Origin of the sequence: Clostridium drakei (assembly GCF_000633595.2) — a bacterium.
Classification (GTDB): domain Bacteria; phylum Bacillota; class Clostridia; order Clostridiales; family Clostridiaceae; genus Clostridium_AM; species Clostridium_AM drakei.
On sequence record NZ_JIBU02000004.1, the window covers coordinates 173,014 to 217,134 of the forward strand.

37 protein-coding genes are annotated in these 44,121 nt (G+C 29.5%); 7 read left to right on the forward strand and 30 right to left on the reverse strand.

Annotated features, from left to right (window positions below; translation table 11 throughout):
- Positions 1-339: 339 nt before the first annotated feature.
- A complete protein-coding gene (locus EG57_RS0202615; RefSeq protein WP_032075749.1) occupies positions 340-1,455 on the forward strand; it encodes a 4-hydroxybutyrate dehydrogenase in 1,116 nt (371 codons plus the stop codon).
- A 219-nt stretch (positions 1,456-1,674) separates the two neighbouring features.
- Here the strand turns inward: EG57_RS0202615 and EG57_RS0202620 are convergent, their stop codons facing one another.
- From EG57_RS0202620 to EG57_RS0202700, 17 genes are all read right to left on the reverse strand, one after another.
- On the reverse strand, positions 1,675-3,036 hold the full coding sequence (locus EG57_RS0202620) for a membrane protein (RefSeq protein ID WP_032075750.1): 1,362 nt from the start codon (positions 3,034-3,036) through the stop codon (positions 1,675-1,677).
- 145 nt (positions 3,037-3,181) lie between these two features.
- The gene (locus tag EG57_RS0202625) at positions 3,182-4,483 is read right to left on the reverse strand and encodes an acetyl-CoA hydrolase/transferase family protein (RefSeq protein ID WP_032075751.1); all 1,302 of its coding nucleotides are present in this window, start codon (positions 4,481-4,483) and stop codon (positions 3,182-3,184) included.
- Positions 4,484-4,497: 14 nt separating this feature from the next.
- The gene (locus EG57_RS0202630; RefSeq protein WP_032075752.1) at positions 4,498-4,764 is read right to left on the reverse strand and encodes a hypothetical protein; all 267 of its coding nucleotides are present in this window, start codon (positions 4,762-4,764) and stop codon (positions 4,498-4,500) included.
- 27 nt (positions 4,765-4,791) lie between these two features.
- Positions 4,792-5,070, reverse strand: coding sequence for a NifU family protein (locus EG57_RS0202635; RefSeq protein WP_052037721.1), 279 nt, complete (start codon positions 5,068-5,070; stop codon positions 4,792-4,794).
- Between the two features lie 47 nt (positions 5,071-5,117).
- Positions 5,118-6,569, reverse strand: coding sequence for a 4-hydroxyphenylacetate 3-hydroxylase family protein (locus EG57_RS0202640; protein WP_032075754.1), 1,452 nt, complete (start codon positions 6,567-6,569; stop codon positions 5,118-5,120).
- A gap of 350 nt (positions 6,570-6,919) precedes the next feature.
- Positions 6,920-8,353: a sigma-54 interaction domain-containing protein gene (locus EG57_RS0202645; protein ID WP_032075755.1), complete on the reverse strand. Its 1,434-nt coding sequence runs from the start codon at positions 8,351-8,353 to the stop codon at positions 6,920-6,922.
- A gap of 191 nt (positions 8,354-8,544) precedes the next feature.
- Entirely contained in the window at positions 8,545-9,837 is a 1,293-nt protein-coding gene (locus EG57_RS0202650; protein WP_032075756.1) for an acyl-CoA reductase, read from the reverse strand.
- Positions 9,834-10,946 (reverse strand): LuxE/PaaK family acyltransferase, encoded by a 1,113-nt coding sequence (locus EG57_RS0202655; RefSeq protein WP_032075757.1) that lies wholly within the window; start codon positions 10,944-10,946, stop codon positions 9,834-9,836. The genes EG57_RS0202650 and EG57_RS0202655 overlap by 4 nt, the downstream gene beginning before the upstream one ends.
- Complete coding sequence (locus tag EG57_RS0202660) at positions 10,939-12,447, reverse strand: AMP-binding protein (protein WP_032075758.1); 1,509 nt, start codon at positions 12,445-12,447, stop codon at positions 10,939-10,941. Before EG57_RS0202660 ends, EG57_RS0202655 begins: the two co-directional genes overlap by 8 nt.
- Positions 12,444-12,686 (reverse strand): acyl carrier protein, encoded by a 243-nt coding sequence (locus tag EG57_RS0202665; protein WP_032075759.1) that lies wholly within the window; start codon positions 12,684-12,686, stop codon positions 12,444-12,446. The genes EG57_RS0202660 and EG57_RS0202665 overlap by 4 nt, the downstream gene beginning before the upstream one ends.
- 404 nt (positions 12,687-13,090) lie before the next feature.
- A complete protein-coding gene (locus EG57_RS0202670; RefSeq protein WP_032075760.1) occupies positions 13,091-13,939 on the reverse strand; it encodes a glycerophosphodiester phosphodiesterase family protein in 849 nt (282 codons plus the stop codon).
- A gap of 210 nt (positions 13,940-14,149) precedes the next feature.
- A complete protein-coding gene (locus EG57_RS0202675; RefSeq protein WP_032075761.1) occupies positions 14,150-14,527 on the reverse strand; it encodes a hypothetical protein in 378 nt (125 codons plus the stop codon).
- A 99-nt stretch (positions 14,528-14,626) separates the two neighbouring features.
- On the reverse strand, positions 14,627-16,144 hold the full coding sequence (locus tag EG57_RS0202680) for a sensor histidine kinase (RefSeq protein ID WP_032075762.1): 1,518 nt from the start codon (positions 16,142-16,144) through the stop codon (positions 14,627-14,629).
- Complete coding sequence (locus EG57_RS0202685) at positions 16,141-16,818, reverse strand: response regulator (RefSeq protein WP_029162044.1); 678 nt, start codon at positions 16,816-16,818, stop codon at positions 16,141-16,143. The genes EG57_RS0202680 and EG57_RS0202685 overlap by 4 nt, the downstream gene beginning before the upstream one ends.
- Before the next feature lie 168 nt (positions 16,819-16,986).
- The gene (gene galU, locus EG57_RS0202690; protein ID WP_032075763.1) at positions 16,987-17,919 is read right to left on the reverse strand and encodes a UTP--glucose-1-phosphate uridylyltransferase GalU; all 933 of its coding nucleotides are present in this window, start codon (positions 17,917-17,919) and stop codon (positions 16,987-16,989) included.
- Positions 17,920-17,993: 74 nt separating this feature from the next.
- Positions 17,994-18,413, reverse strand: a complete 420-nt coding sequence (locus EG57_RS0202695; RefSeq protein WP_032075764.1) for a GtrA family protein — start codon at positions 18,411-18,413, stop codon at positions 17,994-17,996.
- A complete protein-coding gene (locus EG57_RS0202700) occupies positions 18,397-19,365 on the reverse strand; it encodes a glycosyltransferase family 2 protein (RefSeq protein WP_032075765.1) in 969 nt (322 codons plus the stop codon). The genes EG57_RS0202695 and EG57_RS0202700 overlap by 17 nt, the downstream gene beginning before the upstream one ends.
- 357 nt (positions 19,366-19,722) lie before the next feature.
- Here EG57_RS0202700 and EG57_RS0202705 point away from each other — a divergent pair, with 357 nt between their 5' ends.
- Positions 19,723-19,917, forward strand: a complete 195-nt coding sequence (locus EG57_RS0202705; RefSeq protein ID WP_029162040.1) for an alpha/beta-type small acid-soluble spore protein — start codon at positions 19,723-19,725, stop codon at positions 19,915-19,917.
- 170 nt (positions 19,918-20,087) lie between these two features.
- On the forward strand, positions 20,088-20,510 hold the full coding sequence (locus EG57_RS0202710; protein ID WP_032075766.1) for a YaaR family protein: 423 nt from the start codon (positions 20,088-20,090) through the stop codon (positions 20,508-20,510).
- A 149-nt stretch (positions 20,511-20,659) separates the two neighbouring features.
- Here EG57_RS0202710 and EG57_RS0202715 read toward each other — a convergent pair whose 3' ends face one another.
- From EG57_RS0202715 to EG57_RS0202740, 6 genes are all read right to left on the reverse strand, one after another.
- Complete coding sequence (locus EG57_RS0202715) at positions 20,660-21,634, reverse strand: 3D domain-containing protein (RefSeq protein ID WP_032075767.1); 975 nt, start codon at positions 21,632-21,634, stop codon at positions 20,660-20,662.
- 127 nt (positions 21,635-21,761) lie between these two features.
- A complete protein-coding gene (locus tag EG57_RS0202720; RefSeq protein WP_032075768.1) occupies positions 21,762-23,675 on the reverse strand; it encodes an NAD(+) synthase in 1,914 nt (637 codons plus the stop codon).
- 104 nt (positions 23,676-23,779) lie between these two features.
- The gene (locus EG57_RS0202725) at positions 23,780-24,601 is read right to left on the reverse strand and encodes a ComEC/Rec2 family competence protein (RefSeq protein ID WP_032075769.1); all 822 of its coding nucleotides are present in this window, start codon (positions 24,599-24,601) and stop codon (positions 23,780-23,782) included.
- Positions 24,602-24,760: 159 nt separating this feature from the next.
- Complete coding sequence (locus tag EG57_RS0202730; RefSeq protein ID WP_032075770.1) at positions 24,761-25,630, reverse strand: CvfB family protein; 870 nt, start codon at positions 25,628-25,630, stop codon at positions 24,761-24,763.
- A gap of 91 nt (positions 25,631-25,721) precedes the next feature.
- On the reverse strand, positions 25,722-26,621 hold the full coding sequence (locus EG57_RS0202735; protein ID WP_029162034.1) for an ADP-ribosylglycohydrolase family protein: 900 nt from the start codon (positions 26,619-26,621) through the stop codon (positions 25,722-25,724).
- A 178-nt stretch (positions 26,622-26,799) separates the two neighbouring features.
- Positions 26,800-27,300, reverse strand: coding sequence for a gamma carbonic anhydrase family protein (locus EG57_RS0202740; RefSeq protein ID WP_032075771.1), 501 nt, complete (start codon positions 27,298-27,300; stop codon positions 26,800-26,802).
- Positions 27,301-27,568: 268 nt separating this feature from the next.
- Here EG57_RS0202740 and EG57_RS0202745 point away from each other — a divergent pair, with 268 nt between their 5' ends.
- Together EG57_RS0202745 and EG57_RS0202750 are read left to right on the forward strand one after the other, a co-directional pair.
- Positions 27,569-30,607, forward strand: a complete 3,039-nt coding sequence (locus tag EG57_RS0202745) for a vitamin B12-dependent ribonucleotide reductase (RefSeq protein ID WP_032075772.1) — start codon at positions 27,569-27,571, stop codon at positions 30,605-30,607.
- Positions 30,608-31,333: 726 nt separating this feature from the next.
- Positions 31,334-32,275, forward strand: a complete 942-nt coding sequence (locus EG57_RS0202750; protein WP_032075773.1) for a DUF5050 domain-containing protein — start codon at positions 31,334-31,336, stop codon at positions 32,273-32,275.
- A 292-nt stretch (positions 32,276-32,567) separates the two neighbouring features.
- Here EG57_RS0202750 and EG57_RS0202755 read toward each other — a convergent pair whose 3' ends face one another.
- The 7 genes from EG57_RS0202755 to EG57_RS0202785 form a co-directional block, all read right to left on the reverse strand.
- Positions 32,568-33,167, reverse strand: coding sequence for a hypothetical protein (locus tag EG57_RS0202755; RefSeq protein WP_032075774.1), 600 nt, complete (start codon positions 33,165-33,167; stop codon positions 32,568-32,570).
- Between the two features lie 76 nt (positions 33,168-33,243).
- Positions 33,244-36,330, reverse strand: a complete 3,087-nt coding sequence (locus EG57_RS0202760) for an efflux RND transporter permease subunit (protein ID WP_032075775.1) — start codon at positions 36,328-36,330, stop codon at positions 33,244-33,246.
- An 11-nt stretch (positions 36,331-36,341) separates the two neighbouring features.
- Positions 36,342-37,574 carry an efflux RND transporter periplasmic adaptor subunit gene (locus tag EG57_RS0202765; protein WP_032075776.1) on the reverse strand — a complete coding sequence of 411 codons (1,233 nt, stop codon included), beginning with the start codon at positions 37,572-37,574 and terminating at the stop codon, positions 36,342-36,344.
- Between the two features lie 121 nt (positions 37,575-37,695).
- Positions 37,696-38,061: an adenine nucleotide alpha hydrolase family protein gene (locus EG57_RS0202770; RefSeq protein ID WP_052037722.1), complete on the reverse strand. Its 366-nt coding sequence runs from the start codon at positions 38,059-38,061 to the stop codon at positions 37,696-37,698.
- Positions 38,062-38,206: 145 nt separating this feature from the next.
- A complete protein-coding gene (locus tag EG57_RS0202775) occupies positions 38,207-39,979 on the reverse strand; it encodes an ATP-binding protein (RefSeq protein WP_242859794.1) in 1,773 nt (590 codons plus the stop codon).
- Between the two features lie 52 nt (positions 39,980-40,031).
- Positions 40,032-40,730: a response regulator transcription factor gene (locus EG57_RS0202780; protein ID WP_032075778.1), complete on the reverse strand. Its 699-nt coding sequence runs from the start codon at positions 40,728-40,730 to the stop codon at positions 40,032-40,034.
- A 674-nt stretch (positions 40,731-41,404) separates the two neighbouring features.
- Complete coding sequence (locus EG57_RS0202785; RefSeq protein WP_032075779.1) at positions 41,405-42,298, reverse strand: LysR family transcriptional regulator; 894 nt, start codon at positions 42,296-42,298, stop codon at positions 41,405-41,407.
- 190 nt (positions 42,299-42,488) lie between these two features.
- Here EG57_RS0202785 and EG57_RS0202790 point away from each other — a divergent pair, with 190 nt between their 5' ends.
- Together EG57_RS0202790 and EG57_RS0202795 are read left to right on the forward strand one after the other, a co-directional pair.
- On the forward strand, positions 42,489-43,451 hold the full coding sequence (locus tag EG57_RS0202790) for an NmrA family NAD(P)-binding protein (protein WP_032075780.1): 963 nt from the start codon (positions 42,489-42,491) through the stop codon (positions 43,449-43,451).
- A 75-nt stretch (positions 43,452-43,526) separates the two neighbouring features.
- Positions 43,527-43,970, forward strand: a complete 444-nt coding sequence (locus EG57_RS0202795) for a DUF2798 domain-containing protein (RefSeq protein WP_052037723.1) — start codon at positions 43,527-43,529, stop codon at positions 43,968-43,970.
- Positions 43,971-44,121 lie beyond the last annotated feature (151 nt).

Genomic DNA, 44,121 nt, shown 5'->3' on the forward strand with positions numbered 1-44,121 from the left:
TGATTATTACTATGTTAAATTATTCAACATAAATTATATTTTTCCTTCTCAATATTAACTTATTTATTTCATTAATAACCTTATAATTTTCTTAATAACTCTTAAAAGATATAATCTATTCAAAATTGAATAGATATTTTATTTATGAATAGTAGCTAATAATCTAAGCTTTAGTTATCTTATCACTTAATAATGGACTTTGAACAAGCATAATAAATATATTCAAAAATGAATTTTTAAAGCCTACGTCTCTTAAAACTGTATACATTTTTTTTGGCAAGAAACTTGCTGATAATAATCAATAAAATCAAAATATAAACAAGCAAGGAGTGTTATACTATGAAATTACTTAAAATAAAACCAGAAATACACAATTTTAATAATTGTAAAGATTTTGCAGAATATTTTAAAATAGGACAGGGAGATTTTATATTAACTAATGACTTCATATACACACCATTTATGGGATCTTTTAATCTAAAAGCAGATGTTGTATTTCAAGAGAAGTATGGTTCAGGGGAACCTTCTGATGAAATGATTAATGCTATCATGAAAACAATGGAAGGTAAAAATTATAAGAGAATTATAGCTATAGGCGGTGGTACCGTTATAGATATATGCAAATTACTTTCCTTAAAAAGTGCAAAAACTACATTAGATTTATTTGAAAAAAAAGTTCCTATAATCAAGGATAAGGAGCTTATAATTGTTCCTACAACATGTGGTACAGGATCTGAGGTTACCAATGTTTCCATAGCTGAAATAAAAGAAAAACATACAAAGATGGGACTTGCAGTAGACGAATTATATGCAGATTATGCTGTGTTGATACCTGAACTTGTAAAAGGTCTTCCTTACAAATTTTTTGTAACGAGTTCCATAGATGCCTTAATTCATGCTATAGAATCTTATGTTTCGCCAAAAGCTAATATTTATACAGAATTATATAGTGTAAAAGCCATTGAATTGATTTTAAAAGGATATATGTCAATTATTAAGAAAGGTGAAGACTATAGAATTGAAATTCTCGAAGATTTTGTTATAGGCAGCAATTATGCTGGTATAGCTTTTGGTAACGCAGGTGTAGGTGCTGTACATGCTTTATCATATCCACTAGGTGGAAGTTATCACATTCCTCATGGTGAAGCAAATTATCAAATGTTTATTGAAGTATTTAAAGAATATAATAAGAAGAATCCAAACGGAAAAATTAAAAAACTAAATAAGATTATAGCTGATATATTAGAGTGCAGTATAATGAATGTATATGAAAATTTATCAAAAGTCTTAGATAAATTATTGGTCAGAAAACCATTAAGGGAATATGGTATGAAAAAAGAAGAAATAGAAACCTTTACTGATAGTGTAATATCAGGTCAGCAAAGATTATTAGTAAACAATTACATCTCACTTTCAAGAGAAGATATGATCCACATATATAGTAACCTATATTAATAAAATTAAATTTTACTTACTTTAGCAATGTAAGCTATGTATAACGTCACTATTCAACAAGATGTATTCTATTGTATATTATAATTGTACTAATTAATTTTATAACATCAACAAAAAAATTTTTATATAAGAATCTATGGAAATTATTAATTGTAGTTATCAGTATAATTATAAAATATAATTAGTACAATTTATTAAAAAACAGGATATCTAAATAAATTAAGCGCTTTCTTCTTTAAAAACACTAACATCATATTCTTTTTTGTTTCCAAGCAATATTAATCCGCATAATACTATTCCTACTCCAAGTCCCCAAGCTGCTCCTTTTGCTATAATCACAGCTGCCATAATTCCTGCAATTCCAAGGTCATTCATAGTACGTGCTTTTAATACACCTATTCTAACTGAAACATATCCTTGTATCAACATTGTCAAAGCCATTGCTATATTAAGTATAGGAGTAACAAGTGTAACTATCGGTAAAAGGAAATATCCAGTTAAAGTCCCAAATCTAAATGAAGCTGCTCCTCCATTTATAGAGTCCATAGCTTTTCTACCATGTTTATATCTATCACAAACAACAACTTGCATTGCTGCCCAAAGTGGTCCACACATTGTTATATCAGGCCCTATAACTGACATTAATACGTTACGTAGTCCAAATATTAAATGAGTCCTATTAGGATTATAATCTATAATTTCATCTTTACGTACTTTTCCTGCATCCTCTAACAATGCTTGTGCTTGAATCATTTCACCAAATAATATTATATATGCTGAGAAAACCATAGGAATAGCATTTATAAACATCTTAAGTGATGGAAACCCTATACTCCAAAATGTCCATTTGCCCCATAATTCACCATAAGCTGGTTGTGAAAGCCCCCACTTAATAGTAGGAACTATAGTTTCACCTACAATAGGTCCTATGATTACTGCTAATATCATAACAGGTAGAACACCCAAATTAGAGATTGTTTGAAGTAGTTTGTTCTTATTTCTAATACTCTTAAATTGATTTGAAAATAACAAATAAAATCCTAACCCTATACATATAGTAATAGTCCAAGGATAACTTTCGAATTTTCCGCCTTTTCCAAATACAGTATTTACAGCTGCTAACCCAGCTCCTAATATTATTCCGGCTTGCATAGCATTTGGAACAAGTAAAATTACCTTTTTACCAAGTCCAGTAATACCTAAAAAAGCAGCTAATATACCAAGACTCATTTCAAATGCAATTAAAGCTTGGACTCTTTGTGGTCCCATTGGATAAGTACTAACATATAACATCAAAAGTGGTATAGCTGGTGTAACCCATCCTGGTACAACAGGATCACCTAAAAATACATGAGCACAGTACAATATTCCATTAAGAGTAACAATAGCCAGAGCAACATTAAATGGCATTCCCAAATACTGCTGAAGCATAGGAATTGCTGCAAGACATACTGCACACATTAAAAGTCCTTGAATATAATCTGATATTTCAAATTTATAATGAATTCCTGGTATACGTATTTTGAAAGGACCTGCTGATGTATATGGTTGTTCTTTTCCATCTTCTCTTATCATAGCCATATAAAATTCTCCTCTACTAATTTATTTTTTCAATAGTCATATAACATAAAATTATTTATCATAAGTAAAGGCTAGACAATAGACAGTTCTAACCTTTACTTATATGAATTAAAGAACTTATTTTTAGCCTTTAAAAATATTAGTTTTAAAAATTGCATTTGAATCTAATTTCATATTCTTTTATTAATCCCTCTCTGAAATCTGGATGCGCAATATTTATTAGTTCTTTAGCTCTCTGCTTTAAAGTTTTTCCTTTAAGCCTTGCAATACCATATTCAGTTATCACATAATCCACGTCATTTCTTGAAGTAGTAACTGCTGCCCCTTCATCTAACAATGGAACTATTCTAGATACTTTTCCTTTAGCTGCTGTTGATGGTATAGCAATAACTGATTTTCCATCTTTAGACATACTCGACCCTCTTATAAAGTCAATTTGTCCTCCTACTCCACTTATTTGCTTCATTCCTATGCTCTCTGAGCATATTTGCCCCATTAGATCTACTTGAACACATGAATTTATTGAAACCATTTTATAATTTTTCATTATAACTGTGGGATCATTTACATAACTTACAGGATAAGTTTCTACCATAGGATTATCATTTACAAAATCATACAATCTCTTTGTTCCCATTAAGAAAGTTACAACTATTTTTCCTGGATGTAGTGTTTTTTTCTTATTTGTAATTACACCTGCTTCTACTAATTCAACTACACCATCAGATATCATTTCCGAATGTATTCCTAGATCTTTTTTATCCTTCAGGAACAATAATACTGCATCTGGAATGGCACCTATACCAAGTTGTAGTGTAGAACCATCTTCAATTAATGACGCACAATATTTTCCTATAGATTTTTCTACTTCGCCTATCTTTGGCGGCTTCAACTCTATTATTTCATGTGAAACTTCAACTATACAATCTATATCTGACACATGTATAAACGAATCTCCCATAGTTCTAGGCATATTTTCATTTACTTCTGCAATAACAAGCTTAGCGCACTCTGCTGCTGGTTTAGTATAATCATTAGATACTCCGAAACTACAATATCCATGTTCATCAGGTTTACTTACTTGAATTAAAGCAACATCTACAGGCATGTATCCATCTTTAAATAACTTTGGTACTTCATAAAAGAAACATGGTGTATAATCTCCTCTACCTGAATTAACAGCATCTCTAGTACTAGCACCTACGAATATTGAATTATGTTTGAAGTATTTTTCCATTTCTTCTTTTGCATAATCACCTTTTCCCATAGCTACCATATGAACTATTTCTACATTTTCATAGCTCTCTTTATTCTCAACCAATGCATCAATAAGTTCTGAAGGTTCTCCAACTGCATGTCCTACAACTACTCTGCTATTAGATTTTATTTTGGACACAGCTTCTTTAGCAGTAATTAGTTTGCTTTCATATATGTCCTTCCAACTCATGAAAATCATCCTCTCTATATATTTGAATATTTATTTAAAATTTTTTTAACCATGTAATAATCATCTTTTCCTGTGACTAATATTTTTTCAAATTTAAATTTAAGTTCATAATGATTGGCACAGCAACTTGTGCAACCACATAAAACTATAATCATATCATAAATTTTATCTAATTTAGCTATCTCAAAATCATAATTAAATTCTTTTTTTAATAAACATAAAAATTTTTTTCTATCATATTTAGCATTGCATCCTCCACAATACTTAACCCCTATATTCAAGCTATATCACCCTGCATACTTTTTTACTTAACATTTCCTACTTAATATTTTTCTCGCCATATCTAAAGTTTCTTCACTGAGGCTATCTACAAGTTCTACCTTATTAATTTCAGGAATTTCTTCTCTTAATGAACTCTCTACTATATCTTGAACAGTATATTTTGCAGAAATACAACCACTGCATTGTCCTAAAAGTCTAATCTTGACTATACCATCTTTTACTTCTAAAACTTGAATATCTCCATTATGCCCATTCAAATATGGTCTTACTTTTTTATCAATTACTTTTAATATATTTTCATTCATAATTGCATCACCTTATTTTTAAGGGGGGTGCAATGCACCCCAATTTTTTATTTGATTCTAGCTATAGCCTTTGCTAATTCTTTCTTTTTGCCTAAGTTTCCTTGTCTTGAAATCATTATTCTTTGGGCTTGTGGTGAACCTGCTCCATGCATTGATTCAGTTCTATAACCTACTGCTGCTGTACCAAGACATAGATTTTCAAGTAATCTTAATACCTTCATCCTATCTTCTACTGGTACAGATGCTACTCCTACTAAATATTTTTCTACATATTTTCCAACAACAGGACTATGGTAATCCTTTTCAGATGGCATAGTAACCATAAGTCCACCTGCTATATCTTCTGCTAATCTAACTATTTCATATGGGAACCTTGTTACATTTTGCTTACATACATTAGCTAATAATAAATCTATTTGATAATTTCCTGCTTTTGTTGGATATCCTTCAGCTGAACATGCAATTCCACAAGCATATAATGTTTCATTTAAGTGCATCATTTCTATTAATTTATCCTTTAGATGTGATGCCTTTGCAGCTCCATTATAGTCAGCAGCAAGTGCAGCAGCTCCTATTAATACGTCACCAACTCCAACTTTACATCCACCATAGCTTTGTCTATGATATCCTGCAAATCTTTCAACTAACATTCCTGCAAATTCAGTTTCGCCATTTAAGAAAATTCTATCATTTGGTACAAATACATCATCAAATACTGTTAGAGCTTCTACTCCTCCAAACTCTTTGTTACCAACATCTATATCTGTATCTTTTTCAATTTTTCTAGTATCACATGATTGTCTACCAACTATCATTGTTATTCCTTTTGTATCTGTTGGTACTGAAAATGCTACCGCATAATCCTTATCTTCTGGTCTCATTGCAATAGTTGGCATTACTAAAACTTCATGAGAATTACATATACCTGTTTGATGTGCTTTTGCTCCTCTCACTACAATACCATCTGGTCTTCTTTCAACAACTCTTAAATATAAATCTGGATCAACTTGTTTGCTTGGTGATAAACCCCTATCTCCTTTTGGATCTGTCATAGCTCCATCTACAGTTAAATCGTTTTCTTGAACATACTGTAAAAACTTTTTAAAGTTCTCATGATATTTTGTATTATGTTCCTTATCTATTTCATAAGTAGTACTATATGTCGCATTAAAGGCATCCATACCAACACATCTTTGGAAACATGCCGCAGTTTTTTGTCCACATAATCTTTGCATTTTAACTTTCTTTACTAAGTCTTCTGCACTTTGATGTAAATGAGTAAATCTATTTATTTTTGCTCCTGTAAGACTTGATTTCGTAGTCATTAAATCTTCATACTCAGGTAATTGTGCTAAATCGTAAGTCATTTTTACTGAATTAAGTGATGGGCGAAGTATTGGATTGTCCACTGGATTATCTATCTTTTCTCCTAATAAATAAACTTGTAATTTTAGCTTTCTTAAACTTTCTACATATTGTTCTCCTGTCATTAAAGCCATTTAAAATCATTCCTTTCATACTTTAAAATATAATTTTTATTTTCTTGCTTATATATTCAGCAATTATAATGCCAACTTTTTCACAAGACATAGGTACTTTTCAGAAAAATCATAAAGTAAAAGTTGAAAACTAAGGCTTTACCTACTTATTTAAGAGCTTTTATACTTAAAATTAAAGATGTAATTTATTAAAACTAATAAATTACACCTTTAAAATAATATTTTTCATATAAAATGTTAATATAAATATTTTCAATCTAATTAATATAAAATCAGAAAATTGTTGCATTATCTCATCAATAATTTAATAAATGGCTATTTCTAATGCATGTGTAAAATTGCACCGAAGTTTACTTTTGCAACATTGATTTTTTCTTATATTTTATTCTCTTTCTTACAAAAGTAGATGGATCTATACCTAATTCATTAGCTGCTGCTCTAACATTTCCATGCTTTTCAAAGGCATTCTTCATAAGTCTAACTTCTAAATTTTCAATTGCTTCCTTTAACGTACAATTTCTATCATCAATATTGAAATTTGAATTATTATCCTTTATTGGTAAATCACTTCTAATTATCTTATTATCAGAACTCATGATTATAACTCTTTCTATTATATTTTTTAGTTCTCTAACATTTCCTGGCCATTTATATTTTTTTAACTGCTGCATAGCTCCTTCTGTAATGCTTTTATTGAAGTTATACTTTTTATTAAATTTATTAAGGAAATGTACTATCAAAGGTTCAATATCATTTTTTCTTTCCCTAAGAGGTATAATTGTAATAGGCACAACATTTAATCTATAGTACAAATCCTCTCTAAAAGTTTTTTTACTTACCATATCTTCTAAATTTCTATTAGTAGCGGCAATGACTCTTACATTAACTTTAGTTGTCTTTATTGAACCTACTCTCTTAATCTCACCTTCTTGGAGAACTCTAAGTAGTTTTACCTGCATATCTAATGGTAATTCCCCAACCTCATCTAAAAAAATAGTACCACTATCAGCCAGTTCAAAAAGACCAATTTTCCCTTCCTTACTTGCACCTGTAAAAGCCCCTTTTTCATATCCAAAAAGCTCTGATTCTATAAGATTCTCAGGTATAGCACCACAATTTACCTTTATAAAACCTTTATTACTTCTACTACTGTTTTTGTGTATATATTTAGATATTTCCTCTTTTCCTACTCCAGTTTCTCCAAGCAAAAGTACTGTAGTGTCTACGTTAGCAACCTTTTTACACATAGTCAAAATTTTTAACATATTTTCATCTTCAGCAACAATATCTGAAAAATTCAAAAGCTGTCTTCTCATCGCTTCTACTTGAGAATAATATTTTTGTGCTAGATTTTCTTTCTTATCTAATTGTTCTTTTAACTCATATAAATCTGTAACATCTCTTACATTAGTAACTACCATAACTATATTAGCTTCTTCATCAAAAATAGGGTTACTAGACACCAATACTTTCTTTCCTGTTTTAAATTTTTGTTCAATTGTTATACTTTTCTTGGTCTTTAATACCATAAGTGTAGCTGATTTTGATATATATCCGTTTTTCTCAATCTCAATCATATTGTTCCATAGCATTTCTTCTTTTTTCATTCCTGTAATTTTTTCATAGGCACTGTTTAAGAATATAGTATTTGCTTGTCCATCTGTTATGTATATTCCATCATAAGAGCATTCAATTATATTGTACAAACTCTTTATTCTTAGCTTTAAAGTTTCATCATCACCATTTAATAACTCACTGAAATTTAATAAATTCCTGTTTTCCATAGAATTACCTTCCTTCCATTTTGTTAAAAAACCTACAATTAATGATATTATACTACAACTTTAAAACAAGTGTCATAATTATTAAAATTCAGAAAATCTTTCAACACAAAATTTAAAAAACTATACATAAATTAAAGCTAAAAATTTAACTTTAATTTTGTATAGTTCATTATATATATATTATCATCTTTCTAATTAGTATTAACTGCACACCATCTCACAAGTTCATTTATTACGAAATATCCATCCCACGGATAATCATATATATTCATCAATCCAACACTTACGACCCTATCTGCTCCCAATGGCGTTACAAGTTCTCCAAACTGTACCATTTTATTTTTATCTTTGAAAGCTACACCTATAGTTTGTATTCTATTTGTGATTAAATTTTTTATATCAAATACACTTTCTATTTCTTTTACGAACAAACATCTTCCACCTAGAGGTTCCTCCAAACTTATTTCATTATTTATTAAAATTGTATAATCAAGACCTTTACTACAATATAAATTCTTATTTAGACTAAGACTATATTGACCTCTTGTATTTATAATTTTCGAAGAAGTACTTTCATCTAAAATATTAGGATATCTCTTATTCAATTTTTCAAAACTGCTGCATAACTTTTTCATAGTTTCATCTAAAGGTATTTTACTTTTTTCTATAAATAGTACTTGAGGTGATGTACATGCCTTTTGTTCAAAGACAGCCACATCTTTTACAAATCTATCCATATAATTACTGCAATCTTTACTTTCTATTACACCTTTATCAAAAACAGCAAAAGAATATTTAGGTCCAAAAATAACATCTTTACAAGTAGTTTTCTTTTGCAAGCTGCTAATAACATTTACTGCTTGTTCTCCTCCCCATATTATTCTTATATCAGCTGCTCTGGACATATTTTCATTTAACAATTTATCGCTGCTGTTAAAGTATACAAGCGAAATATTCTTCAATATATCTTTTGAAGAATATTTCTTAGAATTGCATTCTATTTCTATGTCTTTTAAAGGCTCCATCAGTTTTAGCACTAACTTGATGTTAGCCTTAGGAACTCTTACAATATTAGAGTTTTTAGCTATTATTGCTTGAAAGATTGAATAAAACATAAGTGTAGGTACATTTCCTGCTATCCAATGGCAAGCAATTCCTCGTCCTTGTGCTTTAATAAACTTACCATTTCCCTTTTCAATAAATTTATCTAAATAACTTTTATCTCCTAAACTATCATTTATCAATTTATCAATGTTTTTTCTTTTAAAATAGAAAGAAAGGAATGCTGCTCCTTCTATTTTTAAAATATCTTTATTTAAACATATTTTTTTACTATACTCATCTAACAACAAAATAATAACTTCTATTGGTATATCCCTTAACAAATTTAAGTTATTTTTTAGTGAAGAATATATATTATCTAAGTTATTAAATTTTATTCCTTCATTATATATTTTTCCATTTAATGAATAACAAGTTATCATTTAATATTTTCCCTTTCTGCAAAAGTATCTCCGCATCCTCTAGTTTCAGCTTTCTCTACTCTGGATTTGAACTTAAAATATTTACCTTTTCTTCCGCATTTACAACTATCTATGCCAACTAATTCTCCTATATCTTCTGTTAAAATAGCTTGAGATGGATAGCTTGATCCTAAAATACTCATAACTTCTATAATTCCCTGTTCACCAGGCTTAACTTCCTCTAAACTATTAATATCTCTTATTATAACCTCTGCAAAATCTGGAACATGCTTATGTCCATATTCACAATCTACAAAAACAACTCCTACTTGTTCTACCATTCCATAGAAATCTATTATGTTTCTCATGTTAGTACCAAATACTTTTGCTGTTCTCCTCATAAATTCTTCTTTCTGAACCTTTTCAGAATTAAGCCTTTTCCAGCCTCCACTATGTAAAAGCTTTAAGTTAGGTAAAGATAAATTAATCCCTTTTTCTTCTAAAACTTTCACAAATTTAGACCATATTATATAAGTAAAACCATACACCAAAATTTCTCTATCTTTATAGGTACTTTCAAATTCTTTAAGTTTATCTATATTTAATTTTAAATTGTCATTACATTTTTCCATTACATAAGTTATCTTGCTTGCAAAACTGCTCACACCTCTTATGGCTGCACCTCTAGCGGTCAAAACACCACTTTGTCCATTTATATTCTTGTCATCTATAATAAGCATAGGTCTTCTTTTTGTTCCTAAAAAACTTACCAAGGTAGATATTAATCCTTGAGTTTGATGTAAAGATGTAGTTTTATCTAAGTATATTTTACTAGGTTTTCCAGTTGTTGTAGCACTGGAATTTAATATTCTTATTACATCTTCCTTAGAACAAATTGAAAGATCAAACTCTTTAAACATATTAACAGGTATAAATGGAACTTCTTCTAATTTAGAAATTTTAGAAATATCTATCCCGCTCTTTTTATACATAGCTCTTAAATTAGAATTTATACTAAAATTTTCTAATTGTTCTTTTATAATTTTTAATAACTTTTCTTCTTTGTCATTTTGAGATATTTCAAATTGATTAGCTAATACAATATCCTGTATAAAATCTTTGTTAATCATAACGCCGCGTCTCCCGCTTTTCCTTATCTTTTAAAACCTTTAATAAAACTTTCCCAGAAGAATTTTTAGGTAGTGTATCTAAAAATTCTACATATTTAGGCACCTTATATTTTGGCAACTTATTTTTACAATAATCAACTATAAATTTGAAATCTAAGCTAACTTCCTTTGATTTTAATACTACAAAAGCCTTTACTGCTTCTCCAAGCACATCATCTTCTATTCCTATAACTACACACTCCACTACTTCTGGTATCTTAACTATTAAGTTTTCGATTTCTTTAGGACTTATTCTGTTTCCACCGCTTTTTATTATATTTTTTTCTCTTGATACTATATACACATATCCATCTTCATCAACAGTGGCTAAATCTCCTGTATAAAGTAATCCTGCCTTTATAACTTTTTCAGTACTTTCTTTGTCATTAAAATATCCCTTCATTATGTTTTCACCTTTAGCTACTACTTCACCTACTTCACCAGGTTTAACTTCTACCCCATTTTTATTTAATACTTTAATCTCTGTTCCCGGAATTCCTTTGCCAATAGACCCCAGTTTACTTTTAATTTTAGAAGGTGGAAGATATGATAATCTTGCTGTAGCTTCAGTTTGTCCATACATAATGTAAATATCCACATTTCTAAGTGTATCGCTTAATTCTTTTATAAAAACTTCCGGTAATCTTCCTCCGGCCTGAGTTATATATCTTAATGAAGGGAATTTACATTCTTTAAAATTTGTCATTCGAAGTAATATTTGATAAGTACTTGGAACACCTGCAAACCCAGTACATTTGTACTTATTTATATGCTCTACAACACTTTGTGGAAACATAAATTTATTGTTTATTACAACAGTACCACCACATCTAAAATGTGTATTAAGCAAAGAAGTTCCATAACAATAGTAAAAAGGAAGTACAACCTCTATAATATCTTTTTCTGTTAAATTTAAGTAGTCTACTATAGATTCAGTATTATATATTAAATTATAATGTGTAAGCATTACACCCTTAGGCTTATCTGTAGACCCTGAAGTAAACATAATTACTGATGTATCTTCTTTTATATTAATGTTGTTGTTTACATCTAATACTCCATTAAATTTAATAGTTTCTAAATCTTTTTCAGTATAAAGCTCAACATCATCATTAATTATATTCTGTATTTTAGCTTTATACTTTTTCTGTACAAAAACTAGCTTTATTTCTAATATATCAATAATATATTTTATATCTTCACTAGAAGTTACAGGATTTATAGGTACACAAATACTTCCACTTTTAATAATTCCAAAATAAGTTGTTATGAAAAATTGACAGTTATCAGATACTATAAGTACACTATCTTTCTTATTATATTTTTTTTCAGCTAATAAATTTGTTACACGATTTATATTTATATATATTTCTCTATAGCTTACTTTTGTTTCTTTATCATCTATTACTGCTGTTTTTTCTAAATTAAAGGACTTTTCAAAAACATAATCCGTAAAGGTCATATTTCAACTCCATATTTTTTTAATATTTTTTTCACATCACCTATAGTGTACATTTTTGATATGTCAACTACTTCAAGGTTAATCCCGAATCCTTCTTCTATACCGTTTACAAGCTCTACATGAGCTAAAGAATCCCAATCTTCTATTTCATCTGGACCCATTTCATCCGTTACTTTCTCTATATTTTTTATATTTAAGGCATCAGAAATTATTTTATTTAACTTCTCCAAATTACTCATAAAAATTACCTCCTACTATTTGTACATTTTTATAGAAGTATATACGCAATTTTTATACCACAGCACTTAATCATATACATTTCATCCCACTGTTACCGTTGCTAATACCCCTATGTTCTTCAAGTTAGTTATAAGCACTGCTACACACCCGAATAAGTTCTTCTAATGCTACTAAACTAACAAATGCATCAACATATAATTCAGCAAAAAGTTAACACTTAAATTTGTTTCTGATGCATTATTACAATTTTATTTTTACTTAACGTTAAATTTATGCCTAAATATCAGATAACCTGTACATCCAAAAACATTTACAAATTTCCGTTGATAATATGCATCTTGTTTCTACTTTGCATAAGTAGATAAAAATCAAAAATTTTTAAGAGCTATATTAATATAAAACATTACATTAATATAGCTCTTAGTTTTTCTGGGTAGTCTGTGATAATTCCGTCAACCCCCATTTTTATAAATTTATTCATATCTTTAACATTGTCTACTGTCCAAACATGAATTTTTTTATTTCTTCTATGTACTTTATCTATTAACTCTTTGTTGACTTTAGCATTGTTAACACTGTAGAAATCTACATCTTTTAACTTAAATATATCATCACTATTAGAGCAAGTTATATATCCTATTTGGATTTTAGGATTTAGCTTTTTTACCTTTTGCAAAACTCTGTAATCAAATGAACATACCATTGAACTATCTACAACATTGTTATCTTCAATGATCTTAACTACTTTTTCTGGTAGATTAACATCATTTCCATAAGATTTTATTTCTATATCTAATTTTATTTTTCCTTTGGTTTTCTTTACTATTTCATCTAATTTGGGGATTTTCTCATCCTTAAATTTTTTAGAGTTACTTCCATAAACACTTAATTCCTCAATGTTTTTATAATTAGTCTCTTCAACATTTTTATTTAATTTAGAAACTCTTTTCAAATTTTTATCATGCATTAATACAACTACACCATCTTTAGTCTGTTGTACATCCAATTCTGCATAATCAGCTTTATCTTCTACTGAACATAAAATAGAGCTTACTGTATTTTCAGGAGCACGTCTACTACTTCCTCTATGAGCTATTATTTTAACTGGAACATCAGTTACATAAACCCCAGTACTCTTACTCTTTTGCTGTGAAGCTAATTTAAAACCTGCTAATAAAGATAATAGAAATACAACTATTATACTAGTAATCATTAGTATTTCACTTTTTCTATTAATATAATTTATTTTCATATAATTTAGTCCCCTCTATTTTTAACAAACAATTTACATTCTACTATTTTAATTATATAATACCATGAACTTATTATATTAATCTTACATAATTCTTAAGAATATCTTAATTTTATTTACATTAATTTTACATTTCAAAATGAATATAAAAATAAAAGAGGTAAAATTACCCCTTTTACATATAAATAAAACTTTATTATAATCCATCAATTAAGCATATACATCTATTATACTATTACTATTGCTATTACTTTTTGATTCATTATTCATACTTTGTACTGATTCTGATTGATTGTTAGATGTTTCAATTAATTTACTTACCTGCTGTGTTTGTTGTGTTTGTTGTGTTTGCTGTGTTTGCTGAATTTGAGCCTCAATCTGTTGCAATTCAGCCTGCAATGCTTGAATTTTTTGTTGTTTTATCTCTGAGCTATCATTACTTGAATTTTCTTGCTGTATTTGCTGCTCAATACTAGATCTTTGTTGTTCAAGACTACTACTACTTGAGCTGCTGCTAGTACTACCACTAGATTTTTGGGATGATATTGCTAAATTTGATGACATTGATGAAACTCCTGAAATACTCATAATATATTTCCCCCATTTTGATTGTTATTATTAAGGTATTTTCAGAAAAATATTATAACTAATCATTTCTCCGAATTTCCATAATTATTCTAATATAATTTATACTTGTAAATTTGTATCTTTTACTTTATCTATCTCAAACCAAAAACTTACCCCATATTCAACATTTTCTACACCATAAGCACTCTTATGAAGGTCTTGAATGGCCTTTACTATAGAGAGCCCCAATCCATATCCACCATAGGCTCTTGTTCTTGATTTATCCACTTTGTAAAAGCTGTTCCATAGCTTTTTAAGTGAATCTTCTGGTATATGCTTTCCAGTATTAAATACATTAACCCTTACTTTATTACTATTAATGCTGCTGGTTATTCTTATAATTCTATTTTCATCAACATGATTGATCGCATTATTTATATAATTTGTAAGTACTTGTTCAATTCTTACCATATCTCCATATACAATACAATTTTCACCTAAAAGTTCAGTATTTACATTAACATTTTTTTCTGTAAATATAGATTTATATTTAGTAAGCATATAATTTATTAAATATGTTATATCAAATTCACTTTTGTCAATTTGAAAATATCCTGATTCAATTTGGGATAAGTTTAATAAATCTCTTACTAATTTATTCATTTTAATTGTTTCTTGCATAATAACATCACAATAAAAATTTCTATCTTCTTCACTTTCATTTACATTGCTGATAAGACCTTCTGCATATCCTTGTATTAAAGACAATGGCGTTCTTAATTCATGAGAAACACTGGATATAAACTCTTTTCTCATTTCATCTATTTTTCTTTCTTTTTCAATATCTTCTTCTAATTTTTGATTTTTTTCATTTAATTCCGTAATTGCTGTATCTAATTCTTCTGAAAGATAATTGACACTTCTCCCTAATTGTCCAATTTCATTATTACCACTTATACTACATTTTTTACTAAAATCAAATTTGGCCATGTTTCGTGCAATATTATTTACTTCTAATATTGGCTTTGTAAATTTCCTTGAAAATAAATAAGCCCATATACTTCCAAAGAATATTATCACAAAACCGATTATTATAACAAACCGATTTGCAATATCCACACTTTCTTTTATAGAAACTAAAGGTACCCTTATAGCCATTATATCTCCAGTACTAAGCTTTACTACAAGAGTAAGAAAATCTATTTTCATTTGAACATCAGTTCTATACTCAAACATACCTTTACCTACTGGATATTGTTTTACTTTATTATCATAATCATCCACATTATGTGGTTTATCTGGTGGAGGCTTCGCTTGATTTTTATCATTGACATTATTCGTACTTTTTTCTTCTGGTGGTCTTCTTGAAGACATATAAATTATTTTGCCATTTTTATCTCGTATATCAATATTACTTCCTGTTATATTAGCTGTTCTATCCAATTCATTTTGTATATCACTTACGTTTCCTTTATATATATTTACTAAGTTCTGAGCATTTTTTTGAAGTATATTTTTCTTTTTATCTATATAATACTTTTCAAGATACATACTATTTAATATCCATAAAGCTGAAATAAAACATATTAGTAATAAAGTTATAGATAAAAATAGCTTTGCTCTTATAGATTTAATCATTTTTCTACCTCAAATCTATATCCATAGCCCCTCACCGTTTGTACATAATTACTTTTTGAGTCTAATTTTATTCTCAATCTATTTATATGAGTATCTACAGTTCTTAAATCTCCATAATAATCATATCCCCATACTTTATCTAATATCTGTTCTCTACTTACAGCTTTACCATAATTCTCAGTAAGATACATTAATAAATCATATTCTTTAGGACTTAAATCAATTTGACAATCATTAATATTAACTTCATGAGCATTTTCGTCAATAATTAATCCATTAAATTCCTTGGTTTTACTATCTACTGGAACAGCTCTTCTTAACACAGCATTTACTCTAGCCATTAATATATTAGGACTAAATGGTTTTGCAATATATTCATCTGCTCCTATGTCAAAACCAAAGAGTTCATCAAATTCCTCTCCTCTTGCAGTTAACATTATAATAGGTGTACTAGATTTCTTTCTTATTTCTCTGCATACAGTCCACCCATCATATTCAGGTAACATCACATCAAGAATTACTAAATCTATATCTTTTTCAAATGAAAATATATCTAATGCCCTCCGACCATCTTCTGCTTCAAGAGTGATATACCCTTCTCTTTTCAAAAAATCTGTTACAAGTTTTCTTATTAATGGTTCGTCATCAACTACCAATATTTTCTTATTAGTCATAAATATTCCTCCATGAAAAACTACTATATTTTATTATAGAACACTTTTGTCACAATTTTGTCACAACTCTACTTATTATTCAATAAATTTTATAATATAAAAAAGGAACTGTCGTACTAAGAATCGCTTAATGTAAACTTCTTAATACAACAACACCTTATAATACTTTTATTTAGCCAAGGCCATTTTTCTGGATTCTAACTTATGATAAATCTCTTCATGTATTTTAGCATTATTTACACTTTTTATTGATAAAAGATATGATAGCAAATCTTCCTTTAACTCATCTCGTTTTAAAGCATATTCTATGTTAGCTTTTAAAAATCCTAACTTATCTCCAACATCATATCTTATTCCTTCAAATGAATAAGCATATATAGATTCTTGTTTTGATAATTCTTTTAATGCATCTGTAAGCTGTATTTCCCCACCCTTACCAGGTTTAGTTCTTTCAAGTATTTCAAATATCTCAGGTGTTATAATATATCTTCCAAGAATAGCAATATTTGATGGTGCTTCTTCTTCTTTAGGTTTTTCTATCATATTATTAACTTTATAAACCTTATTTTCAAGTTCAATTCCATTAACAATACCATATTTAGATACTTGAGATTTATTAACTGGCTGAACTCCTAAAACAGAAGTTTTATATTTATCATAGCAATTCATTAATTGTTTAAGACATGGAACTCTACTATCAACTATATCATCACCTAACATTACAGCGAATGGTTCGTCTCCTACAAAATTTCTAGCACGACTTATAGCATGACCTAAACCCTTAGGTTCCTTCTGACGTATATAATAAATATCAGCCATATTACTTATTTCTTTAACTGCCTTTAATAATTCACACTTATTGTTATTTTGCAGTTCATCCTCAAGTTCAACAGATTTATCAAAATGATCTTCTATTGCTCTTTTGTTTCTTCCTGTAATTATTAATATTTCTTCAATTCCTGAAGCAACAGCTTCTTCAACTATATATTGAATAGCAGGTTTATCTACTATTGGCATCATTTCTTTAGGTTGAGCTTTAGTTGCTGGTAAAAATCTTGTTCCTAATCCAGCTGCTGGAATTATTGCTTTTCTTACTTTCATAATAATCATTCCTTTCTCTATATCTACATCGAAAAGTAAATTCAACTTGATTTTTTAAACTCTATATTTCCACTTTAGTTGAATATCCAAAGTTTATATGCAATAAAATTGGTTATTTGAGCCATAAATGTTACAAGTATTTTTGCTAAATATACATTTAATCTGAAATCTTTTACTAAAAGCTTCATAAATATTACTGTAATAGCAAGTGAGATTATATTAACTATAATAAATTGAAACAATTCATTATAAATCTTTTTATTAGACTTCCCCCCTTGAAATGTCCATTTCTTATTAAATATGAAGCTATTTACAACACCAAAACTATATCCCAATACCTGACTTATAGTATAATTTACTCCAATTAAGCTTTGAAATATTGTAAATATTATAAAATCTATAATGGTATTTGATATACCGACTAAAGAAAACCTACTTAAACATTTAAACTTTCCATCAAAAACATAATTCGTTATATTAGCAACTAATTTCATATCTCTTATCAACTCTCTTATAATTTATTGTGCTATCTATTATATATATAGGTCTTCCTTTACTTTCATCAAAAATTCTTCCAATATACTGACCCATTATTCCTATACAAGCAAGTAATAAACCAAACATAGTTATATTTATTGCCAAAATCAGTGGTAAGTTTACTATATTTTTTCCATTAATCAATTGATTTATAACAACACCAATAGTTAAAAATATTCCAGTTATAAAAGTTACTACACCTAGATACCCTGAAATAACTAGTGGTTTATATGACAAAGAAGTTATACCATCCAAGGCTAATTTCATCATCTTTTTTAAAGGATACTTAGTCTCTCCAGCAAATCTCTCCTGTCTTACAAATTCAACACAAGTTTGTTTGTATCCTACCCAACTGACTAAACCTCTTACATATCTATTTTTTTCAGGAAGTGATATTAAAGCATTACATACTTTTCTATCTATGAGTCTAAAATCTCCCGTATCAACTGGAATATCTATAGTTGTCATACTTTTTAGTAATCTATAAAATGCTTTTGCTGTAAATTTCTTAAAAAATGTTTCTCCTTCTCTTTTAGCTCTTTTACCATAAACGACTTCATATCCTTCCTTCCATTTTTTAATCATATCTAAAATAACTTCTGGAGGATCTTGAAGATCTGCATCTATTACAACAACAGCAGCTCCTGACGACATATCCATTCCTGCAGTTATTGCTGCCTGATGACCAAAATTTCGTGAAAAATTAATAAGCTTTATTTTTTCATCATTTCTACATATACCATATACCAAATCAACTGTTTTATCTTTACTTCCATCATTAACAAATAAAATTTCATAATTTTCTTTTGTACTATCCATAACTGATTTTAATCTTCTATAAGTTTCCTGAACAACAAGTTCCTCATTATATAGGGGTACTACTATAGAATACATTATTTTATTATTCATCCAATTCACCTCAATTATTAACATATTTTTAATATGTTCAATTTAAATTATTCATTTCTTTGAATCTATATGCCTATTGTAATCTTCTATTATTACAGTTTAGTTACAACTTAAATACAATTCTATAAATATTTATTATAAAAAAACATTTATACCATTTACATAAAAAGTTATCTTAAAGATAAGTATTTTGTTCATTGCTTTCTTTTAAAATATAAAACTTAAGTATAAATTTAAGGAAAGTAGAAAATCCTTCATGTTTTGCATCTATTTTAATAGAGTAATAATTTTAAAACTGTACAAACTTTTAATAGAATCCAAAAAATATTATAGAGATTCAAAAAGGAGGAATTTATTATGGCAAGTAGAAGTAACAGAGCATTAGTTCCAGAAGCAAAGGATGGATTAAACAAATTCAAAATGGAATCAGCTAATGAAGTAGGCGTAAACCTAAAGCAAGGATACAATGGAGATTTGACTGCAAGAGAAGCTGGATCAGTAGGCGGAAACATGGTTAAAAAAATGGTAGAAGCTTACGAAAAAGGTTTATAATTTAGTACATCTAAAAATAAGGGCTTTGTTCAAATTTTTGAACAAGGTCCTTATTTAATTTTATTAAATAATTTTTGTCGTTTTAAAAGAATTACGATATAATATATATAAGTCAAATCGTGAGTCTTTGAAGTATATATTTAGTTGAAATTTTATTTGGAGGTAATTTTATGGAAATATCTAGACTAGGCAGACCTTCTACAGTTACTACTGAAAAAAAGACTACATCAGTAAAAAAAGATTTTTCCCAAAGCTTCAATTCTCAGATGGAAAAAAAATCTGAAGAACAGCTAAAAGAAATGTTTGATAATATAAAGAAAAAGGGAAATAGACTTGCAATAACAAAATGCTATGCAGACGTTAAAGCTTATAAGAGAATGATTAAGGACTATCTTAGTTCCATACTAAACTATATGTACAGTGTAAAAAAAGATATAAGTTTTTGGCAAACACAATATTTTATAACAGTAGAAACCATAGATAATAAATTAGAAGAGCTTACTCAAATGCTTATGAGCGAACAAAAAGATAACTTAAACGTAGCAGCTACCATTGACGATATTACAGGATTGATGGTTGACATTTACAAATAGGAATAATCATATATTATTTAATAAAATCACATGCATTTAACTAATTTAAAAGGCTGTACCAATATGGTACAGCCTAACTTTGAGCAAACATCCAAACGATTGCTTATTCATCCTATATTAATTAGTAGGACTATTTTTATTATAAACTTTTAATTAAGTACATAAACAGTAACAGTCCTTACTCCCCAACTTTCACATTCACCTTCTGTTGGAAAGAACAAATCTATTCTATTTCCTTTAATAGCTCCTCCTGTATCATCTGCAATGGCATAGCCATAACCTTCTACATAAAGTCTAGAGCCTAGTGGTATAACTCTAGGATCTACAGCTACAGTACTATAACCACTTCCATCTCTTCTAGTTGCAGTTCCTGAAGCAGTAACAGCATCTCCTGAATAGGCAGTTGATCTCATACTTATTACTTGTGAATATGAAACAGACTTAGACATACCACGAGATAATGTACCACTTTGATAAGCTACACTAACGCTAGGAGCTTGTACATTTTGAGCAGCTACTAACTGCTTCTCCTTTTCACTAGCTTGGCCTAAAAGATCTTTTTGTGCTTTTATGTCCTTATTTAAACTCAATAAAGCACTTTCATTACTTGCCTTTAATTGCTGTAACTTGGCATTCTTATCATCTAAAATCTTTTTTTCATTTGTTATTGTCTGTTTTTGTTCTTTTAACTTATTAATAAGGTTTTTGTCAAAATTCATTACTTTTGATATCATATCCATTTTAGACATAAAATCACTCAAATTGTTTGATGACAAAATTACATTAAGATAACCATCATTGTTATTTACATACATGGATCTTACTCTTTTTTTAAACAAATCATCTTGAATTTTTGAATTCTTTTCCACCTCATCTAACTTAGCTTGTGTATTTTTTATGTCTTGTGCAACTTTATTCATATCTTTTTTATTGCTATCAACTTTTTTCATAACTTCGTCAATTTGTTTATTTAAGTCATTAACCTTTGTTTCTAAGGCTTTCTTGTTGTCTTGAACCTGTTTTAATTCATCTGATGCGCTAGTGCTTGGAGCAGCAAGAGCAGTGCTATTTGTCATTAACGTTAATACTAGCATCATAACAACAGATAACGCTTTTTTCTTCAATACAATTCCTCCTTAGGCTAGTTATCAAGTTATTTTTTTGTAATAAACTTGTTAATGTTTTTTATTATATCATTAAAACATATAAAAACTCAACCCCTTTGGAATTATATGGCTTAAATTTTGTAATTTATTTCCAAAGATTGTAACTTGCATCAGAAGGCATCCTAAAATCTCCTCTTGGTGAAAGGCTTACAGTTCCTACCTTTGGACCATCTGGTATAGCAGATCGTTTAAATTGTTGAGTAAAGAATCTTTTTATAAATTTTTCAAACCATTTCTCTATAATTTCGTTATCATAGTCATCTTTAAATACTTCCTTTGCTAAAAAAAGTATTTTATTAGGTTCAGCACCTTGTCTTATGAAATTGTACAAGAAAAAGTCATGAAGTTCATAAGGACCTACTATATCTTCAGTTTTTTGTGCAATTTCACCATTCTTATCTTTAGGAAGAAGTTCTGGGCTTACAGGAGTATCTAGAATATCCATTAATATATCAGAAACATCTTTAGGAACTTCTGTTTCAGCTACATATTTCACCAAATATCTAACCAATGTCTTAGGTATAGAGCAATTTACACCATACATAGACATATGATCTCCATTATATGTGCACCATCCCAAAGCAAGCTCTGATAAATCTCCAGTTCCTATTAAAAGTCCACCTTCTTTATTAGCTATATCCATAAGAATTTGAGTTCTCTCTCTTGCTTGAACATTTTCATATGTTACATCATGTTTCTCTACATCATGGCTTATATCCTTAAAGTGTTGTAAACAAGCTGGAACTATATTTATTTCTCTAAATTCCGTTCCAAGTTTTTTACATAAATTTACAGCATTATTGTAAGTTCTATCTGTTGTTCCAAAACCAGGCATAGTTACAGTTATTATGTTCTCGCTTTGAATATTTAACATGCGAAAGGTTTTTATCATAACTAATAAAGCTAATGTAGAATCCAATCCACCAGATATTCCTACTACAGCCTTCTTCACTCCTGTATGATTTATTCTTTTTGCAAGCCCAGAAGTTTGTATATTAAATATCTCCTTGCATCTAATATCTCTTTCCTCTTTATTAGAAGGCACAAAAGGATGTTTATCTATATACCTATCAAAATTCTTGTAATCTAAATTTTTAAATTCAAAACTTATCTGTAGAGGCTCAACAGGTATTAGCCTAGTACTATCTCTAAAGCTTACATTTCTCAACCTTTCACTATTTAATTTATTTACATCTACAATTGAAGTTATTACTTCATTTTCTCTTTGAAATCTATTATTATGTTTTAAAATACTGCCATTCTCACCTATAATCAAATCACCACTAAAAACTAAATCTGTAGTAGATTCAAACACACCCGAAGATGCATATATATATGATGCCATACATCTAGCACTTTGAGCTTTTACTAAATCTTTTCTATAATCAGCTTTGCTTACGCTTTCATTTGAAGCAGAAAGGTTTCCTATAATATTTGCTCCCATTAAACTTAAATAACTGCTTGGTGGAATAGTAACCCAAAGATCTTCACAAATTTCAAATCCAAATTTAAAATCATCACAAGCAAATATTAAGTTAGTTCCAAAAGGAATTTCTTGTTGAAAAAACAAATTTAATTTTTTATTTACAATGCCTATACCTTCTGTAAACCATCTTTTTTCATAAAATTCTGTATAATTTGGAATATAACTTTTAGGTACTATTCCAAGTACTTTCCCATTAAAAATTATGTATGCACAATTATATAAACAATTATTATGTATAAGTGGTGCTCCTACAGCTACAAGTATATCCTTTTCTTTAGAATAACTACATATATGTTCTACTCCTTCTATAGCTTCATTAAGCAATAACTGCTGCCAAAAAAGATCAGCACAAGTGTAGGACGTTATACAAAGCTCAGGAAAAACTACAAGCTTTGAACCTTGTTCAATAGCATTATCTATACAATTAACTATGTTTTTTAAATTGAATTTTATGTCAGCTACATTAGTTATAGGACTAGCTGCCGCTACCCTTATAAAATTATCAGTTGGCATGTTATCATCCCTTTCCTTTATATTATTCCTTGCAAAACTAAAATTATCCAATTATAATTATCATTTAGAAATTTTAAATTGTCAAACTATAAATTTTCACTTAATTACTTAATCTTTATACTTAAATCCGATCTTGCCATTTTTAAAATTCCATTTTTAATTACTATATCTCCTTGCAAATCTGTTCTTATAACTATACTTCCTGTATTACTTATTCTATTTAAAACCTTATTTTCTGGACTCTCCACCCCATTAGAAGTTATTATTCCAATTTTGGGAGAAGTTTTTTTTAAAAAACCTTCGGTACTACTTGTGTTTAAACCATGATGTGGTACCTTTAGAACATCACAGTGACTTATCTTTCCATTATTTATCATGTACTCTTCTTCTGTTTTTTCACAATCAGCTGCAAATAAATAATTTATCCCATCTATTTCACCTTGTAATACTATAGAATTATTATTTTCTATCCTTTTATCCTCTTTAAATGGAGTTAAAGCCTTTAAATTCATTTTTCCTTCTTTCAAAATATAATTATTGGATATATATTTCACATTAATACCTTTTTTAGTCAATTGTTTATAAATTGTATATTTTACTTTATCATCATGCATTGGCAATAATACTTTGTTTACCTTTTTACTTTCTACTATCGCTAATAATCCACCATAATGATCATCATGATAATGAGTTAAAATCACTGTATCTATCTTATTTATTTCATTTGCATCTAAATATTTTAAAATTTTATCAGAATAATAAGACGCTCCTGTATCTATTAAATAATTATTAATATCTGTTTTTATTAATATACAATCACTTTGCCCCGTATCTAAAAAATGTACTTCATATCTATTTTGCTTAGCAAACACACTGTTTGTTGTGAGAATTATAATCATAAATAGTATCATTAATTTTTTTTTCAATTAAAATCAGCTCCAATTTCTATTTCCCACTTATTTTTTGTTTCTTTTATCATAATATGACTGTAAAATGTACGAAAAATAACAAAAATACACCAGTGGTGACTTTTAACACCAATGATGTATTTTTGAATCAATGATACTTATTAAGTTATCCAAACATTACTTCAGTCTTGTTCCATTCTCATCTTGTTCTACAATTCCCTGCTTCATAAGTCCTCCTAAAGCATTTTTAAAATAATTCTTGCTCTCATGAAATACTTTTCTTATATCTTCTGGAGAACTTTTATCATTAAAAGGCATACTTCCATTGTTTTTCTTAAGATATTGAATTATACTTTCCTGGAGCTCAGTTCTTTCATCCTCAGCTCTTTTTCTTGGTGTAAGACCTATTTTCCCATCCTCATATATTTTTTTAACTCTAAGTTTTAACTCATATCCTTCTTTTAAATCTATAAAATATTCATTTTTAAGTATTACCCCTCTATATTTTTTATCTACAGCTATCATAACACTTCTATTAGTTTGAAAACCATAGATAATCCCTGTAACCTCGTCCCCTACTCTATATTTACAATTTAAAATCTCATCTGTTTCTTCTACATTTAAATTTTCTAGGTATCTATCTATATCTGTAGTAGCCGCAATTCTATTTGTTTTGTCTAAATATATATAAAACAAGTAATAGCTACCTATTTCCAAGCTATAAACTTGTTCTTTCATTGGAACAAAAATATCTCTTTCCATTCCAAAATCTATGAAACTCCCTATTTTGGTTTTAGACACTACTTTAAGGTATGCAATTTCTCCAACTTTAGCTATAGGCTCTTTTAAAGTAGCTATAATTCTATCTTTGGAATCCCTGTATATAAAAGCATTAACTTCATCACCTATGGAAATTTCTTTTTCTAACGCACTTTTATTAGGCAAAAGTATATCATCACTAGTATTTCCTGTACCCGCATCTAAATAATAACCAAAATCCGCTTTTCTAATAACCTTTAATGCATTAAACTCTCCTATGTTTATCACTTAACTTCAACTCCCTATATAAATAGATATAATAACTTAATCTAATCTATTATATCCTATTAGTTAAATAGTTACTATCATTTAATTAACATTATATAGAATTTTTTCTGAGCACCTTATCTTGTATTTTCCTTCCAATTTCAATTAACTTATCTTTAACTAATATCTTTTCTCTCCATCTTTTAGGTATGTCATCAATTCCATAATAAACTCCTGCTAATCCTCCTGCTATTGCCCCAATAGTATCTGGATCTCCATAAATATTTGCCGCCTCGCAAATAGCATCTTCTGAATTACTATTATTTATAAAACACCACAAAGCACATTGTAATGTGTCAATCACATATCCAGAAGGATTCAATTCTATTTTTTTAGTAGACATTATATCTTCATAATCTTGATATTTTAAAGTTTCTTCTTCTATAACCTTTAGCTTTTCCTCACCATTTAAATATCTATAAATTATTGTATTATACAATTCACAGGCTTCAGCTGCTTTTTCATCATAATGAGTAAGCATAGACTGTTCTCTGCTTATTTTTATTATTTTTTTCAAATCATCATAATAAAGAGCTACAGGAATACACCTCATTAAAGTTCCATTCCCTGCTGAATGTTGATTTAGATGTTTATGTGCATAAGAAGCTGCCTTTTTCCAACTATTGTATTTTTTATATCCTTCCATTGCAAGTTTTACAGTGTTTCCAACATCCTTAGGATCAGTATCATACCAACTAATAAAGTTTTTTCCTATACATTTTATCGGATCTTTAGGATTTTCTAATATGCCTTCAGCTACTGCAATAGTCATCATAGTATCATCTGTAACCTCTCCAGGCTTTAAGTTCCAAACACCCCCACCAATTATTTCTTTCAAATATCCATATTCTTCTTTACCTTCCTTTTTAGAAAGAAACTCTAATGTTCCACCTAGTGCGTCTCCACAAGCTATTCCAAATAATCCTCCAAATATTCTGTCTTCTTTTTTCATATATATCCCCCCTTTTGATTCTTGAAATATATAAAAACAAACATTATTATTTATCTATTCTTTAAATTTTATTATAATTCTTCTAGTTTATTCTTTGCAAGGATTTATTTTACATAGGATTATCTACTTTAATATAATTGCTAAAATAAAAAGAGTATGAGATAAAAACCATACTCTATTACTTATGATCATTAGCTTCTTCAATATACTCAAAAGCTGAATTTCTAATTTTTTCTTTTTCATCTTCTGTAAGTTCACGTATAACTCTTGCAGGTGATCCCATACATAAAACTCCTGAAGGTATCTTTTTTCCTTCAGTTACTAAACTTCCTGCACCTATAATAATCTCATCTCCTATTTCTGCATCATTCAAAATAATTGATCCCATACCAATCAAACAATTATTCCCAATTTTACATCCATGTATAACGGCATTATGTCCAACAGTTACATATTCACCTATTTCCACAGAACTATTATTTCCTATATGTACAATACAATTATCTTGAATATTACTGCCTTTTCCTATATTTATAGAATTACAATCCCCTCTAAGTACAGTACCATACCAAATGCTAACATCTTGTGCCAGAGTAACTCTTCCTATAACATCTGCGCTATGTGCTATAAAAACACTTCTATCTATTACAGGTTTTATATCTTTATAATTAATTATCACTTTAACACCTCTTTGGAAAAATTTTTTATAATATTATAGCAAATTAAAATTGTATTGTCTAAATTCACTTTTATCTATTAGACTACGTTTTAGAAAACCACGTTTAAAAATTAGGCCCTTTCCTTGTAAATAACCAATGTTTATTAACAATATGTATTGTTGAATTTAGCATAAATATACTTTATAATAAATATACTACATATAGTATTACATTACAACATCCATACTATATATAGTATGGATTTATAATATGAGGAGGAAATTTATTTTGAAATCCCTGACTGATTTATTCAAAAGATATTATACAAAGGAATTAGAAAACACTTCTGATAAGACAGTCTATGACTTATTTACATGGAAGAAAACAGATGTTTTTCTAAAGGACCATAAAAGCGGTAAAGTACTAGTTGACATGAAGGATCTGGAATTTCCTGAGCAATATTCACAAACAGCTTGTGATATTATAGCCTCTAAATATTTTAGAAAAGCAGGTGTTCCTAATGAAAATGGCTATGAAAGCAGTATGAAATCCATAGCTCATAGGATGGTTAATTTTTGGTGCGAGGCTTTAAAAGATGAAGGTATTATAAAAACTGAAAAAGAAGCTTCTATATTTTATGACGAAAGCGTATATGCCTTATTAAATCAAATGTATGCACCTAATTCACCACAATGGTTTAATACAGGTCTTGCTCAATCATATAATATAAAAGGGAGTAAACAAGGTCTTCATTATTTTGATGAAAATATAGGAAAAGTAGTTGATTCCTCTGATAACTATACTAGAACTCAAGCTTCAGCTTGCTTCATATTATCTATAGAGGATAAACTTTTAGGTCCTCATTCCATATCAGAACAATATGTTACAGAAACAAAGCTTTTTAAGGGAGGATCTGGAACAGGTACTAATTTTTCTTCTATAAGAGCCAAAAATGAAAAACTTTCTGGAGGTGGCTTTTCATCTGGTTTAATGAGCTTCTTAAAAGGTCTAGATAGAAATGCTGGTGCCATAAAATCTGGTGGTACCACAAGAAGAGCTGCCAAAATGGTATGTTTAGACGTTGACCATCCTGAAATTATGGACTTCATAAACTGGAAAGCTAAAGAAGAGAATAAAGTAAGAGCTCTTGGTAAAATGGGTTATGATATGGACATTGATGGTGAAGCTTATGAAACAGTATCCGGACAAAACAGCAACAACTCTGTTAGATTTTCAGATTATTTTATGAATAAAGTTGACAATCTAAACAATAACCCTGATGAAACCATAGATCTTAAAGGTAGAGTTGATTCAAAACTAGATAAAACTATTGGTGTATCTGATATTTGGGAAGCTTTCAATTCTTCTTCTTGGCAATGTGCAGATCCTGCTCCTCAATTTAATGATACCTTTAATGCTTGGCATACGTGTCCAGCTGGAGAAGATGGTGTTTTAAATACTCCATACAATAGAATTAATTCAACTAATCCATGTGGTGAATATGCCTTTTTAGATGATTCTTCTTGTAATTTAGCTTCTATAAATATATATAGATTTTATAATAATACTACACATAAATTTGATATAGATGGATATCTGCATGTCATAGGTATAGTTCAATTAATTCTTGAATCTTCTATACACTGGGGTCAGTATCCAACAGAAGATATTGCAAGAAAGAGTTACCTATTTAGACCTACTGGACTTGGTATATCTAATGTAGCATCACTTTTTATGGTAATGGGGTATGCTTATGATTCTGATGAGGCTAGAAATCTAGCATCCTCATTAATAGGAATTCTTACAGGTTATTCATACTATACATCATCTTTGATTTCTAAAGAAATTGGTGCCTTTAAGAAGTTTGAAATAAATAAACCTTATATGATGAGAGTTATTAGAAATCATGTAAGAACTGCAGGAATTAATCCTGATGATGTTATCAAAAATAGTAATACTAAATATGGTAATGATTTTGAAGACTTAAATTATACTCCAATAAAAGTAGATCATAATATTTTAGATAAAGAAGATTTAAAATATATAAGTCTATGCCTTAAAGATTGTTGGAGTAAGGCCTTAAGTTATGGAGAAGAGTATGGATATAGAAATGCACAAGTTTCAGTAATAGCTCCCACTGGAACTATCTCCTTTGCTATGGACTGTGGTGCTACATCAATCGAACCATTTTTTAGTCATATAGTATATAAAAAACTTTCAGGTGGTGGGTTTTTGACCATAATAAATCCTGTTATAACTGTAACTTTAAAAAATCTTGGATATTCAAATGATGAAGTAGAAGATATTTTAGACTATGTACTTGAAAAAGAAACCGTAACAGAAAATGGATTTACATACGAAAAAGTTTTAGATGGTAAGATTGAAGGTGCACCACATTTAAAAGAAGAACATTTACCTATTTTCGATACTTCTAATAGATGTGGAAGCGGAGAAAGATATATATCTCCTATGGGACACGTACTTATGGTAGCTTCCATAACTCCACTTATATCTGGAGCAGTATCAAAAACTGTAAATTTACCTAAAACTGCTAGCATAGATGATTTTAAAAATATAGTATTATCTTCTTGGAAACTAGGGGTAAAGGGTGTGGCACTTTATAGGGATTCTTCTAAAGCTGCTCAACCTTTAAACACCACGCTTACTGATAATGTGGATTTAAAGCTTGAAGATTTAACTTACAAGCAGCTCCTTCAAAAAGCTAGAAATTCACAAAAAGGAATAAGGATCTCAAGACGAGATAAACCTATAGGCATAAGATGTGGCACTACTCACCCTGCTCAAATTGATGACGTTAAAATATATACTACTGTTAATAGACGTGAAAATGGTGAAATATCAGAAATATATATAACTACAGATAGAGAAGGTACCATAATAACAGGACTTTTAAATTCATTGTCTAAGGCTGTTTCTGTGATGCTTCAATATCATGTACCACCTCAAGACATTGCAAGAATGTTAAGAGGTCAAAAATATGAGCCTTATGGTTTTGTACAAAAACATCCTTATATAAAGCATGTATCTTCAATATCTGATTTAATAAGTAAAGTTATCGATATTGAACTTGGAGATTTTTCAAGATGTCAGGTTAAGCCCGAAAATTATGATAAAAATACTTTAAATGTAAATACAGAAACTGCTGTATCTTCATCCAATATTCCAGAAAATAAACTTAAAATAAAAAAAATCGATGGCGAAAGGCTCTATAATGTTACTTGTCCAAATTGTTCTGGTACCAGAATGGTAAGGAATGGTACTTGTATGGTTTGCCTAGATTGTGGCTCTACTACTGGCTGCAGCTAATAAATAAAGTATTTCTATGAATATTAGAACAAGTACAACTTTGACCTTCACTAGTACAACTTTGATGGTTACTGAAACAACTTCGACCTTTCCTGGTACAACTTTGAGGGTTACCAGGAAGTGAATATTTATTCATTAACATTTAAATAAAAATAAGCTTTAGATACTTTAAATGAGTACTTAAAGCTTATTTTTTCTGCTAAAATACATCTTGTTATAGATAACAATTTTAAAATTAAACGCTTATTCAAAAAAGAAAAGAAATAATATTATACTATCACTGTGGGATATAATTATTTTCCTAAACATTTAGTTCATAGTTGTAAAGTATTATAGTTTTAAGATTAACAGTTAATATTATTGATTCTAAAGAATTATAAATATACTAAACTTATAATTAAGCTTAGGGTGTTTTGTTTTATAGAAAGTGCTTCATAATATCAAAAATATTGGGCTTACGTTAGTAATATATTAGACATCATAATAATTGAAATACTTAAGTTTGATATAAAATTGGAATTAAATATGAAATAATACTCGTATATGAAATAAATAAATTGTTTTAAAATGTTTATAAAAACTGGTATTTTATGTTAAAAAAAAACGATTAGTCGTGTAAAATTATAATATCGTATGTATTTTTATTTTATTACTAGGATTTAAAAATTACAGATGTTAACGAAATTTTAGATTTATTTGTACAATATAAATCATGATAACTTAAGGTTGTTTCATCAAAAAATAAAATTGTATATATTTACTATATTTGTAATTCTTTCTTTTACAGCCTGTTCATCAAACTCAAAATCAGTTGATTCAGTTAATAATGAAAATAAAACTGAAGTTGCTAAACCAAAAGTTGATATTACAAAAAATATTACTAAATTTTTAAGTAATAACACAAATATAGGATTGTTTCGGGATAAATATAACTATTGCGATGATAAAGAATATATTTATTATGGAACTGATGGAAAAATAAAAAAATTTAATAAAACAACATCAGAAGATAGTTTAGTTACTGATAGGAAATTAGACAGCATAGAACAAATTATCTTGGATAATAATAATTTATATTTTGTTAATTGTTATAATAATAGTAAGTATCAAATTTATCAATATGATCTTAAAAACTCTCAAGAAAAAACAATTAAAGATTTATCTAATGAACAAGTATCAGGAGTTAAAATATTTGTTAAAAATAATGAACTTTACTATGTAAAAGATTCATCAATTTCAAAGATTGCTTTAAATTCTCAAAAAGAAGAATTAGTATATTCCGATAAATATGGAATCAATAATATAATTTTAGATAACAATACATTTTATTATACAACAGTTGAATTTAACAGTGCTGTTAATCAACTTTGCAAATATGACTTAAGTTCTAAGACAAAAAATGTAATATATTCATTTAAATCAGATAATATATTTGATAATATTACGTATTCCTCCAGAAGAATTGTAAAAACAAAAGATAGACTATTTTACATTGGAAACACATCCAAACTAATGAGTATTAGTAAAGATGGTGGTGAACCACAAGAATTAATAAAAGATAATGTAGCCGATATAGTAACTATGAATGATAAAATATATTTTATAAATATGAATGATAAGTACAGACTATATTCTGTAAGTGTTCACTGTCTTCCATTTCTTTCATAACATAATTGATTCTACGTTTTTGATAATCAATTCTTGTTTCACATTCTACATTTATAAGTTCAAAACATTACAACTATCAGAATTTGACAAATATATTGATCCTAACACTTATAAGAGTAATGTTGCAAAATTCCATTATGCTTCAAAATAAACTTCTAACAATTTTTATATCTAATGTTTTGTTTTTAGTGACCTAGAAGTCTAAATTATATCCTTTAGTCTTCTAGTTGTAAATAATTTGAATTATAAGTTGATGACCTTTGCACCGATGGTAATGAGCGTAGCGAATTTGCTATTTCCCTGGACTTGTATCTATATTAGATGAATCTTGTCCTCTACTTCCTAATTCACTATTATATTGTGATGCTGATATCTTTCCTTTCGCATATAATTCCTTAAGTTCTGAATCTGTATATTGTGAAAGATTTGTTGTGGATTCATTACTGCTACTATCCTCATCAGTAGACTTTGATGCATTTTCAGAAGTATTAGTCTTAGAAGATTCCAATGCACTTGCACCTTTTCTACTAATTTCTACAGTATCTCCCTGGGGCGAAACATATTTAGTTGCTAGGTCTGTATTATTTGTTGATGTCACATCTTTCTGAATTTTTTCAACCTTCTTAGTATTATTAGTTTCCTGTGCATTTGTTTTTGAATTCTTAATCTTAGAAGATTCCAATGCACTTGCACCTTCTCTGCTAATTTCTACAGTATCTCCCTGGGACGAAACATATTTAGTTGCTATGTCGATATTATTTGCCGACTTTGCCCTTTTATCATCTTTTTCCACGCTCTCTTGGTTATCTGTTTTTTGTGCATTTGTTTGAGAATTCTTAACCCTTAGACTTTCATACGTGCTGTTATTTGTTCCTCCAATTTTAATATCCATTCTCATTATCTCCTTTTCTTATTATTTTTAATATTACCAGCTTACCTACCACTAAGTAAGCTGGTAATTAATATATCTAGTTATTTCTATGCATTTCAGTTTTTGACAATTTGTTCAGGTTCTTTTTTCTGGAAAATCCTTTCATATCATCTAATATTGTGTATATACACGGTACAACAAAAAGTGTTAACAATGTAGAAGTAATTAATCCTCCTATAATTGCATAGGCCATTGGAGAACGTGTTGATGCACTAGAACCACTACCAATCGCTGTAGGAATCATACCAAAAATCATTGCTAAGGTTGTCATAAGAATTGGTCTTAAACGAGTATGTCCAGCTTGAATTATAGACTCTGATCTTTCTATTCCTTCAGCACGTTTTTGCTTTGCAAAATCGATAAGCAAAATGGCATTCTTAGTAACCAATCCCATAAGCATTATAATACCTATAGCAGACATTATATTTAAATCTTTGTTACCAATAAATAATCCCAAGATAGCACCAATAATTGCTAGCGGCAAAGAGAATAAAATAGCTAATGGGTCTATAAAGCTCTCAAATTGAGCTGAAAGCACTAAGAAAATAAATAGAATACCCATTCCAAGTGCAGTAGCTAAACTTTTAAAGCTATCTACCATATCTGCTTGATCTCCACCAGCACCTGTAGTTACACCACTTGGAGGCTTAAGATCGTTTTCTAATTTCTTATTAAACTCCATATTAATCGTTCCTGAAGTAACATCTGATGTATTATTTGCAGTTAACTTAATTTCCCTTGCTTTATCGTATCTATTAATTGTAGATGAAGCGGTAGTGAAAACTTTTTTAGTAACTTGATCAATAGGAATCATCTTACCTTCTGAGTTGGATACATAGATACCCTGCAAACTGTCAAAATCTTTTCTTTGATCATCCTGTAATTTTGCAACAACATCATATCTGTCTTTATCAGTTTCAAATTTAGTTACTGTAGAACCATTAAATAGGATATTTAAAGTTCTAGAAATAGAATTTGCATCTACACCTAAGTCTGCAGCCTTATCTCTATCTACTTCTAGTTTTACCTGTGGTTGTCCAGCTTTATAACTAAGAGATACATCTATTGCTCCTTTAGTATTTTTTAATGCTTTTTCAGCTTTTAGAGCATACTCATATAACTGATTAAAGTCCTGTCCCTGTAGATGAAATGTAATTGACTTCCCAGAGCCCATTCCAGTGCTTGTATTAACAGCTAACTGAATTCCTGACATTTTTGATAAATCATCATGAATTTTGTTTGCAATCTCCTTAGTAGATTCTTTTCTTTTTTTCTGATCTATTAATTTCACTGAAATATTTATACTGCCAGATTTAACTGTGGAATATACATATTTTATATTTGATGAGTTCTTCTTAATAATAGCCTCCATATTTTTTGTAGTGTTTGAAGCATTATTTAAAGTACCTCCAGAATCAAGCGATGCTTCTACAGTAATATTTCCGTCATCAGATGCGGTAATAAAACTTGTATTTAGCTGAGTAGCTAACAGCAGACTAGCAAAGAACATCATTATAGGTATTATGATAGTTAATTTTCTATGGCGCAAGGATACTCTTAAAATCTTAGCATATATGTTAGACAAACTATCAAACCAGTTATTAAACCAATCTAAAAAACCTCCAATAAGTGGTATCTTTTTATCTTTTTCATGCCTCAAGTACTTTGATGAAAGCATAGGAACTAGCGTAAAAGATATAAATAGTGAAATTAACACAGCAATAGCAACAGTAAGGCCAAATTGTTTGAAGAACTTACCAATCATACCACTAACCATAGCTATAGGAGTAAATACTGCTGCTACTGCAAAGGTAGTTGCCATAACTGCCAAGCCAATTTCAGCAGTACCATCTTTTGCTGCTTGAATAGGTGATTTACCCATATTCAGGTGACGAGAAATATTTTCAATAACAACAATAGCATCATCAATTAAAAGTCCAACAGAAAGGGATAATCCCATTAAGGACATTGTATTAAGGGAAAAGTTCATAAGTTTTAGTCCGATAAATGTAGTGATAATAGATACTGGAAGACTTATAGCACTAATGGAAGTACTACTCCATTCCTTTAGAAACATAAAAATTATAAGTATAGCAAGGACACAACCCTCAATTATTGTTCGTTTAACATCATTTACAGAATCTTTTATATCTGTTGAGTTATCAGTAACAATTTGAAGCTTTACACCTTTAGGTAAAGATTGCTGGATACTAGAAATTCCCTTTTTTATATCTTCTGCTACCTGTACTGTATTAGTTCCGGATTGCTTAACAACATCGATACCTATGGCTTCCTTTCCATTATAATAAGTTAAGCTATCTTTCGCCTTTAACCCATCTTCCACAGTAGCTATATCTCTAACCCTAATTTCCACACCATTTCGCTTTGCAACTAAAACATTGTTGAAATCATCTACGTTTTTTATAGTACTATTAGTTTTCAAAGTAATTTCTTTATCTTCACTAGAAACCTTACCACTAGAGGCGTTAATATTATCATTACCTAAACTTTGTGTGACCTCCGAAGGAGCTATATTATAAGCAGCTAACTTATTTTTGTCTAATTTTATATGGATTTCTCTATCCTGCTTACCGTTAACTTTAACGGAACCTACTCCCTTTATGGCACTTAATTTTTTCGAAATGCTATCATCAACTATTTGAGATAATTCACCATTAGACTTATCATCACTAGTGAGAACAAGAGAAACAATTGGTGATGCACTTATATCCATCTTTGACACAACAGGAGTATCTATATCTTGAGGTAGTTGCCCCTTAATACTATCAATTTTATCTTTAACATTCTGTAATGCCTGATTAGCATCTGTTTCAAGTGAAAATTCAATTGTAGTATTTGAATTACCATCTGTTATAGTAGAGGTAATATGCTTTACTCCCGATATTTGGGCTACTGCGTCTTCTATCTTTTTGGTTATTTTTGATTCCATCTGGTCTGGAGCCGCCCCATTCTCAGTTATTTGTACTGAAGCATAAGGGGCATCTACATCTGGCATATTGTTAACTGGTAAACCTGTATAACAAACTATACCTACAGCTAACATTGCAATCATTATTACAGTGATGAATACTGGTCTTTTTATACTAAGATTTGCAATAAACATAATTTCACCTCCTATTTAGAAACTACTGTTATAGCCTCACCATCCAATAATGTACTTACATTAGTAATAATAACTTCATCTCCTGCCCGTATTCCAGATTTGATTTCTACATTATCTTGACTAACCTCTCCTGTAGTCACAGTGCATTTTTTAGCTACACCTTTATTATTTACAAAAACGTAGTAGTTTCCTTCACTACCACCTAGTGCTTGAGTTGGTAATGACATAGATTTTTTAGTAGTACCTGTTTCAATTTCTACCTTTCCAAAAACACCAGATTTTAATTCACCATTTTTATTATCAATTTTAATTTTGCAGCTAAACACTCTAGCTGAGGAATCAGCTACCGCATCTATATTTTGAATAATGCCTTCATATTCCTTAGAATTTTCTGTATCAAGCTTTAAGATAGCCTTTCCACCTACTTTTATGTATGCTAAATCAGTATCTTTTACTTGTATAACAGCATTTATACTAGATGTATCTTTTACCTTTCCAAGTACTGTTCCGATATTTACATACTGCCCTACACTAACATTTTTTCCATCCATAACACCACTTATTGGAGCTGTAATAGTTGTATTCTGTAGTGAATTCTGCTGTGTATTTAGATTTACCTGCGCTGAATTTATATTAGCCTTCTGTGTTTCAATACTAAGTTTAGCTGATTCTATGCTATTCTGTGCTGAAGCTAAATCTGATTGTGCGTTTTTCAAGGCATCTTCTGCACTTTCAAATTCTGATTTGGAAATTGCCCCTTGATCATAAAGAGCTTTCTTTCTATCATAATCACGCTGGGCTGACTGGTAGCTTGTCTGCATTTTTTGCATTGATAATTCAGAAGAAGTCACTTGATTCTCTGTAGCTTTTAATTGTGCTTCTGCAGAAGAAACCTGTGCTTCAGAAGATGATACATTATTTCTTACATCAGTATCATCTAATTTTACTAAAGCTTGCCCTTGAGTTACTGTCTTTCCATTTTCAAACAATATCTGAGTAACCTTTCCTCCAACTTTATTAGCTATATCTCCCGATTGTACTTCTTCTAAAGAAGCCTTGAATGTTGCTTTTGCACCGCTTGTAGCTTCTTGTACTTTTTGTGTTTTAATAGATACCTTGCTTTTTGAAGTAGCTGTAGTTTTATTTGTTTTTCCCGAAAATGCGATTTTTCCAATAAATAAAGCAATAATAATTACCAGTAAAACAGCTAACTTTTTCTTACTCTTTTTTATACCTTTAATCATTTTTATACCTCTACTTTCTTTTTTACTATTTAAGACATGGTTTAAAGTGATCTTTTACCTTTAAATCTAAATACTTGTAAATATAATATCTATAGCTATCACATTGATACTAGGATATTATTTAATTTTGAATGAATACCTGAATACTAGGGAAGGTCTCCTGGATTTTTGAAATAAAATTATCCTGTTCTGATTTTGGAATTCTCCCTAGAAGCAACTGCTTTATTTTATTTCTGTTAATATAATCAATTACTATATCACTAAAATTATTTCCCCAATAAACCTGCATATCTACATTCAAAAATTTACATACACCAAACAAATATTCTAACCTTGTGTCTTTAATGTTTTTTGATTGTTTGCTATTTTGTATGTTTAGAATCTTTAGCTTTAAATTTCCTTTGTCTGCCATGCAGTACCCTTCTTTTATAAGTTTTTCGCCATCTACCTGATTAGTGATACAAACTAAAATTATGCTCTGTTGCAATAGTTTTCCCTCCCCTACCACTTATTAACTGCATAGTACCGTATAATTGTGGCTGAAATGTGTCATAAAAAAGAAAGTTTATGTCAAAAAAAACTGGCCATAACCTTTAATAGGTTATAGCCAGTTAATAAAATATAATTCATATTTAGTTAATACTTGTCATTGATAATGTAAACGTAAATGTGCTTCCCTTTTCAGGTATACTATCTACAAAAATGCTTTCATTCAGCTGCTGAATAATCTCATAAGCTATAGCAAGACCCAATCCTGTTCCCTGAGATACCCGTGCTTTATCAGATTTGTAAAACCTTTCAAATACATGTGGCAAATCATCAGGATATATTCCCATGCCTGTATCAGCTACGGATATTTTTACAAAACTACCTTCTAGATGAGCATAAAGTGAAACACTACCTCCTGCCTTAGTATATTTTATAGCATTATCAAGAATGATAATAATCACCTGCTCAACTAAATCCATGTTACTCATTACAACAAGGTCTTCAGGCGGAAGTACAAAAGAGAATTTTATTCCTTTTTCATTAGCAAGTACAGAATATCGTTCTGCCACATTTGCCATAATTTCACCTATTGCAAACTCTTCATTATCTATGGAAATTGAATCTGTCTGTAGTCTCGATAAAGTAAGCAGATCATTTATTAGTCTTGAAAGTCTCATGGTCTCATGAAGCATATGATTATGATATCGTTTTTTTACTTCTTCATCTGTAACCATACCATCAATGATAGTTTCAAGTAATGCTCTTAGTGCAGATATGGGAGTTCGTAATTCGTGAGAAACATTTGCCACATATTCTCTTCTAGTTTGCTCCAATTTTTCCGATGCGGTTATATCCTGAAATAACCCTACAGCGCCAGCAATTTCATTCATTTCATTCTCTAAGGGGCATATGGTAACCCTTAGAATATTATGATTCCATTCTATATTTCTGGCTATTGCATATCCCTTTGAAAGAACAATATCAAAATCATCCCAGAGCTCCTTAACTGGCAAAATTTCAATACGCTCTTTCTCTCTTGATGTGTTGAAAATATCACAAATTGCCGGGTTAACATGTGTTATATTACCTTCAGGATCAGTTGCAATAATCCCTTCAGATAATCCATCAATAATTTGTTTCAGTCTGTTTCTTTCAATTTTCAAATCTGCTATTGTCTCAGATAGCTTGCTGGATAAATAATTTAATGATTGACCAAGTTCGCCGATTTCCCCTTTATAGGATTCATTCGCCTTTAATGTTAGATTTCCATGAGCCATTTCCATAGCAATACTCTGCATATCCTTAAGGGGATTAGTTATACGTTTAGCTACCTTATAAACAGGAAATATCATAAGTAAAAACACACCAAATACACTCAGCAATACTGATCCACTAAGTCCAAAAAATGCAGCTCTGAGTTCTTCTGGAGGTTTAGATAGAAAAACCGCCCCCGTAACAGTTCCTTTGTTCACTATAGGTTCTCCTACCAAAGTAAGTAGTTCTTCATTGGATTCAATATGCTTTCCTGACAAAATCAACGGTAGATATTTTTTAAATGTTTCATTAATTTCACTATCAAAACGTAATTTCTTATCCTTATTAATCTTTGCATCAGTATTCCCTTCAACTCTTATTTTTAAATTACCATTTTTATCGTAAATGTACAAAATATCGTTCCATAAAGAATAAGAACTCTTCAGTTTTTCTTCAAGTTCTCTATTTGATATGGCTTCGTTCTGATATGTGGCTATCATTTCTGATATTGCTTTAGTGCGCGGCTTTAGATCCTGTATCTGCATATCCTTGAACATATTATTAGTTATAAATAGGAATATTGGTATATTAATTATTATATATAAAACTATTGTTCCCACTACCAAGACAAGAATTTGACGAATAAGTATACTTTTTTTCAAGATAACTCTCCCTTATCAAACATATAATTATTATTTCTTATAAATCCATTTCTTATGTACTCTTTCCTTCAAACTTGTACCCTACTCCATAGATGCTTTTAATACTCCACTTCATGTTTTCGTAATATAGTTTCTGACGTATACGCTTTATTTGAGTGTCAACACTTCTTATATCTCCGAAAAAATCTGTATTCCATACATTCTGAATAATCTGCTCCCTGCTAAATACTTGTCCCGGATGTGATGCAATCATATATATTACTTCAACTTCTTTAGGTGTTAAGTGAATCAGATTACCGTTAATAAACACTTCATAGGTGGAAACATTTACTTCCAATCCATCATATCGCAAAATCGGACTATTTTCCTTCACCTTGGATGTCCTACGCCTTAACACTGCTTTTACACGAGCAACTACTTCCCGAGGGCTGAAAGGTTTTACGATGTAATCGTCAGCACCAATCTCAAGCCCTAAAATTTTATCTATTTCCTCACCTTTTGCAGTCAGCATTATTATAGGTACATCAGAGGTTTTTCTTAGCGCTCGACATACCTCAATACCATTAATTTTAGGCATCATAATATCAAGAATTAATAAATCAGGTTTTGTTTCAAGTGCTTTTTTAATTGCTTCTTCTCCATCATATGCAGATTCATATCTAAATCCCTCAGCCTTTAAATAGGCACTAATTGTTTCATGAACAACAAATTGATCATCACAAATGAGGATACATTTTAATTCATCCAACATAATCATCCCCCTATAATTATAAAGCATAACTTTATGCATAATTCACATACCTTAATTTTATTATCCCGGTTAGGAATCAAGTGATTGCTTTTGATTGCTTAAATACTTTTCTTTGGTAATTATAACATAAATATATCAATAGCTACAGCCATTCTCTTTTTCAGCTTTCTTAGTTCTTCATCCTCTGCTATCAAAATCGGGTATCCTCTAATACTTGTGAGGGCATTTTTATAATTATCCCGATTTACATAACAAACAAAACAACTCCTTTCTTGCTTTTACTGTATATGCTTTCATATGTTCCCTATTCTAGAATTCCAAAATTATTTATAATAACATTTATATTGACTATATTTCTTTATATAATGTAAACTTTTATTTATCATCAATTTTTGTTTATTGTAAATTAATAGTAAACTTTTATTTACTATTAACATTACTAACTTGCACACCATATTGTCAATACCATGGATTAATGTTTAAATATTGTTAACAGGAGATGATTTTTTTGAAATCTTGATGATGATGATTTGATATGCTTAGAGAATGCCTTAAATGATTTCTTTAAGGTTATCCACAAAATACCATAAAAATACAACAACCTGTATACTTTTGTTTTAGTTATTACAGGTTGTTGTTAAGATGTAATCAATAGAATTAATAATTTAAAACTGTTATTCTACTTTATGAATTTTATAGATTTGCTTTGTAATTGCAACAAATCCTTTTATCTCATTGCGTTCATTGCCCTTATGCCATGCAATTCCATAAGAAATTAAATCACTTATATCCATTGGAATGATGGATAGCTCAGGATCTTGCGGGCATACAAAGTTTGGCATCACCGCAATGCCAAGCTTTCCTTTAATCATTGTATAGCTGATGAGTGGTCCATCACCAAAATAAACAGTAGACGTCGGACATTTTATCTGGATATCCTTTTGTACACGTGCCATTTCGGAGGGACATTTCAAAGGGTCTAATAGAATCAGGGATTGATTTTGTAAGTCATCTATTTTAATGATAGTTTTGCAAGCTAATAGGTGGTCTTTAGGTAATACACAGACAAATTTTGCGGTAAAAAGTTCTGCATAACCAACATCCGATAAACCTTCAATACTTTCTTTCACAGTAAAAATCAAATCAAAGTTATGATTTGTAAATAGATTTCTTTTCTCTTTAAAATCAGCCATTTTTAAATAGATATGTACATGGGTAAATTTTTCTTTAAAGGTACTTAATATATTTGGAAGGTATTTTACTTCTACATTTCCTTCATAACCAATTGATATATTTGATTCAAATGACAGATAGCAGTGCCTTGCTTTTGCTATTGCGATATTTGTTCTTGTTAAAATTTCTTTTATGTCATTATAAAAAGAAACACCTGCTGGAGTAAGCTCTACTTTTCTCTTTGTTCTAATAAATAACTTTAATCTAAGTTCATCTTCTAGAGTATTAATCTGATGAGTAACAGTAGGTTGAGTGATATATAAAAGTTCTGCAGTTCTGGAAAAACTGAGAGTTTCAGCTAGATGAACGAAACATTCAAGTTGCTTAATATGCATGTAAACTGACCTCCTGTACTTATAAAAGTTTTCTATTAATAATAACATATTTCAATTGGAGTTCCAATCAGCGTGATGTTAACATATTAGCAAAGAGGGAGTTACTTGTAGTAACAATTTAAATTTAGCTAGCAACTTATTGTGTTATTCAATTAATACCTTTAATTAAAAATAAACGGAGGGAAAAAATATGCGTTATATTGTAACAGGAGCAGATGGACAACTAGGCGGAAGAGTGGCAACTAATATGTTGAATGAGGTATCAGGAGAACAATTAATTTTTACCTATCCAGACTTAAATCGTTTACGTAGGGAAAGGGAAGATCTTTGGAAGGAAAAAGGTGTTACGATTACAGAAGCAAATTATGACAACAAGGAACAAATGATAGAAGCCTTCAAAGGTGGAGACCGTCTTTATATGGTATCTGGTGTATTAATAGGACCAGAACGTGTTCAGCAACATAAAAATGTAATTGATGCTGCTATTTCAGCTGGTGTAAAACATATTACTTATACCTCATTCTTTGGTGCTAATAGAGGATATACACAATATGTATTACCAGATCATACAACAACAGAAGAATATTTAATTGCATCTGGTGTAGATTACAATATTATGAGAAACAACCTTTACTTAGAAAATTACTTACTTAATTCTGTTATGATGGCTAACTTAGATAACAATAGATGGGTTACTACAGCAGGAGAAGGAAAAGCAACATTTATTGCAAAAGATGATAGTGGCCGTGTTGCTACTGCATTGCTATTAGGTAAGGGAGAACACAATAAAGACTATGATGTAACAGGTCAATTAATCAGTCAGCATGAAATTTGTGATATGATTTCAAAACGATCTGGTATTAATTATGAATATATAACACTTAATGAAGAAGAATATTATGATTATTTAGATTCAATATATATTCCTCGTACTTCACATGGAAATTATTCAAAATCACCAGTGCCATGGTGTGCTAATGATATGGTAACAAATGAATCTGGTATTAGAGATGGTTTAATGGCAGTTGAAACAGATACTGTTGAAAAATTAACTGGCAGAAAGCCAATAGACCCTAAAGATTTATTAGAAAAGTATAGCTTTGTATGGAAAGAAAAAATAACTACTTATTGGAATTTAGGTAAAGTTCAATAATATTAGTGCTTAAAGTAAGTGAGAAAGTAAAACCTATCCTAAAAAATTGTAATAGATTTTGAAAGGAGCTTCTCCATGATTAATAAGAAGTATTTTGGTCTTGTAATGGGTATGTGGATGATGGCAGTTCTGGCGATAATTATGTCGGTAGTAGTTTTACTTTTAAATACTGGTACGTTGCCAATGATCCCCTTTATTATATCTACATTAGAAGCATTTTCTATTAACTTTATTTCTGGTCTCATTATACCAGCTAATAAATTTGGTGAAATATTTGCCCAAAAATGTGGTGCGAAGGAAAATAGCTTTATTTTTGCAGCATTAAGTAATCTTATAGTTACCGGAATTTATGTTACAATTGTAAGTTTTGGTATGACACTGATTAACGTTGGTTTTACTCCAGTGTTAATTCCTGCATGGTTTTCTATTTATCCAATAGTATTTGTTATTGGTTACATTATTGTACTAGCAGTTGGTCCTCTCGCATTTAAGCTTACCACACAAATCGTAGAACAGTAAAAAAGAGGCCTTTGGGCCTCGTTGTTGCTGTCGCTCTCTAAAAATAAGGCGGCAGCCTTTGGTTTTATCCTTTTTATTGATTTAATTTAAATTTTTTACAATTACATTCTGTGCGGTAGCATTAGAAATCTAGAAATTTTTATTTTTAAAT

What these genes read in the sequence shown, in the direction of transcription:
- EG57_RS0202615 (WP_032075749.1), top strand. Translation starts at nt 340, where the DNA reads ATGAAATTACTTAAAATAAAACCAGAAATACACAATTTTAATAATTGT.
- EG57_RS0202620 (WP_032075750.1), bottom strand. Translation starts at nt 3,036, where the DNA reads ATGGCTATGATAAGAGAAGATGGAAAAGAACAACCATATACATCAGCA.
- EG57_RS0202625 (WP_032075751.1), bottom strand. Translation starts at nt 4,483, where the DNA reads ATGAGTTGGAAGGACATATATGAAAGCAAACTAATTACTGCTAAAGAA.
- EG57_RS0202635 (WP_052037721.1), bottom strand. Translation starts at nt 5,070, where the DNA reads ATGAATGAAAATATATTAAAAGTAATTGATAAAAAAGTAAGACCATAT.
- EG57_RS0202640 (WP_032075754.1), bottom strand. Translation starts at nt 6,569, where the DNA reads ATGGCTTTAATGACAGGAGAACAATATGTAGAAAGTTTAAGAAAGCTA.
- EG57_RS0202645 (WP_032075755.1), bottom strand. Translation starts at nt 8,353, where the DNA reads ATGGAAAACAGGAATTTATTAAATTTCAGTGAGTTATTAAATGGTGAT.
- EG57_RS0202650 (WP_032075756.1), bottom strand. Translation starts at nt 9,837, where the DNA reads ATGATAACTTGTTATTCATTAAATGGAAAAATATATAATGAAGGAATA.
- EG57_RS0202655 (WP_032075757.1), bottom strand. Translation starts at nt 10,946, where the DNA reads ATGATTAACAAAGATTTTATACAGGATATTGTATTAGCTAATCAATTT.
- EG57_RS0202660 (WP_032075758.1), bottom strand. Translation starts at nt 12,447, where the DNA reads ATGACCTTTACGGATTATGTTTTTGAAAAGTCCTTTAATTTAGAAAAA.
- EG57_RS0202665 (WP_032075759.1), bottom strand. Translation starts at nt 12,686, where the DNA reads ATGAGTAATTTGGAGAAGTTAAATAAAATAATTTCTGATGCCTTAAAT.
- EG57_RS0202670 (WP_032075760.1), bottom strand. Translation starts at nt 13,939, where the DNA reads ATGAAAATAAATTATATTAATAGAAAAAGTGAAATACTAATGATTACT.
- EG57_RS0202675 (WP_032075761.1), bottom strand. Translation starts at nt 14,527, where the DNA reads ATGAGTATTTCAGGAGTTTCATCAATGTCATCAAATTTAGCAATATCA.
- EG57_RS0202680 (WP_032075762.1), bottom strand. Translation starts at nt 16,144, where the DNA reads ATGATTAAATCTATAAGAGCAAAGCTATTTTTATCTATAACTTTATTA.
- EG57_RS0202685 (WP_029162044.1), bottom strand. Translation starts at nt 16,818, where the DNA reads ATGACTAATAAGAAAATATTGGTAGTTGATGACGAACCATTAATAAGA.
- galU (WP_032075763.1), bottom strand. Translation starts at nt 17,919, where the DNA reads ATGAAAGTAAGAAAAGCAATAATTCCAGCAGCTGGATTAGGAACAAGA.
- EG57_RS0202695 (WP_032075764.1), bottom strand. Translation starts at nt 18,413, where the DNA reads ATGAAATTAGTTGCTAATATAACGAATTATGTTTTTGATGGAAAGTTT.
- EG57_RS0202700 (WP_032075765.1), bottom strand. Translation starts at nt 19,365, where the DNA reads ATGAATAATAAAATAATGTATTCTATAGTAGTACCCCTATATAATGAG.
- EG57_RS0202705 (WP_029162040.1), top strand. Translation starts at nt 19,723, where the DNA reads ATGGCAAGTAGAAGTAACAGAGCATTAGTTCCAGAAGCAAAGGATGGA.
- EG57_RS0202710 (WP_032075766.1), top strand. Translation starts at nt 20,088, where the DNA reads ATGGAAATATCTAGACTAGGCAGACCTTCTACAGTTACTACTGAAAAA.
- EG57_RS0202720 (WP_032075768.1), bottom strand. Translation starts at nt 23,675, where the DNA reads ATGCCAACTGATAATTTTATAAGGGTAGCGGCAGCTAGTCCTATAACT.
- EG57_RS0202735 (WP_029162034.1), bottom strand. Translation starts at nt 26,621, where the DNA reads ATGAAAAAAGAAGACAGAATATTTGGAGGATTATTTGGAATAGCTTGT.
- EG57_RS0202755 (WP_032075774.1), bottom strand. Translation starts at nt 33,167, where the DNA reads ATGGATATTAAAATTGGAGGAACAAATAACAGCACGTATGAAAGTCTA.
- EG57_RS0202760 (WP_032075775.1), bottom strand. Translation starts at nt 36,330, where the DNA reads ATGTTTATTGCAAATCTTAGTATAAAAAGACCAGTATTCATCACTGTA.
- EG57_RS0202765 (WP_032075776.1), bottom strand. Translation starts at nt 37,574, where the DNA reads ATGATTAAAGGTATAAAAAAGAGTAAGAAAAAGTTAGCTGTTTTACTG.
- EG57_RS0202780 (WP_032075778.1), bottom strand. Translation starts at nt 40,730, where the DNA reads ATGTTGGATGAATTAAAATGTATCCTCATTTGTGATGATCAATTTGTT.
- EG57_RS0202785 (WP_032075779.1), bottom strand. Translation starts at nt 42,298, where the DNA reads ATGCATATTAAGCAACTTGAATGTTTCGTTCATCTAGCTGAAACTCTC.
- EG57_RS0202790 (WP_032075780.1), top strand. Translation starts at nt 42,489, where the DNA reads ATGCGTTATATTGTAACAGGAGCAGATGGACAACTAGGCGGAAGAGTG.
- EG57_RS0202795 (WP_052037723.1), top strand. Translation starts at nt 43,527, where the DNA reads ATGATTAATAAGAAGTATTTTGGTCTTGTAATGGGTATGTGGATGATG.